Annotated in this window: 54 protein-coding genes (2 of these 54 cut by a window edge); 35 read left to right on the top strand and 19 right to left on the bottom strand. The window is 62.4% G+C overall.

Annotated features, from left to right (window positions below):
- Positions 1-708, bottom strand: partial view of a TonB-dependent receptor gene (locus tag K1X80_RS15845; protein WP_258571514.1) — the beginning only. The gene continues 1320 nt to the left of window position 1, outside the view; 708 of the gene's 2028 nt are visible here — the first part of the coding sequence; the start codon lies at positions 706-708; its stop codon lies off the left edge, out of view.
- Between the two features lie 256 nt (positions 709-964).
- On the opposite strand from K1X80_RS15845, the gene K1X80_RS15840 reads away from it, so the two are divergent.
- Positions 965-1948: a helix-turn-helix transcriptional regulator gene (locus tag K1X80_RS15840; protein ID WP_169989779.1), complete on the top strand. Its 984-nt coding sequence runs from the start codon at positions 965-967 to the stop codon at positions 1946-1948.
- 6 nt (positions 1949-1954) lie between these two features.
- Here the strand turns inward: K1X80_RS15840 and tatC are convergent, their stop codons facing one another.
- From tatC to tatA, 3 genes are read right to left on the bottom strand one after another with little or no spacing between them, the layout of a single operon-like run.
- Positions 1955-2701 (bottom strand): twin-arginine translocase subunit TatC, encoded by a 747-nt coding sequence (gene tatC / locus K1X80_RS15835; RefSeq protein ID WP_169989780.1) that lies wholly within the window; start codon positions 2699-2701, stop codon positions 1955-1957.
- On the bottom strand, positions 2698-2991 hold the full coding sequence (gene tatB, locus K1X80_RS15830; protein ID WP_057440939.1) for a Sec-independent protein translocase protein TatB: 294 nt from the start codon (positions 2989-2991) through the stop codon (positions 2698-2700). Before tatB ends, tatC begins: the two co-directional genes overlap by 4 nt.
- The gene (tatA, locus tag K1X80_RS15825; protein ID WP_115128392.1) at positions 2991-3206 is read right to left on the bottom strand and encodes a twin-arginine translocase TatA/TatE family subunit; all 216 of its coding nucleotides are present in this window, start codon (positions 3204-3206) and stop codon (positions 2991-2993) included. The genes tatB and tatA overlap by 1 nt, the downstream gene beginning before the upstream one ends.
- A 161-nt stretch (positions 3207-3367) precedes the next feature.
- Here tatA and gspK point away from each other — a divergent pair, with 161 nt between their 5' ends.
- Positions 3368-4333 carry a type II secretion system minor pseudopilin GspK gene (gene gspK / locus K1X80_RS15820; protein WP_220172281.1) on the top strand — a complete coding sequence of 322 codons (966 nt, stop codon included), beginning with the start codon at positions 3368-3370 and terminating at the stop codon, positions 4331-4333.
- A gap of 459 nt (positions 4334-4792) precedes the next feature.
- Here gspK and K1X80_RS15815 read toward each other — a convergent pair whose 3' ends face one another.
- On the bottom strand, positions 4793-6823 hold the full coding sequence (locus tag K1X80_RS15815) for a PhoX family phosphatase (RefSeq protein ID WP_170044176.1): 2031 nt from the start codon (positions 6821-6823) through the stop codon (positions 4793-4795).
- A 262-nt stretch (positions 6824-7085) separates the two neighbouring features.
- On the opposite strand from K1X80_RS15815, the gene K1X80_RS15810 reads away from it, so the two are divergent.
- The 16 genes from K1X80_RS15810 (at position 7086) to K1X80_RS15735 (ending at position 24685) form a co-directional block, all read left to right on the top strand.
- Entirely contained in the window at positions 7086-8705 is a 1620-nt protein-coding gene (locus K1X80_RS15810) for a lipoprotein UxpA (protein WP_258571513.1), read from the top strand.
- Complete coding sequence (locus K1X80_RS15805; protein WP_057440946.1) at positions 8678-9121, top strand: hypothetical protein; 444 nt, start codon at positions 8678-8680, stop codon at positions 9119-9121. The genes K1X80_RS15810 and K1X80_RS15805 overlap by 28 nt, the downstream gene beginning before the upstream one ends.
- A 7-nt stretch (positions 9122-9128) precedes the next feature.
- Complete coding sequence (gene gspD / locus K1X80_RS15800; protein WP_143110470.1) at positions 9129-11078, top strand: type II secretion system secretin GspD; 1950 nt, start codon at positions 9129-9131, stop codon at positions 11076-11078.
- 5 nt (positions 11079-11083) lie between these two features.
- Positions 11084-12532: a GspE/PulE family protein gene (locus tag K1X80_RS15795; protein WP_081044222.1), complete on the top strand. Its 1449-nt coding sequence runs from the start codon at positions 11084-11086 to the stop codon at positions 12530-12532.
- On the top strand, positions 12532-13734 hold the full coding sequence (gene gspF, locus K1X80_RS15790; protein ID WP_120733348.1) for a type II secretion system inner membrane protein GspF: 1203 nt from the start codon (positions 12532-12534) through the stop codon (positions 13732-13734). Before K1X80_RS15795 ends, gspF begins: the two co-directional genes overlap by 1 nt.
- A 29-nt stretch (positions 13735-13763) precedes the next feature.
- A complete protein-coding gene (gene gspG, locus K1X80_RS15785; RefSeq protein ID WP_269835616.1) occupies positions 13764-14222 on the top strand; it encodes a type II secretion system major pseudopilin GspG in 459 nt (152 codons plus the stop codon).
- 2 nt (positions 14223-14224) lie between these two features.
- The gene (gene gspH / locus K1X80_RS15780) at positions 14225-14674 is read left to right on the top strand and encodes a type II secretion system minor pseudopilin GspH (protein WP_169989783.1); all 450 of its coding nucleotides are present in this window, start codon (positions 14225-14227) and stop codon (positions 14672-14674) included.
- Entirely contained in the window at positions 14671-15036 is a 366-nt protein-coding gene (locus tag K1X80_RS15775) for a type II secretion system protein (protein ID WP_057440952.1), read from the top strand. Before gspH ends, K1X80_RS15775 begins: the two co-directional genes overlap by 4 nt.
- Positions 15033-15623, top strand: coding sequence for a prepilin-type N-terminal cleavage/methylation domain-containing protein (locus tag K1X80_RS15770; RefSeq protein WP_057440954.1), 591 nt, complete (start codon positions 15033-15035; stop codon positions 15621-15623). The genes K1X80_RS15775 and K1X80_RS15770 overlap by 4 nt, the downstream gene beginning before the upstream one ends.
- Positions 15624-15637: 14 nt before the next feature.
- Positions 15638-16720: a type II secretion system protein GspL gene (locus tag K1X80_RS15765; protein WP_220172280.1), complete on the top strand. Its 1083-nt coding sequence runs from the start codon at positions 15638-15640 to the stop codon at positions 16718-16720.
- A 22-nt stretch (positions 16721-16742) separates the two neighbouring features.
- On the top strand, positions 16743-17174 hold the full coding sequence (gspM, locus tag K1X80_RS15760) for a type II secretion system protein GspM (protein ID WP_170044174.1): 432 nt from the start codon (positions 16743-16745) through the stop codon (positions 17172-17174).
- Entirely contained in the window at positions 17171-17833 is a 663-nt protein-coding gene (gene gspN, locus K1X80_RS15755) for a type II secretion system protein N (protein WP_220172279.1), read from the top strand. Before gspM ends, gspN begins: the two co-directional genes overlap by 4 nt.
- A 118-nt stretch (positions 17834-17951) precedes the next feature.
- The gene (locus tag K1X80_RS15750; RefSeq protein WP_057959310.1) at positions 17952-20516 is read left to right on the top strand and encodes an EAL domain-containing protein; all 2565 of its coding nucleotides are present in this window, start codon (positions 17952-17954) and stop codon (positions 20514-20516) included.
- A gap of 81 nt (positions 20517-20597) precedes the next feature.
- Complete coding sequence (feaR, locus tag K1X80_RS15745) at positions 20598-21539, top strand: transcriptional regulator FeaR (RefSeq protein WP_220172278.1); 942 nt, start codon at positions 20598-20600, stop codon at positions 21537-21539.
- 113 nt (positions 21540-21652) lie between these two features.
- Positions 21653-23752, top strand: coding sequence for a PQQ-dependent dehydrogenase, methanol/ethanol family (locus tag K1X80_RS15740; protein WP_220172277.1), 2100 nt, complete (start codon positions 21653-21655; stop codon positions 23750-23752).
- 87 nt (positions 23753-23839) lie between these two features.
- On the top strand, positions 23840-24685 hold the full coding sequence (locus K1X80_RS15735) for a transporter (protein ID WP_120733327.1): 846 nt from the start codon (positions 23840-23842) through the stop codon (positions 24683-24685).
- A gap of 43 nt (positions 24686-24728) precedes the next feature.
- Here K1X80_RS15735 and K1X80_RS15730 read toward each other — a convergent pair whose 3' ends face one another.
- A complete protein-coding gene (locus tag K1X80_RS15730) occupies positions 24729-25064 on the bottom strand; it encodes a helix-turn-helix transcriptional regulator (protein WP_057440971.1) in 336 nt (111 codons plus the stop codon).
- A 58-nt stretch (positions 25065-25122) separates the two neighbouring features.
- Here K1X80_RS15730 and K1X80_RS15725 point away from each other — a divergent pair, with 58 nt between their 5' ends.
- The 3 genes from K1X80_RS15725 (at position 25123) to K1X80_RS15715 (ending at position 28717) form a co-directional block, all read left to right on the top strand.
- Entirely contained in the window at positions 25123-26214 is a 1092-nt protein-coding gene (locus tag K1X80_RS15725; protein WP_198792233.1) for an NADH:flavin oxidoreductase/NADH oxidase, read from the top strand.
- Positions 26215-26551: 337 nt separating this feature from the next.
- Positions 26552-27721 (top strand): p-hydroxyphenylacetate 3-hydroxylase oxygenase component, encoded by a 1170-nt coding sequence (locus tag K1X80_RS15720; protein ID WP_057440975.1) that lies wholly within the window; start codon positions 26552-26554, stop codon positions 27719-27721.
- A gap of 63 nt (positions 27722-27784) precedes the next feature.
- Complete coding sequence (locus tag K1X80_RS15715) at positions 27785-28717, top strand: p-hydroxyphenylacetate 3-hydroxylase reductase component (protein ID WP_198792234.1); 933 nt, start codon at positions 27785-27787, stop codon at positions 28715-28717.
- 10 nt (positions 28718-28727) lie between these two features.
- On the opposite strand, the gene K1X80_RS15710 is transcribed toward K1X80_RS15715, so the two are convergent.
- Positions 28728-29621: a LysR family transcriptional regulator gene (locus K1X80_RS15710; protein ID WP_057959325.1), complete on the bottom strand. Its 894-nt coding sequence runs from the start codon at positions 29619-29621 to the stop codon at positions 28728-28730.
- Positions 29622-29752: 131 nt separating this feature from the next.
- Here K1X80_RS15710 and K1X80_RS15705 point away from each other — a divergent pair, with 131 nt between their 5' ends.
- Complete coding sequence (locus tag K1X80_RS15705; protein WP_057959316.1) at positions 29753-30175, top strand: ester cyclase; 423 nt, start codon at positions 29753-29755, stop codon at positions 30173-30175.
- Positions 30176-30323: 148 nt separating this feature from the next.
- Positions 30324-30977, top strand: a complete 654-nt coding sequence (locus K1X80_RS15700) for an oxygen-insensitive NAD(P)H-dependent nitroreductase NfsB (protein WP_057959317.1) — start codon at positions 30324-30326, stop codon at positions 30975-30977.
- 159 nt (positions 30978-31136) lie between these two features.
- On the opposite strand, the gene K1X80_RS15695 is transcribed toward K1X80_RS15700, so the two are convergent.
- Positions 31137-32018 carry a glycine betaine ABC transporter substrate-binding protein gene (locus K1X80_RS15695; protein WP_186625191.1) on the bottom strand — a complete coding sequence of 294 codons (882 nt, stop codon included), beginning with the start codon at positions 32016-32018 and terminating at the stop codon, positions 31137-31139.
- 35 nt (positions 32019-32053) lie between these two features.
- Positions 32054-33217, bottom strand: a complete 1164-nt coding sequence (locus K1X80_RS15690) for an L-dopachrome tautomerase-related protein (protein WP_220172276.1) — start codon at positions 33215-33217, stop codon at positions 32054-32056.
- 402 nt (positions 33218-33619) lie between these two features.
- Between K1X80_RS15690 and K1X80_RS15685 the strand changes: the two genes are divergently transcribed.
- Positions 33620-35041 (top strand): FAD/NAD(P)-binding protein, encoded by a 1422-nt coding sequence (locus K1X80_RS15685; protein ID WP_220172275.1) that lies wholly within the window; start codon positions 33620-33622, stop codon positions 35039-35041.
- Between the two features lie 968 nt (positions 35042-36009).
- On the opposite strand, the gene K1X80_RS15680 is transcribed toward K1X80_RS15685, so the two are convergent.
- From K1X80_RS15680 to K1X80_RS15665, 4 genes are read right to left on the bottom strand one after another with little or no spacing between them, the layout of a single operon-like run.
- Positions 36010-37278 (bottom strand): efflux RND transporter periplasmic adaptor subunit, encoded by a 1269-nt coding sequence (locus K1X80_RS15680; protein WP_220172274.1) that lies wholly within the window; start codon positions 37276-37278, stop codon positions 36010-36012.
- On the bottom strand, positions 37268-38749 hold the full coding sequence (locus K1X80_RS15675) for a TolC family protein (protein WP_057959328.1): 1482 nt from the start codon (positions 38747-38749) through the stop codon (positions 37268-37270). Before K1X80_RS15675 ends, K1X80_RS15680 begins: the two co-directional genes overlap by 11 nt.
- Positions 38742-39941 (bottom strand): ABC transporter permease, encoded by a 1200-nt coding sequence (locus K1X80_RS15670; protein WP_120733315.1) that lies wholly within the window; start codon positions 39939-39941, stop codon positions 38742-38744. Before K1X80_RS15670 ends, K1X80_RS15675 begins: the two co-directional genes overlap by 8 nt.
- Positions 39938-40645: an ABC transporter ATP-binding protein gene (locus tag K1X80_RS15665; protein WP_186625186.1), complete on the bottom strand. Its 708-nt coding sequence runs from the start codon at positions 40643-40645 to the stop codon at positions 39938-39940. The genes K1X80_RS15670 and K1X80_RS15665 overlap by 4 nt, the downstream gene beginning before the upstream one ends.
- Positions 40646-40999: 354 nt before the next feature.
- On the opposite strand from K1X80_RS15665, the gene K1X80_RS15660 reads away from it, so the two are divergent.
- Positions 41000-41755 (top strand): TetR/AcrR family transcriptional regulator, encoded by a 756-nt coding sequence (locus K1X80_RS15660; protein WP_057445041.1) that lies wholly within the window; start codon positions 41000-41002, stop codon positions 41753-41755.
- A 141-nt stretch (positions 41756-41896) separates the two neighbouring features.
- On the opposite strand, the gene K1X80_RS15655 is transcribed toward K1X80_RS15660, so the two are convergent.
- Together K1X80_RS15655 and K1X80_RS15650 are read right to left on the bottom strand one after the other, a co-directional pair.
- Complete coding sequence (locus K1X80_RS15655; protein ID WP_057436936.1) at positions 41897-42961, bottom strand: FUSC family protein; 1065 nt, start codon at positions 42959-42961, stop codon at positions 41897-41899.
- 139 nt (positions 42962-43100) lie between these two features.
- Positions 43101-44726 carry an NADP-dependent glyceraldehyde-3-phosphate dehydrogenase gene (locus K1X80_RS15650; RefSeq protein ID WP_115128367.1) on the bottom strand — a complete coding sequence of 542 codons (1626 nt, stop codon included), beginning with the start codon at positions 44724-44726 and terminating at the stop codon, positions 43101-43103.
- A gap of 139 nt (positions 44727-44865) precedes the next feature.
- Between K1X80_RS15650 and K1X80_RS15645 the strand changes: the two genes are divergently transcribed.
- The gene (locus K1X80_RS15645; RefSeq protein ID WP_057959333.1) at positions 44866-45732 is read left to right on the top strand and encodes a Dyp-type peroxidase; all 867 of its coding nucleotides are present in this window, start codon (positions 44866-44868) and stop codon (positions 45730-45732) included.
- A 41-nt stretch (positions 45733-45773) separates the two neighbouring features.
- Here K1X80_RS15645 and K1X80_RS15640 read toward each other — a convergent pair whose 3' ends face one another.
- Entirely contained in the window at positions 45774-46295 is a 522-nt protein-coding gene (locus K1X80_RS15640; protein ID WP_057959334.1) for a DUF3087 domain-containing protein, read from the bottom strand.
- A gap of 150 nt (positions 46296-46445) precedes the next feature.
- Between K1X80_RS15640 and K1X80_RS15635 the strand changes: the two genes are divergently transcribed.
- Positions 46446-46649 (top strand): DUF6021 family protein, encoded by a 204-nt coding sequence (locus K1X80_RS15635; RefSeq protein ID WP_232544792.1) that lies wholly within the window; start codon positions 46446-46448, stop codon positions 46647-46649.
- Between the two features lie 50 nt (positions 46650-46699).
- On the opposite strand, the gene K1X80_RS15630 is transcribed toward K1X80_RS15635, so the two are convergent.
- Positions 46700-46942: a DUF6555 family protein gene (locus tag K1X80_RS15630; protein WP_057436926.1), complete on the bottom strand. Its 243-nt coding sequence runs from the start codon at positions 46940-46942 to the stop codon at positions 46700-46702.
- Between the two features lie 159 nt (positions 46943-47101).
- Between K1X80_RS15630 and K1X80_RS15625 the strand changes: the two genes are divergently transcribed.
- The 5 genes from K1X80_RS15625 (at position 47102) to K1X80_RS15605 (ending at position 52048) form a co-directional block, all read left to right on the top strand.
- Positions 47102-47935, top strand: a complete 834-nt coding sequence (locus tag K1X80_RS15625) for an arylamine N-acetyltransferase (RefSeq protein WP_198831328.1) — start codon at positions 47102-47104, stop codon at positions 47933-47935.
- A gap of 149 nt (positions 47936-48084) precedes the next feature.
- A complete protein-coding gene (locus tag K1X80_RS15620; protein ID WP_057436922.1) occupies positions 48085-48837 on the top strand; it encodes an outer membrane beta-barrel protein in 753 nt (250 codons plus the stop codon).
- 156 nt (positions 48838-48993) lie between these two features.
- Entirely contained in the window at positions 48994-49362 is a 369-nt protein-coding gene (locus K1X80_RS15615; RefSeq protein WP_057959336.1) for a cytochrome c5 family protein, read from the top strand.
- Positions 49363-49439: 77 nt separating this feature from the next.
- On the top strand, positions 49440-50768 hold the full coding sequence (locus K1X80_RS15610) for a D-arabinono-1,4-lactone oxidase (protein ID WP_220172964.1): 1329 nt from the start codon (positions 49440-49442) through the stop codon (positions 50766-50768).
- A 68-nt stretch (positions 50769-50836) separates the two neighbouring features.
- Complete coding sequence (locus K1X80_RS15605) at positions 50837-52048, top strand: DSD1 family PLP-dependent enzyme (protein WP_169960699.1); 1212 nt, start codon at positions 50837-50839, stop codon at positions 52046-52048.
- Between the two features lie 78 nt (positions 52049-52126).
- On the opposite strand, the gene K1X80_RS15600 is transcribed toward K1X80_RS15605, so the two are convergent.
- Positions 52127-53071 (bottom strand): transporter, encoded by a 945-nt coding sequence (locus tag K1X80_RS15600; RefSeq protein ID WP_220172273.1) that lies wholly within the window; start codon positions 53069-53071, stop codon positions 52127-52129.
- A gap of 217 nt (positions 53072-53288) precedes the next feature.
- On the opposite strand from K1X80_RS15600, the gene K1X80_RS15595 reads away from it, so the two are divergent.
- Both K1X80_RS15595 and K1X80_RS15590 read left to right on the top strand, forming a co-directional pair.
- A complete protein-coding gene (locus K1X80_RS15595; RefSeq protein ID WP_220172272.1) occupies positions 53289-54314 on the top strand; it encodes an AraC family transcriptional regulator in 1026 nt (341 codons plus the stop codon).
- An 88-nt stretch (positions 54315-54402) separates the two neighbouring features.
- Entirely contained in the window at positions 54403-55224 is an 822-nt protein-coding gene (locus K1X80_RS15590; protein WP_057436903.1) for an aldo/keto reductase, read from the top strand.
- 56 nt (positions 55225-55280) lie between these two features.
- Here the strand turns inward: K1X80_RS15590 and K1X80_RS15585 are convergent, their stop codons facing one another.
- A complete protein-coding gene (locus K1X80_RS15585) occupies positions 55281-55796 on the bottom strand; it encodes an Hcp family type VI secretion system effector (protein WP_029291189.1) in 516 nt (171 codons plus the stop codon).
- 564 nt (positions 55797-56360) lie between these two features.
- Here K1X80_RS15585 and tssA point away from each other — a divergent pair.
- Positions 56361-56512, top strand: the 5' portion of a protein-coding gene (gene tssA / locus K1X80_RS15580; RefSeq protein ID WP_220172271.1) for a type VI secretion system protein TssA. The gene runs 1402 nt beyond the window's last position; only the first 152 of its 1554 coding nucleotides appear in the window; it begins with the start codon at positions 56361-56363; its stop codon lies beyond the right edge, outside the window.

Below are 56512 nucleotides of genomic sequence, written 5' to 3'. Positions count from 1 at the left end.
CAGCACCAGGGAATTGGTGGCGCGCTTGGTCTTCTGGCGCTCGGCGCTGAACAGCGCGCGGGTGTCGTCGTTGATATCCCACAGCAGGCTGCCCCGGTACGCTTCGTTGCGGGGTTTGGTCTGGGGTTGATGGGTCTGGTCGTTGTCGATCCAACTGTCGTACCCAGCCCGGCGCACCGCCAGGCGGCCGCTGAGGTTGTCGGTAAGCGGCCCGCCCACCGCGCCTTCGGTGAGGAACTGGCCTTGCTGGCCGACTTCGCCACGCACATAACCTTCCAATTCGCGAGTCGGTTGGCGTGTGGTGATATTCACCGCGCCGGCTTGGCCAATCGCTCCGGACAAGGTGCCCTGGGGCCCCTTGAGGACTTCGATGCGGTCCACATCCAGGGTTTCAAAACCCAGGCTGCGTGATGAAACTGGCACACCATCGATATTGAACGCCACTGAGCTGTCATCCATTGACATCTGGTACAGCGAGCCCACGCCACGGATCAGCACATTGAAATCATTGGGCCCGCCGGAGGAGTTGACGCTGACCCCGGACGTGTTGCGCAGAGCGCTCTCCAAGGTATCGAGGCGCTGGGTGCGCAACTGTTCGCCGCTGATTACGCTGAGGCTGATCGGTACTTCCTTGGGATCCTCTTGCTCCATGCGCGCGGTGACGGTCGAAGCCGGCAACTGCACGGTTTGGCTGACCGTGTCGGCCAAGGTCGAATGAGTGAGTGTGCAACCTATAAGAGTTGTTATGGTATAACGAATGTACGGTGATCCACGGCTGGTCGTCGATGGGCTGGGTGCAGACATGATGGGGCCTTGACTGAGGTTTCGGGCAATGCGCGTCGCGGCGGGCGACGGCGGCTAAGGGAGCAACTGCAGCGCATCAGATGCTAGTGATTATCAATTGCGCGCCGCTACCCCGATGTGGTCTGATTCGAGCCGTATCCGGTCAGCAAGGAGATCCAAGATGTCAGCCACTGAGGAAGAGGCACGGGCGTTCATGCCGGTCTCGCGGATTATTGCCGACGGTTACGGGGGCGACTTCGGGCCCGGCAACCAGTGCCGGGTCACCCGCGTGACCCTGCAGGGCGGGCTGGATATCGTGCGCTGGCAAAGCACCTTCGAGCAGCCGGTAGAAATGCCCCTGCACGACGATAGCGAGCGCATCCACTTCAGCTTTACCAACCTGCTCAAGGGCAAGGCTTCCTGCAGCTTCCGCGATGGTAGGCGTCAGCGACGCTATGTCGTTGACCAGGGTTGCGGCAGCATCAGTTACGGTCGTTGCCGCGACGGCCTCTATCAGCAGCAGGGCGAAATCGACAACATCACGGTGATGATTCATCCCGACCTGTTGACCCAGTGGGACCTGGAGATCGATTCGAGCCTGTACAGCGCGCTGGCCTGTGACCATTGCTTTCTTGACGGCCACCGTAGCGGCGAAATGACTGCCACTGCCCACCAGTTATCCAATGCCCTGGAGTACGCGCCTGGCCAGCCTCGCAGCCGCTTGTGGCTGTACGGCCAGAGCGTGACTTTGGTCAGCCTGTTTCTGGAAGCGCGGCGCAGCGTGGACTGCGCCTGTCGCCTGAGCGCCCTTGATCGTCAACGCCTGCTGCGCGCCCGCGAGCGCTTGCTGCTTGACCTGGGCAAAGCGCCCAGCCTGTCTGAACTGGCCCGCGAATCCGGAATGAGCCAGCCCAAGCTGACACGCGGGTTCCGCCAGTTGTTCCTCAACAGTGTGTATGGGGTGTTCCAGCAAGCACGCATGACCCAGGCTCGCAGTCGCTTGCTGGAGGGTGATGAGTCGGTGATGCGCGTGGCCTCAGACCTGGGCTATGCCAACGCCAGCCACTTTGCCACGGCATTTCGCAAACAATTCGGGATCAATCCATCCCTGCTCAAGCAAGGCGGGCGCAGCACCTCGTTGCTGCGGCCTTCCCCTGAGCCGTAAGGCGCTCTACGGCGCCTCGGTACGCGGCTTGTTCACGGACCGACTGGCCAGCAGCCCCAGCTCAAACAGAATCCACATCGGCACCGCCAGCATGGTCTGCGAAAACACATCCGGCGGGGTCAGCAGCATGCCCACCACAAAGCAGCCGACGATCACATACGGCCGGCTCTTTTGCAGGGTCTGCACATCGGTGATACCGGCCCAGATCACCAGGAAGGTGGCCACCGGAATTTCAAACGCCAGGCCGAACGCCAGCAACAGCGCGAGGATGAAATCCAGGTACAGGGCGATATCAGTCATCATCGCCACGCCGTCCGGGGTCACGCTGGTAAAGAAGCCGAACATCATCGGGAACACCAGGAAAAACGCGAACGCCATGCCCAGGTAAAACAGCACCACGCTGGCGGCCAGCAACCAGGCGGCGGTGCGGCGTTCCTGGCGATACACCGCCGGTGCGATCATGCCCCAGGCCTGGTGCAGCAACAGCGGCATGCTGATAAACAGGGCAATCATCATGGTCAGCTTGAGCGGCGCCAGGAACGGTGACGTCACCCCGGTGGCGATCATGGTTGCGCCGCTGGGTAAGAAGTCGCGCAACGGTTGCGAGACGAAGCTGTAGAGCTGCTGGGCAAAGGGGAACAGCGCGCAAAACACCAGGAGGATCGCCAGGACGCAGCGCACCAGGCGCGAGCGCAACCGGGTCAGGTGGCCGGTCACCGACAGGCGCGGAGCAGGCAAGGGCAGGTCGCTCATGGGGCAGGTGGTCCTTTGGGAGTGGCGGTTTCTGGCAGCGGGGCGTCCAGGCGGATGCCGTCGCGCAGTTGCTGCTCCAGTTGCCGCAAGGGTTGCTGGTCGATGCTCTGCAGCAGGTGTTCGTGGTCCAGTTCCTGGGTGACCTGGGCCTTGAGCGTATTCATCGCCCGCTTGGCCCGGCCCAGCCACAGCCCGGCATTGCGCGCGGCAATCGGCAGGCGCTCGGGGCCCAGCACCAGCAGCGCCACCAGGCCCACCAGCAGCAGTTCGCTAAAACCGATATCGAACATCAGAGTTTGCTGTCGGCAGGTCGCTGAGGTTCGGCTTGCACCTCAAGGCTGGTCTTTTCTGCCGCCTGGGCGCCGGGTTCGTTGCCCATGGAGGAGCGAAAGCCCTTGATGGCCTCACCCACATCACTGCCCAGGCCCTTGAGGCGCCGGGTGCCGAACAGCATCACCACGATCAGCAGCACGATGACCAGTTGCCAAATCCCTATACCGCCCATAACGCCACTCCAAGCCATTGATTTGAAATATGAAGGCGCAGTTTGCCGAGGCTTTATGACGGCGCGGTGACGGTTTTGCGGGAATTGTGTGAGTCTGCCACTTGGTTGAAACATCCACTGTGTTGACTGTCGCCAGGATCTCCATAAAAGGTGGCGTGGCAATGGACAAGAAACGGCAGCAGGGGGCGGCGTTGTTGATGGTGCTGGTGGCCCTGGCGATGCTGGCGGGGGGCATGGCCTGGATGGTCGAGCAGGGGCGCCAGCAGGTCGACAGCGTGCGTCTGGTGCAACAGCGGGTGCAGGCCCGCGCGATCGAACGGGCGGCGCTGGCCTTTACCGAACAGGCCCTGCAAGACCCGCTGTGGCGCGCCAGCCCGTTGTTCTGGCAGGCCATGCGCGGGCAGCCGTTGGCTTATGACTTCAAGGGGGGCAAGGCGAGCATCCAGATTCGCGACCTGCACACCTGCTTCAACGTCAACGCGCTGATCGGCCCCGAAGCCGAACGTGCCCAGCGCCAGTTGGTGCATCTGCTGGGGGCGGACATGGCCGCCGAACGCTTGGCCCAGACCCTGGCCGACTGGCTCGACGCCGACCAGCAGACCCGCCTGCAAGGTGCCGAAAGCAACGAATACTTGCGCCAGTCGCCACCGCGCCTGGCGGCCAATCAACGCATGCGCGATATCAGCGAGCTGAACCTGCTGGCGGTGCCCGACGCGCTGCGGGCGTTGCGCTACCCGCAGTTATGCAGCCTGGACGAGACGGCTGGCTGGCGCCTGAATGCCAATGCGTTGAACCTGGAAATGCTGCCGCTGCTGGATGCGTTGTACGAGGGCGAGGTGTCGCGTTCGGTGCTGACCCGCTTGGTCAGCGCGCGGCCGGCGGGGGGCTATCGCGATGCGGGCGAACTGCGCCAGGCCCTGGGGGCGATGGACGACACGATGTTCGAGCGCTTGAGCGAAGGTCTGCAGCTCAACGGTGACCACTTTCTGCTGCTCCTGGACATAGACCTGGATGGCCAGCGCTTTCGCAGCCAGTACCGTGTCGAGGCCCAGGGGGTCGTGAAGTGGCATGCGCGGGTGCCGGCGCAGGGCATGCTGCTGCGCTCGCGCGAGCCTTTGCCGTTATAGCGCGTATGGGAGCGGATTTGTGTGGGAGCGGGCTTGCCCGCGATGACGGTGTATCAGTCGATAAATCTATTGGCTGACCTGCCGCCATCGCAGGCAAGCCAGCTCCCACATTTGATTTGTGGTGGTGCCAACATTCTCTGCCCCGCGCAGATCCCCTGTGGGAGCGGGCTTGCTCGCGAAAGCGGCAGTCCAGTCACTGTTTCTGGCGGCTGATCCACCGCCATCGCAGGCAAGCCCCCACATTTGCTGTGCAGTGTGGCGCAAACCCGAGATCCCACCTGTTGATTTTGAGATCACCACAAAGCAAGTGTGGGAGCTGTCGAGCCCCGGCGAGGCTGCGATAGCGGTAGATCAGCCAACATCCATGCTGGTAATGACCTCGTTATCGCAGCCTCGCCGGAGCTCGACAGCCCCCACAAGGATCGTGATGCAGGAGCCGGGCCGGCTCCTGCCGCTGGATCAGATCGCCAATTCACCCCCGTCAGCACGCTGGATCACAACCGTGGAGGCGCGAGGGCGGACTGTGCCGACCGTGACGTCGGTAGCCACACCGGTGGACGGCCAGTTGTCCGGGTGTTGGATGTTGACGAACACCGTCTTGTTATCGGGTGTGAAGGTCACCCCCGTCACTTCAGAGCCGTTAGGCCCGACGAAGAAGCGGCGCAGGTCGGCCTGGTTCTGCGCATTGACTGGCACTTGCTTGCCCTGGGCATCGACCATATTGGTCGGGATCACCACCAGCATCTGGTCGTTGGTGTAGTCGGTCAGGGTTTTTTCGCCGTTGTCGGTCTGGATCCACATTACGCCACGGCTGTCGAAGGTCATGCCATCCGGGCTGGCGAACTGGTTCAGCGTGGTCAGGCCTGAGCGGTTGATGTCCGGGGCGCCTGCGGCGTTGGCGCCAAACACAAAGATGTCCCAGGTGAAGGACACCTGGTTGTCCGCGTCATGCCAGCGAATGATGTGCCCGTGCTTGTTTTTGACGCGCGGGTTGGCGGCGTTGGCCACGGTGCGGCTGGTGTTGTTGGTGAGCGTCAGGTAGACGTCGCCATTGAGCGGGTTGACCGAGGTCCACTCCGGGCGGTCCATCGGTGTGGCGCCCACGGCGTCGGCCGCGCCACGGGTGTTGAGGATGATCCCCGGCAGGTCGGTGAACTTCGCGCCCAGGGTGCTGCCATCCACGGTCGGGCTGGCCACGTCGAGCAGCAACCAGTTGCCGCTGCCGTCGGCATTGAAGCGCGCCACGTAGAGTTTACCGCTGTCCATGTACTTGGCGCCGGTGGCCAGGCGGTCGCTGGGGTTGGCGTCTGCCGGGTCCCACAAAGCGGTGGAGACGAATTTGTACAGGTACTCGTTCTGCGAGTCGTCACCGCTGTAGAACACCACTGGCTTGCCGGCGGTGGTCAGGCCCGGCCAGCAACCTTCGTGGCGGAAACGGCCGAGGGCGGTGCGTTTCACGGCGCGGGTCGAAGCGTTGTACGGGTCGATCTCAACGATGTAGCCATAGGTGCTGGCTTCGTTGCGGTAGTCATCAGTGGCGGTGGCGCCGCTTGGGGTCACGTCGAAGCGGCTGAACTCACCGTTGACCTCGCTTGGATCACCGGCAACGCTCTCCCAGCGATAGTTGCCGCTGCCGGTACCCACGCCGATGCGTACCTGGTCTGCCGGGCGGGCGCCACTTTTATTGACGAAAATCCCTGGCCAGTTTTCTTCGCAGGTGAGGTAGGTGCCCCACGGGGTATAGCCGTTACCACAGTTGTTGTTGGTGCCGCGGGTCTGGGTGCCGGTCGGCGAGAATTTGGTTTTTACGTGCTCGGTGCCTTTCATCGGCCCCGCCAGGTCCATGACCGTAGCCGTGGTGAAGCGGCGGTTCAACGGATCGTTTTCCATCACCTGCCAACGGCCGTTGACCTTGCTGATGCGCATCACGCCCGCACCGTGGGCGTTGATTTCCTTGCGCACTTCTTCGACCGGACGAACACCGCCGACCAGGGTCGGGCCCGCCGGGTGCAGGGCTTGCGCATCGATGTATTCGTGGTTGATCGCAAGCAGGCCGTCGGTGGAGCTGCCATTGATTGGAAAGAAGTGCATGCCGTCGTGGTGCATGCCTACCGCGTTGGCCTGGTCGGTCGAGGTGTTGCTGCCGTCGCTTTTCCAGGGGGCAGCGTTGCTGTTCAGCGGTGTACCCCAAGGGGCCAGCACGTGGGCGGTGTAGCCGGCGGCCACGGTGCAGGCATCGGTGAGGGAGCCGGGGATCGAGTTGAAGCCCAGTTTCAGTGCCGGCTTTGGCGGCTGGGTAGGGGTGTCGTTGTCCGAGCCACCGCCGCTGTCAAAACAGCCCGTCAGGCCGGTACCGGCAATCATGGCGATCGCGGCGCCGAGCCCGCCCCGTACCACACTGCGGCGGCTCAGGTAGGCAGTGAGTACCGATTCCATCGGCTCATTGAGGCTCAGGTTGCGATTCTGGTTGTCGCCAGTCTCTCGACTCATTTCATCAGGTCCTTTGTAGATCACGATTTTTGAAAGGAGCCCGAACTCTAAGAGCCGAATGTGATGATTCGCGGTCGGTTTTGTTAAAAATGTATTTAAGTTTAATTTTTTTATTTCCTTTTGTTGCAGATTTGCATATTTCACTCCTGTTAAAAAACTGACATTAAACCGTCATTAATTGACCCCCAATATGCCGCCCTTAAAGCAGTTAGCCTCAGGGTGAGAGAACAATGGTTTCAATGGTGCGGCGCGATGTATTGGGATGGATGACGCTGGGCGCCTGTGCCCCGTGGCTGGCCGGCTGCTCCAGCCGGGGGCTGCGGCGGGGCCTGCGGACAGCCAGCCGGTCGACCTGTTGTATATCGCTGACACCCTCGATGCACGCCTGCCGGGTCGCCCGGTGGTGCCCGCCACACGCCTGGGGCCGGCGACGCGCATCGGCCAGGCACCTTGGATTACCGGGGCCAATGCGCGTTTTCGCCAGGCCGATGGCAGCCAGTTGGATGGCCTGCTGGATGCCTCCTTAAGTGACGGTGTGCAAACCGGCGGCTACGCGGTACTCGGCGCGGTGTTGCAACGCCTGCGCGATGAAGCCGGGCCTGAGAATAGCCTGACCCTGGAAAACGGCCAGTGCTGGAATGGCAGCGGCCTGGCCTACCTGACCCGTGGCCTGTCCGGGGTCCAGGGTAGCCAGTTGCTCGGCAGCGAAGTGCGAGTCAGCAGCGACGAGCGCGTGCTATGGCCCGAACAATGCCAGGGCCTGTACCAGCAATTCGGCCACCCGGTGCTGGGCGCCGGGCTGGCCAGCGCCAGCGCGCAACGCCTGGCCACCCCAGGCATGCAGGTGTTCCGCCGGGGCGGCGTGCGCATCGCTGTGGTTGGCATTACCGACCCTTATGCGCGGGACCAGCAAGGATCCTTGAAAGAGTGGTTGCACAGCCTGCAACCGGTGCTCACCCAGGCCCGCGAAGAAGCCGACCTGGTGGTGGCCCTGGCCGATGTCGGTACCGGCCCGGGCTTCTGGCTGGCCGAGCGCCTGAGTCAGGTGGACTTGATGTTGTGTGCCCGTGGCCAGGACCTGTGGCCGCAGCCGGTAGAAATCCTGCAAAGCTCCGGCAAGCGCGTCCCGGTGGTGCTGGGCGGGACCCGGGCCAGCGGCGCCTTCCGTATCCGCTGCCAGGCCCAGGCCGGGCAATGGCGCTTTGATGCGCGCTTTTTTGCGGCCCAGGCCAGTGCGTTGGACGCTCCCGCCCAGGCCCACGCCCAGCGCCTGCAACCACGCCTGCAACAACAGCGCGCAGCCCACGCGGCGTGGCTCGACCAACCCTTGGCCAAGGCCCCGGAAAACCTCTGGCGCCGCGATGTACGCGCCGGCAGTTGGGATCGCCTGTTGCACCAGGCCCTGGCCCGCGAGCCCCAGAGCGCAGTACTGCTGCCGGGCCTGCGCTACGACAGCCCCTTGGCCCGTGGCCAGATGATTACCCGCGAACACTTGATCAGCCTGAGCGCTAGCTACCCGGCGCCGGTCGTGGATGTCCCGGCGCAGCAGGTGCGCCAGGTCCTGGAAAACGGCGCCGAACAGCTGTTTGGCGAGCCACTGCTATTGGATAACAGCCAGGACTTGCCACGCTGGCTCGGCCAACCCTGGCAGGTCACCTATAGCCCGGGCGGCAAGCGGGTCAGTGAGTTTGCCGAGCCAGTCGGCACCTGCCGCACCTTTGGCCTGGGCTTTGCCGCCGATGCCGGGCAACCGCTGTGGCAGCACCTTGAAGGCTGGTTGCGCGAGCAGCCGGCGGATTGGCAACTGGCGCCGCTGCAATTGCCCGAAGTGCGCTACGTGCAGGGGCATCCGGGATGGCATCCACGGAGCCTGGTCAGTTGAACCGTGCGGGCAACCTGCTGCTGGCAACGCTCCTGGCCTGGCTGGCAGCGCAATGTGTGCTGCAACTGTGGCACGGCATCGCGCAACCGATCGCGCTAAACCCGCCAGCGGCGCCGGTCGCCGACCTGTTGAGCAACCACTGGACACCGCGTCAGGCCCCCAGCGACGACCTGCCGTTGACCACCCTCAAGGTCGATTACCTGGGCAGCCTCAAGGCCACGCCGCTGCGCGCCACGGTACTGGTCCTGCGCTATCAGCAACAAGAACGCACGCTGACCCTGGGTCAGCGCCTGGCCCCCGGCATCGTACTGCAAGACATTGATGACCGTGGGCTGATTTTCGACAATCAAGGGCAGCGCGAGCGCTTGCCATGGCCGACTGAGCGACCGGTGATCGGCCTCAAGCGCAAGGAATGAACCGACGATGCACATGATCAATAAATGCCTGGGCCTGAGCGCATTGTGCCTGGCCTTGAGTGTGACTCCAGCCCACGCCGAAGACGCGCCGGCCTTGTATGAAGTGAACTTCATCGACACCGAACTCACGGACTTTATCGACAGCGTGTCGCGCATCACCAACACCACCTTCATCATCGACCCACGGGTCAAGGGCAAGGTCACGGTGCGCAGCCTCGATATGCTCGGCAGCGAGGCCATCTATGACATCTTCCTCGCCCAGTTGCGCGCCCAGGGTTTTGCTGCGGTCAACCTGCCCAATGGCAGCGTGAAAATCGTGCCGGACCAGGCCGCACGCCTGGAACCGGTGCCGGTGGAGTCTGCGCGCCAGGCCGTGCAAGCCAACGATGGCATGGCTACTCGGGTATTCAGTGTGCGCAATGCCGCCAGTGAACAGATGCTCAATATCCTCAAGCCGCTGATTGACCCCCGGGTGGGAGTGATCAGCCCGTACCCGTCGGCCAACCTGCTGGTAATCACCGACTGGCGCAGCAACCTCGACCGTATCGACGCGCTGTTGCAGCAACTCGACCAGGTCAGTCAGGAGCCCCTGGAAGTGCTGCCCCTGGTCAATGCCAGCGCCAACGACACCGCACAATTGATGACCCGCCTGCTGGCCCGCGAGCAGGGCGCCGATGGCGCGCAGGTGGTTGCCGACCCGCGCAGCAACGCGTTGCTGGTACGCGGCAGTGCCGACAGCCGCCAACGGGTGCGCGCGTTGCTCAAGCAATTGGACCAGCCACAAACTGCCTTGCGACCTTCGAACACGGTGGTGATGTACCTGCGCCATGCCAATGCGGCTGAGGTGGTCAAGGTGCTTCGCGGCTTGAGCCAGGACACCCCGGGCGCCGGTGGCGAAGGCGTGCCCACCGAAGGTGCGCCCAAGCAGATGGCGGTCAGCGCCTCAGGCATTCGCATGGAGTCGGAGGAGGGCACCAACGCCGTGGTGATGGTCGGCCCGGACAGCGAAATCGCCGCCTACCGCACCATCGTCGAACAACTGGATATCCGCCGCGCCCAGGTGGTGGTGGAAGCAATCATCGCCGAAGTCTCCGACACCCGCGCCCAGGAACTGGGGGTGCAATGGCTGTTTTTGGGCGATTCGTTTGGCGGCGGCGCGGTGAACTTTACCAATGGTGGGACGAGCATCGCTGGCCTGGCCGGGGCCGCTGGCAGCGGCGACACCGCAGGCCTGGGCAAGCTGTTGGCCAATGTGCCAGGGGCGACCGCCGGCTTCGGCAAGCTCAATGGCGGCGGGCTGAACTTCCTTGCGCTGCTCAATGCGTTGAAAAGCGAAAGTGGCTTCAACCTGCTCTCGACCCCGACCCTGCTGACCCTGGACAACGCCGAAGCGTCGATCCTGGTGGGCCAGGAAGTACCGTTTGTGACGGGCTCGGTGACACAGAACAACACCAACCCCTACCAGACCATCGAGCGCAAGGAAGTGGGGATCAAGCTGCGGATCAAGCCGCAGATCAATATCGACAACACCGTGCGCCTGGACATCGTGCAAGAGGTCTCGTCGATTGCCGAGAGTACCGGCGCCAGCGATGTGATCACCAACAAGCGCGAGATCAAGACCAAGGTCATGGTCGAAGACAACGGCCTGGTGGTGCTGGGCGGGCTGATCGGCGACGAGGCCAAGAACAGTGACCAGCGTGTGCCGTGGCTCGGCGATATCCCAGGGATAGGGCGGCTGTTCCGCTCCAACGCCAGCCAGCGCACCAAGCAGAACCTGATGGTGTTTATCCGCCCGCGGATCATGCGCGACGGCGAAACCCTGGCCCAACTGAGCAGCGAGAAGTACCGCAACCTAAAGGTCAATTCGAACCTGGCATTGCCCGCGATCTCCGATAACAACGCCTTGCTGCGCCTGTTCCCGGCCAGCCGCGAGCGTCTCGACGAGGGCGTGTGGTGAGTACGTTGTTGCCCTATCGACTGGCACGCCAGGCGGGCCTGGCGCGGGCGCCGGGCGCGCAAGGCTGGACCTTGTGTTTGCGCGAGGATGTCGACACCGACGCCTTGCAGGAAGTGCTGCGCGTGCATGGCCTGCCGACGCTGGTCGAGCACCTCGATCCGGCCCAATACGAACTGCGCCTTGGGGCGTTGTACCAGGCCGGCGAGTCGGCCACGGCAGCGTTGATCGAGGGCATCGGCGAGCAGGTCGATCTCGACAGCCTGATCAACGAACTGCCACGGATCGAAGACCTGCTGGAGAGTGACAACGAAGCGCCGGTGATCCGCCTGATCAATGGCCTGTTCGCTGAAGGCCTGCGTTTGCGGGCCTCGGATATCCATATCGAGACCTTCGAACAGAGCCTGGTGGTGCGCTTGCGGGTGGACGGCCATCTGCGCGAGATCCTGCGCCCGCCACGGGCCTTGTCGGCCATGCTGGTGTCGCGGATCAAGGTCATGGCGCGCCTGGATATCGCCGAAAAACGCCAGCCCCAGGACGGGCGCATTACCTTGCGCTCCGGCGGGCGCGAGGTGGATATCCGGGTTTCGACCTTGCCCGGCATTCACGGCGAACGTGTGGTAATGCGTGTGCTGGACAAGCAGGCCAACCTGCTGGACCTGAACAACCTGGGCATGCCTGCAGAGGTCGAACAGGCTCTGCGCGCCTGCCTGTCGCGGCCCAACGGGATCTTGCTGAGCACCGGGCCCACCGGCTCGGGCAAGACCACCACGCTGTATGCCAGCCTGAATGCGCTGAACGATGGTTCGTGCAATATCCTCACCGTCGAAGACCCAGTGGAGTACGCGATTACCGGCATCGGCCAGACCGCGATCAACCCCCGCGCCGGCATGACCTTCGCCAGCGGCCTGCGGGCGATCCTGCGCCAGGACCCGGACGTGATCATGCTCGGCGAAATCCGCGACCAGGAGACCGCCCAGATCGCGGTGCAAGCCAGCCTCACCGGGCACCTGGTGCTGTCGACGCTGCACACCAACAGCGCGGTGGGCGCGGTCACGCGGTTGCGGGACATGGGCATCGAACCGTTCCTGATCGCCTCCAGCCTCAAGGGCGTGATGGCCCAGCGTCTGGTGCGGCGTTTGTGCCATTGCGCAACGCCGGCACCGTTGCTGGCCGCCGAACGCCAGTTGTGGCCGGAGCTGGCCCTGCTGGAACACAGCTTTCACCCCCAGGGCTGCGACGACTGCCAGGGCAGTGGTTACCACGGGCGGATCGGCCTCTATGAATTCATCACCCTGGATGCCGGCTTGATCAGCCTGTTGTACGACGGCGCCAGCGAAGCGGCCATGCACGAATACCTCGCCGACAAGCGCCAGAGCCTGACCGCCATGGCCACCGAATGCCTGCGCCGTGGCGAAACCAGCCTGGAGCAGGTTCTGCGTGCGGTGCGCGACTGATGCCGACCTATCGCTACCAGGCGCTGGACCTGCGCGGCAATCGCCGCAAAGCCAGCATCCAGGCGGAAAGCGAGCGCCATGCCCGGCAACTGCTGCGTGAGCAGGGCCTGTTTGCCCGTGAGTTGCAGGTGCAGGGCGCAAGCCTGTCGAGCCCGCGCGGGCAACGGTTGAACCATGGGCAGCTGTGCGAATTGACCCGCCAGTTGGCCACGTTGTTGAGCGCCGGCATCCCCTTGGTGGATGCCTTGGCCACCCTGGAACGCCAGTTGGCGGAGCCGGCGATTCGCAACCTGCTGGTGGCGGTGCGCGGTGCCCTGGGCGAAGGTTTGAGCCTGGCCCAGAGCCTGCGCCGCCAGGGTGGGCAGTTCAATACGCTGTATTGCGCACTGGTCGAGGCCGGCGAGCGCTCGGGCAAATTGGCGCCGGTGCTGGAGCGCCTGGCCGAGCACCTGGAGCAAGTGCAGAAACAACGGCACAAGGCGCGCACGGCGTTGATCTACCCGGCGGTGCTGATCCTGGTGTCGCTGGCGGTGGTGATCGGCCTGATGACCTTTGTGGTGCCCAAGCTCACCGAGCAGTTCAGCCACACCGGGCAAAGCCTGCCGCTGATTACCCGGGTGCTGATCGGCGCCAGCGAGGGCCTGGTGATGCTCGGCCCGTGGTTGCTGGGGCTGGGCTTGTTGCTGGCGCTGGGCGCGCGGGTGTTGCTGCGCCAGGCGGTATGGCGCTTGCGCCGCGACAGCCTGGCCTTGCGCCTGCCGCGTATCGGCGTGCTGTTGTCGGTGCTGGAAAGCGCACGGGTCTCACGCAGCCTGGCGATTTTGCTCGGCAGTGGCGTGCCGTTGCTCGAATCCCTGGAGGTGGCCACCGCCACGGTTGGCAACCGGCAGATCCACCAGGCCCTGGAGGCGGTGCGTGAGCAGGTCGAAGGCGGCGTGACCCTGTACCGCGCCCTGAGTGCCAGCGGGCACTTCCCGCCAATGCTGCTGAACATGGTCGCCAGCGGCGAGGCCAGCGGCACCTTGCCCGACATGCTGGAGCGCGTCGCCGACAACCAGGAGCGTGGGTTTGCGCGCCAGGTCGACCTGCTGCTGGCGTTATTCGAACCCCTGATGATTCTGCTGATGGGCGCGGTGGTGCTGTTCATCGTGCTGGCGGTGTTGCTGCCGATCATGCAGCTCAATCAGGGCCTGAGCCTTTGAACAGACAACCTGAAAACGGAGAACTTGAAATGCAAAAGCACGCCATGCCTGGCAATCGTGCGGTCAAGCGTCGCGAGCGCGGCTTTACCCTGATGGAAATCATGGTGGTGATTTTTATCATCGGCCTGTTGATCGCGGTGGTTGCGCCCAGCGTACTCGGCAGCCAGGACAAAGCCATGCGCCAGAAGGCCCTGGCCGACCTGGCGACCCTGGAGCAGGCGCTGGATATGTACCGCCTCGACAACTTGCGATTCCCCACCTCGGAGCAGGGTTTACAGGCCCTGGTCAGCAAGCCGAGCCTGGAGCCCTTACCGCGCAGTTGGCGTGCCGACGGCTACATCCGCCGGCTGCCTGAGGACCCGTGGGGCAATGCCTATGGCTATCGCACCCCGGGGCAGCATGGCCGGGTGGACCTGTTTTCCCTGGGCGCCGACGGCCAGGAAGGCGGCGAAGGCACCGACGCCGATATCGGTAACTGGGACCTCTAGGCATGCAGCGCAGTCGCGGGTTTTCGCTCCTGGAAATGCTGGTGGTGTTGTTGATCGTCGGCTTGTTCAGTGCCCTGGGCGTGGCCTACCTGGACGCCGGCCAGGCGCCGATGCGCCAGGCCCTGGCCCAACTGGCCAGCGAGGCGCGCAGCCAAGCGGCCCAGGCGCGGCATGCCGGGCAGTTGCTGGGCTTGCGCTGGAATGGCCGCAGCCCGGAGTTCGTACGCTGGCAGGTGGGCCGGGGCGCGCCTGGGTGGCAGGTCGCACCCTCGCGCGGCGCGCCCTGGCCGGCCGGCTTGCAACCTGACTGGCCGGTGAGCCGCGAGCCCCAGGTGATGTTCACCCCGTCGGGGCTGGCCCGCCCGGTGTCACTCACCTGGCGCTGGGCCGAGGGCCGCCAGCGTTGGCAATGGCAAGCGGACAACACCTTGCATATCGCGACCCTGCCATGAAGCGCCAGCGCGGCTTTACCTTGCTTGAAGTCATGGTCGCCCTGGGGATTGCCGCGTTGATGGCGGTGATGGTCAGCCAGTTGTTGCGCCAGCGCATCGCCACCCATCAAGCGGTCGCGCAACATCGCCTGGGCAGTTTGTGCGCGCGGGAGCTGGAGACGCGGTTTGGCGTGGAACAGTACTGGCCGCAGATCAATGCGGTGAGCGGCGAGCTGCGTCAGGGGCCTGCCACCTGTTACTGGCAACTGACCCTGGGCAACACCGGGGTCAACCGCTTGCGCCGGGGTGAGTTGAGCTTATTTGCCGATCCCCAGCAGCGTCAGCCCCTGGGTCAGTTCAGCCTGTTCCTGGTGCGCCCATGAAGGCGGCGCAGCGTGGCCTGACCCTGATTGAACTGTTGGTAGCCATGGCCCTTACGGCGGTGGTCGGGGTGTTGCTGGCGGCCTTGGTCAATGGCTGGGTCAAGGTGCGTGAGCGCCTGGACGAGCCCGGCAGCGAACCCCAGGTATTGGAGTTCTGCATGGCCCTGGAGCGCCGCTTCGATGGCCTGGTGTTGCGCCAGTTGTACGAGCAGCGCTTGCCCCTGGACCTGGCGTGGCTGGAGTGGCAGCCGAGCCTTGGGCAATTGCAGTGGGTGGCCCTGGGCGCCTGGCCGCCGGCTGAGGGTGCGTCGCGCGTGCAACGTCAGCGCCTGCTGTTCGATGCGCGCCAGCAGCGCTTGAACCTGCTGGTCTCGGCCGACCTGTACGCCGCCGACAAGCCGCGCTGGCAACTCAAGGAGTCACTGGCGCCGGTCGAGCGCGCCACGTTCAGTTTTTACCAGGGCACGCGTTGGCTGGCCTTTCCTTCTACTGTTGCCGCCCAGCCCAATCGCGGCGTGCGGATCGAGTTCGAGCACCATGGAGCCCCTTATGTCTGTACTTTCGCCTTGCCCGATACCCAGCCATGAGCCGGAGCGCAGGCATGTTTGAGCGTCTGCGGGGCAAACCGCGGGAATGGTTGCTGGTGCGCCCACCGGCCACCGCCGAGGACCGTTGGCAGTGGTTGCATTACAGCGCGCACCGGGCTTGCGCAAGCGGCGCCTGGCCGCCACCGTCGGCGCTGCTGCAATTGCCGGGTGCCTTGATTATTCCAGCGCTCGATTGCAGTCACTTCTGCCTGCCGGCGCCGCCGGGGCTCAAGCGCCACGAGTGGCCGCAGTTGTTTGAAGAGTATGCGCAGCAGCCTGGCGAAGCGTTGCTGGTCAGCTGCCTGTCCCGCGAGGCCGGGCAGCTTGAGTTGTTGGTGATGCAACGCGAGCAGGTCCAGCAATGGCTGGCCGAGTGTGCCGCGCTTGGGCTGCAGATCACCCATGGCTGGGCGGAGTTGCAGTTGTTGCCGCCAGCAGAGCCTGGGCAGGTGGTGGAGTGGCGGCGCGAATCGCTGCGTTGCCTCAAGGCGCATTCCCGGCAATGGTTGGTGTGGCCGCCGGTATTGGGTGAGCGCTTGCCCCAGGCTTGGCGCGACCTGCCTGGCGAGACGCTCGAGGGCGACTGGCCGTCGCGCCTGGCGCGCCTGGAGCAGTTGCCCAGTGTGCTGGAGGGTATGCGGCCGACGCGTACACGGGGGCCGCGAGCGCCACGGGTGAGCCGCGTACAACGACACTTGCTGCTGGGTTGCGTGGTGCTGGCGGCGTGTTGGAGTGCGGTGTATCTGGTGCAGAGTCTGCGCCAGGTTGATGTTTGGAAAGCCCAGGTCAGGGCGCTGGCCGGGCCGGCCAACAACCCGCAACAGGCGCGTACGGCCCTGGCGCGGGTGCAGGGCGAGGCGACCGAATGGCAGGTGCGTCAACAAAAATCGTGGCCCTGGAGCAGGCGCTCTCGGGTTGGTTGCAGCAGCAACCGGGCTGGTCGGTGTCGCGCATCGAGTTTGACGGCAGTCGTTGGCGCCTGGCCTTGCGCGGCAATGGCCCCCAGCCGCTGCCCGCCGAATGGCAGGCCATGGCCCAGGCTGCCGGCGCGCAATGGACTGACCAGGCGCAACATGTCGCCGGTCAACTGCACCTGAGTTTTGATCTGGGAGAACAACCATGAAAGCCCGGATGCTGGAGTACCTGGCCCACTTCAACCAACTGCCGCCCAAGCGCCGCTATGGCCTGTTGGCCGGCTGGTCAACCGTCGGGCTGTTGTTGCTGGTGCTGGTGACACGGCCGCTGCTGGCGGCCTGGCAGGATGCCCGCCAGTGGCAGGCGTTGGCGCAACAGGCCGGCGCGCTGGTGCCGCCAGCGGCGTTCTCCAACGAGCAGTGGCAGGCCCTGGCCGTGTCGCGCCAATGGGTACTGACCCGCGTTGAACAGCAGGGCGACCGCTGGCAATTGCAGGGCGAGCTACCGGGGCCCCAGGCCCTGCAGCTGCTGCTACGGACCGTGCAAGAGCAGGGTGGGCGACCTGTGCAGTGGAGCCTGGAGCAGGGCGGCGGCCAGGGTTATGCCTTCAGCCTGGAAGTGGCGGCGCGGCCATGAGTCGCGCGGTCATCCTCTGGGGTATTTGGGTGTTCAGCCTGACCGTGCTGCTGGAACTGCCGGCCGCCTTCGTTGCCCGCCAGTTGCCATGGCCGACCGGCTGGCAGCCCGGCAGCGTTTCGGGCAGCCTGTGGACTGGCCGTGCGGCACGCGTCGGAGCCCTGGCGCCGGTGGACTGGAAGATCCGGCCGTGGGCGGCGCAAGTGAACCTGGGCTTTCAACAGCGCATCTGGGAGCTGTCGATCCGTGGCTGGCCGTGGAACTGGCAGGCGCAGATGGCACCGCGTGCGGTCAGCGCCTTGCCCGCGCCGATGTTCGTGCTGGACGGACGTTGGGAAGGGCGATTGCAGGTCAATGGCGCGGGCATGAGTTGCCTTCGGGCCGAAGGTGAATTGCTGGGGCACGAGCTGGCGCTGTTGAGCCCGTGGCTGGTCAAGCTGGGCAATACCCGGATCGAGTTGCAGTGCCGGGGTGGGGTGCAGTTGCTGGCGGATCTGCAACTGGCTGGCGAGCACCATTTCAAGGTCGAAGCCAAGCCACAGCGGTTGCAAGTAGACGGGCAGGTGGAGCCGGGTGCTGCCGCGATTCCGCTATTGGTACAGGCGCGATGGCTGCAGCCCGCTGCCCAGGCGTTCAGCAAGGTGCTGGGTAAACCCTGAGGGTTCGATGGATCACCAAAAACTGTCTATTGTCTATGGGCAGGTAGTCTCGCACTTGCGTGTGCGTGGTGTGATTTTCGGTGCGGGTTGTTAGGGCGCCCTGGCGCCTGGAGCGCTCATGGAAAAGCTCAACGTTGGCCCCAAGTCGTCGCTGCAAGGCAAGGTTTCCAATCTTTCTACTGCACGGGCTTATCTGCTCGCCTGTTCGCTGCTGCTACTGGCCATGTTTCTGTTGGTCGGGGTGTTGCTGGTGTCCATTGCCGAGCACTTGAATCACGATGCCGGCGAGCACAGCCGCATTGATATCGAAAACGCCCTGCTGTCGGTTGAGCGCGTCGCTGGTTCGACGGTCAAGGACTATGCGTTTTGGGGGGATGCCTACGAACACCTGCATCAAAAGGTGGATGTGGACTGGGCGTTTGTCCGGCAAAACATCGGCACGACGCTGTTTTCCGACTTCGGTTTCCAGGGGGTGTTTGTTGTCGATCCAGCCGGTCGCACGGTGTATTCGCTGATTGAGGGCCAACTGCAGAGCGTCGCCGTGCAGGACTGGTTGCACCTGCCGATCGAGCCCCTGCTGGCCCAGGCCCGGCAGGCCGCGACCAACAGCCAATCGGTGACCCGCCTGATACAGGCCGATGGCATGCCGGCGGTGTTGGCCGCCGCTGCGCTGACGCCTGGCACCGATCCGAACGTAGAGGCCGATAGCGGTCCCGCTTCGGTGTTGATCTTCATTGCCAAGCTGGCGCCGCAACGGCTGGCTGCACTGGGCGAGGATTTTGGTGTGCAAGGTCTGCGGGTCGCCCCGGCCGGCGGGGCGGCGGCGGGCGCACCGAGCCTGAGCCTCAGGGACAATGCAGGTGTTGTGCAATGGACCGCAGAGGATCCTGGGCGCCAGTTGCTGGGGCTGGTTGTGCCGCTGGTGACAGTTGCCGGCCTGATCTTTGCCTTGATGGCCTGGGTTATCCAGCGCCGCAGTACCGCTGCCGCGCGGGTCATGGACCTTAATTACGCCACCCTGCAAGCCAGTCGTGCGGCGCTGGCGGTCAGCGAGGAGCGCTTTCGTGATGTGGCCGAAGCGGCGTCCGACTGGATCTGGGAAGTCGATACCCAACTGCGGTTTACCTACCTCTCGGAGCGCTTTGATGTAATTACCGGCCTTGTCGGGGCCAACTGCCTGGGGTTGGCGGTGGATCAGCTGCTGACCTCTGATCAGGGCCTGTTGGCCATCTGGTTCAAGGACCACGCCCATCGCCCGAATGCCATCGTGCAGTGCAGCTATGTGTCTGGCGAGGGTCAGCGACGCATTTGCCGGCTGTCGGTGCGCGAGATACCTGGCCAGGGTTATCGAGGCACCGCCAGCGACATCACCGAAGAGGTCGAGGCCCGGCGGCGCATTGAATATCTGTCGCAACACGATGCCTTGACGGGGCTGGCCAACCGCACGCGCATGCAGGAATTCCTCGAGGGCAAGCTCAAGGCGGTGCCGACCCTGGCAAGGCCGTTGGTCATGCTCAGTATTGATCTTGACCGCTTCAAGCCGGTCAACGACCTGCTGGGGCACGCGGCTGGCGATGATGTACTCAATCAGGTGTCCCGGCGTTTGCAGGGCTGCCTGCGTGGGGATGATCTGGTGGCGCGCATAGGTGGCGATGAGTTTATGTTGGTGGTGGCGGGCGTGAGCTCGCCGCTGGAGGTGGAAGGCCTGTGTCGGCGCCTGATCGACTGCATAGAACAACCGTTTTACATCACCGAACATGAAGTGTTTATCAGTGCCAGCATTGGTATTGCCATGGCGCCGGCGGACGCGACCCTGGCCGAAGAGTTGCTGCGCTATGCCGATATCGCTCTCTACGAAGCCAAGGAAGGCGGGCGTAACACCTGGCGCTTTTATGCGGGCGATATGAACGCACGCATTATTGAGCGGCGCCAACTGGAAGCCGATTTGCGCCAGGCGATCAAGCACGGTGAACTGCGCCTGGATTTCCAGCCGCGCTACCGCATTGAAGGCAAGCGCCTGGCCGGTGCCGAGGCCCTGGTGCGTTGGGAGCACCCAAGGCGCGGGCTGCTGGGCCCCGACGTATTCGTCCCCATCGCCGAAGAAACCGGGCTGATCCTGCCGTTGAGCAACTGGGTGCTGCACGCGGCCTGCCAGACGGCCGCAGGCTGGCCTGACGACGTGATGATTTCAGTCAACCTGTCCTCCACCGAGTTCCAGCGTGGGCACTTGGTGTCGCGGGTCAAAGCGGTGTTGCTGGAGACGGGCTTGAACCCGGCGCGGCTGGAGCTGGAGCTGACCGAAAGTGTGATGCTCAATGACGAGAAAGTCGCCTTGAGCATCATGCAAGGCCTCAAGGCCCTGGGCGTGCGCTTGCTGATGGATGACTTTGGCACCGGCTACTCGTCGCTGAGTTATCTGCGCTCATTCCCCTTCGACGGGCTGAAGATCGACCGCAGCTTTGTCGGCGGCCTGACCGCCGGTGGTGGCGATCAGTCGATCATCCAGGCGATTGTCGGCCTGGGCCGGGCGCTCTCGCTGACGGTGACCGCCGAAGGCGTGGAGACCCTCGACCAACTCACGGCGCTGAAGGACGTGCAGTGCGATGAAGCGCAGGGTTTCTACCTCAGCGTGCCGGTGGATGCCCAGGCGATCAGCACGCTGATCACGGGCCGGACTGCTTAGCCGCTCCTGACCCTGCTTGCACTGACCGCATATAGATAATATGTTAACAATATAACTATAAATGGTCTGTGGGAGGGGGGTATGCCTGCCTTGTTCAACCCTTGCGTTGAGTTCGCCAACTGGAATCGTGACTTGCGTGCAGTCTGCGGCAATTTCAGCACCGCGCAGTCAGATCGACACAGTCTGTTTATTGGCAGCGTCCACGGCCAGGACGTGTGTGGCCTGGAGTTGGCGCATATCCGCACCAATGCCGGGCTGATCAGCCGCCATCATACCCACGGCGATGGCGACGATGACCGCCACTGTTTTCTGATCCTGCAGGGCAGCGGCCATCAACGCATCCGCCAGCAGCACCGGGTGATTGACCTGGGGCCCGACGATATCGCCCTGGTGGACTCGGCCCAGGCCTTCGAGATTGAGCCCCAGGGGCTGGTACAGAATATCTCGGTGCATCTGTCCCGCGCCGAGGTCGCCCGGCAATTCGGCCAGCAGCGCCTGTTTGGCAAGCTGGCGCGCAACAGCGTCGCCACCCATATGATTCGTGCATTGGTGCGCTCCCTGGAGGATGCGCAACTGAGTGAAGGCTATGGCGGCGAGAACGATGGCCCGGCCGTGGAGCAGGCCCTGATCGGCCTGGCGGTTGCCGGTCTGGACGAGCGCGCCGCGGGCCAGCCGGGCTTTGCCTGCGTGGGCCAGGACGACATTTATGGCCTGGCCACGCGCCTGGTGGAAGCCTCCCTGCAAGAGACCGAATTGAGCCCCGAATACCTGGCGCGGCACCTGAATGTCTCAGTGCGCCAACTCTACCGGCTGTTCGAGCAGCGGCATGAAAGCATCGCGCGCTACATCCAGCAGCGCCGCCTGGAGCGGGTGGCCCAGGACCTGCGCGCGCGGGATTTGCGGCATGAGTCAATCACCCAGATCGCCTTCAAGTGGGGGTTTGTCGATGCCGCGCATTTCAGTCGCGCCTTCAAGCGGCATTTCCAGCATGCGCCCCGGGACTTTCGCCAGCAGCCGCTATAGGCCGCGCTTTGGCAGGGAATGCCAAGGGCTTTGGCAGCCTCAGTCAAGTGGCCGCAGGTGGCAAACCCTCTAATAGCGTGGCCTGAGTCGATTAATGTTGGAGAACAATAACAATGAATACACGGAGCCTGCTGTTGGGCACGCCTCTGCTATTGAGCGCGTTCGCCACCCTGGCCTTGGCCGGGCCGGCCCAGGTCGATGGACCGCGCATCATCGCCGCCGACCGTGAGCCCGGTAACTGGATGAACCACGGTCGCACCTACGATGAACAACGCTACAGCCCGCTGAACAGCGTGAATGCCGACAATATCGGCCAACTGGGCATGGCCTGGACCACCAAGCTGGATATCGACAGTGGCACCGAGGCCACGCCGCTGGTGGTCGATGGGGTGATGTACACCACGGGTGCCTTCAGCATCGTCTATGCGATCAATGCGGCCACGGGTGAGTTGTTGTGGAAGTACGACCCCAAGGTCCCTGCCGAGAACCTTGGCCAGGGCTGCTGCGGTCCGGTCAACCGTGGCGTGGCGGTGTGGCAGGGCAAGGTCTATGTGGGCAGTTTCGATGGGCGCTTGATTGCGCTGGATGCCGGCACTGGCCAGATGGTGTGGAGCGTCGACACCCTCATTGATCGCAGCAAAAGCTACTCGATTACCGGCGCGCCACGCATCGTCAAGGGCAAGGTATTGATCGGCAACGGGGGCGCCGAATTTGGCGTGCGCGGTTATGTCACCGCCTATGACGCCGACACGGGCAAGCAAATCTGGCGCTTCTACACCGTGCCGGGTGACCCCAAGCTGCCGCCGGAAAATGCGGCGATGGCCAAGGCCATGAAAACCTGGGACGGTGACGGCTGGGTCAAGTGGGGTGGCGGCGGCACGGTGTGGGACTCGATGGCCTACGACCCGCAACTGGACCTGCTTTACGTGGGCACCGGCAATGGCTCGCCGTGGAACTACCAGTTCCGCAGCAATGGCAAGGGCGACAACCTGTATGTGTCATCCATCCTGGCGCTGCGCCCGGACACCGGCGAGTACGTCTGGCACTACCAGATCACCCCGCAGGACCAGTGGGACTTCACCGCGACCCAGCACATGATCCTCGCCGATATCGAGATGAATGGCAGCGTACGCAAGGTGATCATGCAGGCGCCGAAAAACGGCTTTTTCTATGTGCTGGATCGCACCAACGGCAAACTGTTGTCGGCAAAGAATTTCGTGCCGGTGAACTGGGCCAGTGGCATCGACCTGCAGACTGGGCGGCCGATCCTTACCGGCGCGGCGGACTATTCCAAGGAACCCAAGGTGGTGCAGCCGAGTTTCCTTGGCGGGCATAACTGGCACCCCATGTCCTACAGCCCGAAAACCGGCTACGTGTACATTCCGGCGCAGTACACCCTGGCCGAGTTGAAAGCGGCCAAGGCCCCGCAGTTCCCGGCGAACAAGTCGGTGGTGAACTTCGGCCTGGATGTGCCGGACCTGCCGGAAGACCCGAAAGTCCTCAACCAGATCCGGGATGCTTGGAGCGGAGAGTTGATCGCCTGGGACCCGGTCAAGCAGAAGGCGGCCTGGAAACAACCCTATGTCAGCGCCGGCAACGGCGGCACCCTCGCCACGGCCGGCAACCTGGTGTTCCAGGGCACGGCCGATGGGCGGGTGGTGGCCTATCGCGCCGACACCGGTCAGCCGCTGTGGGAACACCGGGCCAACTCCGGGGTGATGGCGGGGCCGGTTACTTATACGGTCAATGGCGAGCAGTACGTGGCGTTTTCCGTGGGGTGGGGCGGGATCCTGCCGCTGTTGACCGGCCCGCTGACCAACAAGGGCAAGGTGCGCGCTGAGTCGCGGGTGATTGCCTTCAAGCTCGGTGCCACCGGTGAGCTGCCACCCCCCAAGGCCGCGCCGGTACTGCCGACTACCCGCCAGGTACTCACGGCGACCCCCGAGCAACTGGTGCAGGCGCGTGGCATGTTCAATGGCCTGTGTGCCGGTTGCCATGGCCTGAACGCGATCAGCGGCGGGGTCGTGCCCGACCTGCGTTACCTGGATGACAACAAGCACGCGGCATTTCCGGCCTTTGTCAGTGGCGCGTTGATCAATAAGGGCATGCCGAACTTCTCCGACATTCTGCAGCGCGAAGACATGGAGTTGCTGCGCCAGTACCTGGTCAAGCGCACCCGGGATCTGCAGGCCGACCTCAACGCCATTCACTGATCTCCCCTTGTTTGAACTGTGCCGGGCGACGTCTTTTGACGTCGTCATGGCCGAGTGTTGCCTCCAATAACAATAACGGTACTTGCCATGAAAACACTTAGCATCCTGACCCTGCTCTTCAGCCTGGTTCCATTGGCTCACGCCGACGTCAAGCCGGACCCCGGCGACTACACCGCCTTGCCCCAGGGCACCGATGTGGTGGTGCTGTACCAGCAGAACCCACGGGGCGACAAGGTTTACTCGGGCGGCAAGAAAGTCGCCGACAACCTTGACCTGGACATGACCGTCGGGGTGTTGCGCCTGATCCACTTCACCGAGTTCTTCAACACCGGCCTGACCTGGGACCCGCAAATAGTCATTCCTTTCGGCTACCAGAAGACCGGCGCCAGCGACAGCAAGCACTCAGGGTTGGGCGACATTACGTTTGGCGGCACGCTGTGGACCCTCGCGGACCTGGCCAACAACCAGCACCTGGGCTGGTCGGCGTTTGTCACCGCGCCCACGGGCAGTGACAAGGACCAGGGTTTTGCCCTGAGCAACAACCGTTGGGCCCTGGATTTCCAGGTGGGCTATATCAAGGGGCTGACCGACAAAATCACCTGGGATGTGATTGCCGAGACGGAGTTCTACGGTGAACAGCGCGCCACCGATGCCAAGAAATATCCGCTGCTGCAACTGCACAACCACCTGCGCTACAACTTCACTCCAGAGACTTACGCGGCGATCTCCTATCGGCACAATTGGGGCGCCCGCGAGACGCTGGACCATGAAACCCTGGCCACCAGCCGCAGCAATGGCACGCTGGGCTTCACCGTGGCCACGATGGTGGGCAAGCAGGTACAGGTACTGGGGCAATTGATGCATGACACGGCGGTGCGCGAAGGGGTGAAGATCGACAATTCGCTGCAGTTTCGCCTGGCGTATTTCTACTGACGCTGTCTGTAGGCGCTGTCTCGCGGGGCGTGACAGCGCGGTCTTATTGTTGGGCTAGGATGCTTTCGAGCAACCCGGGAAATCGCTCGGCCAACACATCGGCCCGCAACGAATTCATATGGGTCGTGCCCACGCTGCGCGTATGCACCAGCCCGGCATCACGTAAAACCCGGAAGTGGTGGGACATGCTGGACTTCGGCCGCCCGCCATCCAACTCGCCGCAACTGGCTTCTTCTACGCCGGCCAGGCAGCGCACGATGTCCAGGCGCACAGGGTCACTCAACGCATAGAGCAGGCGTTCGAGGGTCAAGTCTTCGGGGGAGGGGTGTTTAAAGGCTCGCATGAACCGAATGATAACAGGGCTGGCATTGTTTACCATAGTTCGATTAAGATCGAACTATCGAATCAAACGTTACCCTCGTTTCAGGAGCTTTTTCATGTCTGCATTGTTCGAACCCTTCAAGCTCAAAGACGTTACGTTGCGCAATCGTATCGCCATTCCACCGATGTGCCAGTACGTGGCCGATGACGGCATGGTCAATGACTGGCATCACGTCCACCTCGCCAGCCTGGCCCGTGGCGGCGCCGGCCTGGTGGTGGTCGAGGCCACCGCCGTGGCTCCCGAAGGCCGGATCACGCCGGGTTGCGCGGGTATCTGGAGCGATGCCCATGCCCAAGCCTTTGTGCCCATGGTGCAAGCGATCAAGGCGGCAGGCGCGGTGCCCGGCATCCAGATCGCCCACGCCGGGCGCAAGGCCAGTGCCAACCGCCCATGGGAAGGCGACGACCATATTGCCGCCGACGATGCCCGTGGCTGGCAAACCCTGGCACCCTCGGCGATCGCGTTTGGCGCGAACCTGCCGAAAGTCCCCCAGGCCATGACCCTGGAGGATATCGCCCGGGTGCAACAGGACTTCGTTCAAGCCGCACGCCGTGCCCGTGACGCCGGTTTTGAGTGGATCGAACTGCATTTCGCCCACGGTTACCTGGGCCAGAGCTTTTTCTCGGAGCACTCCAACCAGCGCACCGATGCCTACGGTGGCAGCTTCGACAACCGCAGCCGTTTCCTCCTGGAAACCCTGGCCGCCGTGCGTGAAGTCTGGCCGGAAAACCTGCCGCTGACCGCGCGTTTCGGGGTGCTCGAATATGACGGGCGTGACGAACAGACCCTGGGCGAGTCCATCGAACTGGCCCGTCGTTTCAAGGACGGCGGCCTGGACCTGTTGAGCGTCAGTGTCGGCTTCACCATCCCCGACACCAACATCCCTTGGGGGCCAGCGTTTATGGGGCCGATTGCCGAGCGCGTACGCCGCGAAGCCGGTCTGCCGGTCACGTCGGCCTGGGGTTTCGGTACACCGCAACTGGCCGAAGGGGCGTTGCAGGCCGGTCATCTCGACCTGGTTTCCGTGGGCCGTGCGCACCTGGCCGACCCACACTGGGCATACTTCGCCGCCAAGGAACTGGGGGTGGACAAGGCTTCCTGGACCCTGCCGGCGCCTTACGCGCATTGGCTTGAGCGCTATCGCTAAGGGGTGACCGTGTTGTGTGTGGGAGCTGTCGAGCTTTAGCGAGGCTGCGATGGCGTCCTGTCGGCGATCCATATATCGACTGATCCAGCGCTATCGCAGGCAAGCCAGCTCCCACATTGGAGAGTCTTTAATCAGCCGTCGCAGCCTCTGCGACGGCTTTTTTTGTGGGCCATGAAAAGTACAATCTTCCATCCGGAACGTGCATGTTGCGCTGCGACCAAGCGCCACATACTGGGCGTGTCTTTACGAACGTTCCCGGTTGTTTCAAGCCTCCTGCCGAGTGAGCAGGGCGCAGGCAGGCCAGGAATGGGGATATCCAATAATAAAGAGAGCACCCATGAAAAAGCCAAACCCTCTGTTGGAAGACCTCAAGTCGGTCTTGCCCGCGATTGCTGCCAATGCCTTCGCCGCCGAGAAAGATCGCAGCGTACCTGCCGAGAACATCGCGTTGCTCAAGGGCATCGGCATGCACCGGGCATTTCTGCCGAAAAAGTACGGAGGCATGGAAATCTCCCTGCCGCAGTTTGCCCAGTGCATCGCTTTGCTGGCCGGCGCTTGCGCAAGCACCGCGTGGGCCATGAGCCTGCTGTGTACCCATAGCCATCAGATGGCTATGTTCTCGGTCAAGTTGCAAGACGAGGTCTGGGGCGTCGACCCCGACGCCACCGCCAGCAGCAGCATCGCGCCATTTGGGCGTACTGAAGAAGTGCCGGGTGGCGTGACCTTCAGCGGTGAGATGGGCTGGAGTTCGGGTTGTGACCACGCCGAATGGGCGATCATGGGCTTTCGCCGCAAAAACGCCGAAGGCACCCAGGATTACTGCTTCGCGGTACTGCCGCGCAGTGATTATCAGATTCGTGACGACTGGTATGCCGTGGGCATGCGTGGCAGCGGCAGCAAGACCCTGATCGTCGATCAGGCTTTCGTGCCCGAGCACCGTATCCAGAAGGCCAAGGACATGATGGAAGGCAAGTCGGCGGGCTTCGGCCTGTACCCCGACAGCAGGATTTTCTTTGCCCCGTACCGTCCGTATTTTGCCAGTGGTTTCTCCACCGTCGGCCTGGGAGTCGCCGAGCGCATGCTCGAGGTGTTCCGCGAAAAAACCAAAAACCGTGTGCGGGCCTACACCGGTGCGGCCGTCGGCGCCGCGACCCCTGCGTTGATGCGTCTGGCCGAGTCTACTCACCAGGTGGCCGCCGCACGCGCCTTACTGGAAAAAAGCTGGGACGAGATCGCCGAGCACAGCGAGCGCCATGAATATCCAAGCCGCGGCACCCTGGCGTTCTGGCGGACCAACCAGGGCTACGCCACTAAAATGTGCATCCAGGCGGTGGATCGCCTGATGGAGGCGGCGGGCGGTGGCGCCTGGTTTGAAACCAACGAACTGCAACGCCTGTTCCGCGACGTTCACCTCGCCGGCGCCCATGCCTACACCGACTATGACGTTTGCGCACAGATTCTCGGGCGCGAATTGATGGGCCTGGAGCCTGACCCGGCGATGGTCTGACCACGCTACGCTTACCTATAAGAATAATCAGGGCAGGGCCTTCAGCCTGTCCGGGAGTCTTGCATGTCTATTGAAAACCAAGTCGATACCCGCGCCTTTCGCCGTGCCCTGGGCAATTTCGCCACCGGTGTCACCGTGGTCACCGCCGCCGACGCCAGCGGGCGCAAGGTCGGTGTCACCGCCAACAGTTTTAATTCGGTGTCTTTGGACCCGCCGCTGATTCTCTGGAGCATCGAAAAACGCTCCACCAGCCACGCCGTGTTTGAAGCCGCCACGCACTTTGCGGTAAATGTGCTGGCCGCCGATCAGATTGACCTGTCGAACAACTTTGCCCGGCCCCGGGAGGACCGTTTTGCCGAGATCGAATACCAGGCGGGTGCGGGCGGGGCGCCGGTGTTGGCCGACTGTTCGGCACGCTTTGAGTGTGAGAAGTACCAGCAGGTCGATGGGGGTGATCACTGGATCATGATTGGCAAAGTGGTGGCCTTCGACGACTGCGGCCGCTCACCGTTGCTCTATCACCAGGGCGCCTATTCCATGGTCCTGCCACACACCCGCATGACCCGCCGTGAGGAGGGCCAGCCAGCGAGCAGCCATTTCCAGGGGCGCCTGAGCCATAACCTCTATTACCTGATGACCCAGGCGCTGCGGGCCTATCAGGCCAGCTACCAGCCCCGCCAACTGTCCACCGGCCTGCGCACCAGTGAAGCGCGGATGCTGATGGTGCTGGAGAACGATGCCGGCCTGAGCCTGGCCGAGTTGCAGCGCGAAGTGGCAATGCCGGTGCGCGAGATCGAAGAGGCGGTGAACAACCTCAAGCGCAAGGCGTTGGTACGCGATGATCAGGACCGGGTAAAGCTCACCACCAAGGGCATCGACGAAACCGAGTCGTTGTGGACCATCGCCCGAGAGCAGCAGGACACGGTCTTCAGCCAATTCAGCGAGGAGCAACTGGAGACCTTCAAGACGGTACTCAAGGCAGTGATCCGGCACTGAGCGCGACGGGTCAATCCAGGTGTTGGAATTCTTTGACGATAAAGTCGATAAACACCCGGGTCTTGGCCGGCAGGTGGTGTCGTGAGGGGTAGACGAGGTTGATTTCCAGGCGAGGCAGGCTCCAGTCGCTGAGGATCGGCACCAGGCGCCCGGCGACGATATCGTCGTGGATCACATAAGTGGGTTGCGCGAGAATGCCCTGGCCCTGCAGCGCGGCCGCGCGCAACAGATAGCCGTCGTTGGATTCCAGCGCCGGAGTGGCGGGCACCGTGATGGTCTGGTCTTCGCGCTGGAACGTCAGCTCATAGGGATCGGTGGCGTAGGTGTAGAGCAACAGATGATGCTCGGCCAACGCCTGCGGATGTTGCGGGCGGCCGCAGCGCTCGAGGTAGTCCGGCGAGGCAGCCAGTATGCGTCGGGTATCGGTCAGGCGGCGGATCACCAGGCTGGAGTCCGGCTCACTGTCACGGGTGCGCAGGGCGACGTCGATGTTGTCGTCAATGATGTCGTGGTAGCGGTTCTCGGCCACGATATCCAGGCGTACATCCGGGTACTGCTCCTTGAACTTGGGCACCAGCGGCAGGATATGTTGCAGGCACAGGGATAAGGATGCAGTCACACGCAACACCCCATGGGGGTGGTTTTTGCTCGCGCTGACGGCCTCGGTCGCGCCTTGCATCGCCGTGAGGGCTGCCTTGGAATTGGTGTAGAACACTTTGCCGACTTCGGTGACGAACAAGCGCCGGGTGCTGCGCTCGATCAGCCTCACGCCCAGGCGATTCTCCAGTGCCGCCAAGTGCCGGCTGGCTGCCGCACTGGACAGGTCCAGGGCGTCTGCGGCCTTGGTCACGCTGCCCAGCTCCGCGACCTTTACAAACAACTCATATTCGGTCCAGCGATCCATCAGCATTGCTCCACTGCGCGCAAGGGTGTTTTCCAGTTACAGCATTTTTCAGGTGTATGCCGACCGTTAAGCTTTTTTTGCCCCTGCCAGTCTAGCCGTTGAGTGCAGGGAAAAACTTGATTGGAGTCGAAATGAGCAAGCATCTGGATGTGGTGAAAAAGTACTTCAAGTATTGCGTCGACGGTAAGGATGTTGAGCGTGTAGCGGAATTTTTTGCCGACGATGTGGTGGTTCACCGCCCCGATTGTCCGGCACCTATCGTCGGTGTCGAACCGTTCAAACAGGCCTTGCGCCTGAACGTGACCGAGCGCTACGAGTCAATCGCGACAACCTTCCAGAAAGAAGTGGTGGCCGGTGATGTGGTGGTGGTTGCGTTGATGCATCACGCCAAGGGTTCCAACACCTGGCATGGTTTTGATGTGAGCGGCAAAGACCTGACCTGGAGCGCGTTGACGTACTTCCGGTTCAATGCCGAAGGCAAAGTGGTCGAGGAAATCGTCGAGCGCAATGAGCTGTTCATGGCCAAGCAACTGGGGATTGTCGAGTACGACTGACCCGGGCGATTCCCCTGCAGGGACGCAGGCGCACAGCGCACTTTCACTGTGCCAGTGAAACTCTTGACGCGTGCGGGTGGTTTTTCTCGGCGGGGCGAAGGGTAACGATGGACTCGCTGTTTTTGCCTATTTTGATTGGAGTCCTTTTATGGATCTGGTAAGCCTGTCCAAGCGTCGTTATACAACCAAACTCTTCGATTCATCGCGCAAGATTCCCGTGGCAACCATTGAATTGTTGCTGGAACAACTGCGCAACAGCCCGTCTTCCGTCAACTCGCAGCCCTGGCACTTTGTCATTGCCCACGAAGACGAGGGTAAAGCTCGGATTGCGGACAGTATGCAGGGTGGTTTTGAGTTCAATCGCGCGAAGACCCTCGATGCCTCCCATGTGATTGTGCTCTGCACGCGTACCCAGATGCCCGAGGAGTACCTGCAGGCGCTGCTGGAGCAAGAAGCCAGCGATGGGCGTTTTGTGGATGAGCAGGCCAAGGCCGGGCAGGACAAAGGCCGGCGGCGGTTTGTCGATCTGCATCGTTATGACTACAAAGACCTGCAACACTGGATGGAAAAGCAGACTTACCTGGCCCTGGGCACGCTGTTGCTCGGCGCTGCTGCCCTGGGCCTGGATGCCACGCCCATGGAAGGCTTTGACATTAAGGCGCTGGATGCCGAACTGGATTTGCGCGAGCGCGGCTTTACCAGCCTGGTGGTGGTGAGTGTGGGTTACCACAGCCATGAGGATTTTAATGCGGGCCTGCCCAAGTCCCGCTTGCCGGCGCCGGTGTTGTTCGAATTTATCTAAGGGGGGCTGTGGCGAGCGGGGCAAACCCGCTTGCCGTTCAGCTAAGAGAGGTGCAGGCAATCGATAACCTGTGGCGAGGGAGCTTGCTCCCGTTGGGGCGCGAAGCGGCCCTAAAATGCGACTGCTACGCACAATAAGCCATAGGCTCCAAGCTTGCTGTCAGCTCACCGGTGCCAGCCACCCACGCAGCATCTGCGGATGGCGCGCCAGCCACTCCCTGGCCGCCTCATCCGCCGAGCGTTCACCCCGATTGAATGCATCATCCAGCTCGGCAACGATCGGGTTCGACAGACGAATATTATCCAGCACCTGAATCTCTGCCCGGGTCAGCAACGCCAGGCGATCTTCCCGTGCCAGCAGCACTGCCCGATCCACATTACCGAGCAAACCCCTGGGGTCCTTCAGTTCGCGGATACGGTAGCGGTGGTGCAGGAACTGCGGATGCCACAAGGGCACGATGCCCCAGTGCCCTTGGCGATACAGGGCCTCAAAAGCGTCGACGCAATCGTCCTGAGTGCCGGTGCGGAATTGGTAGCCGGCGTCGCTCAAGCCGTACTCATCCATGATTTTCAGGGAAAACCGGGTAATTCCCGCACCCAACCCAATGCCCTGGATCAGCGGGTGCATGCGCGCGCGAACCTCGGGTTTGCGCAGGTCGTCGATGGATGCCACGTCAGCCTCGCTTACATAGTCGGGCACGCCCCACATGGCATAGGGCTGGTAATGCAGGCCCAGTTCACGGGCGGGCACGGCCTGTCGGTACACGCCATGGCTGCATGGCAGCCAGGCCGAGGCCAACATGTCGATGGTGCCTTCGCGCAAGCGCTCGAAATTCACTTCGTGCAGGGCATATTGCCGTTCGACAGTCAGGCCCATGCGCTGCAGGACCAGCGCCACCACGGCGGCAGTGGCGCGATGGAAGGACAGATCGGTGACGCCCAGGCGCACCACACGCGAGCCATTGGCGATATTGGCCAGGGAAAAATCCTGGTGGGTCACGGTCGGCGTTTTCGCTGGGCGCCGGGGTGGGGGTCTGCGCATGTTGCTTCCTTCAAGAGCTGCGGCTGATCACGGAGCTAGAGGGTGGGGGCCGGCGCTGCATCAATCTTCACGCGCAGCAGGCTGTAGGGCTTCTGGCGCAAGTCGCGACCTGCGTGGAAGATGCCCTGGCGATGCAACTGGTTGGCCATGAAGTACAGGTAGCCGTCCGGCCCGATGGACAGGGTGTCGGGCCAGAGCACACGCGGGTCGTGGACGATGGTCTGCCACTGTCCATCCGCCAGGCGTTTGCGCACGCTGTTGTGTTCGTAGTCGCCGGCATACAGGGCGCCGGAGGCATCGGCTTCGAGGCCATCGGAAGCGCCTTTTTCCCCCAGGTCCTTGACCGCCATATCCAGCCGCGCTTCGCTGACCGAGGTGTCACGCAGCAACGCGGTGGGTACCGAGTACAGATGGCGGCTGGACAGCGGGCAGAAGTACAGCGTCTGGTCGTCAGCGGACAGGGCGATGCCATCGGACGCTACCGCAAACGGACGGGTGCTGCCGTTGGTGTTGCGAACCTGCAAGACCTGGCCTTCGACCTTGGGCACGAAGTTCGGGTCTACCGAGGTCGAGGTGGCACCGCTGAGTCGGCGCAGGGCAGTGCCGCTGGCAATGTCCATGACGATGATCGCCCCGGGGCCGCTCAGGGAAGAGTCGGTGATGTAGATCACCCCTTCATCGCCCACCCGGAAGTCAAAACGCATATCGTTGACGTAGGTGCTGGGCAGCATCACGTTTTTCGGGAACACCAGGGTCTTGACCACTTTGTTGGTGGCCAGGTCGATGGCTACCAGCTTGGCACCGCCCGGCGTTGGCGAGGCGAAACCGGGGGCGGCAGTGTCCAGTATCCAGATCCGCCCGCGACCATCGGCCACCACACTTTGCACGCTGATAAAACCCTTGGCCGGGTCTTTCGGGTCGGCCTGGTTCATAGCCAGGTCAGGGTAGGGCACGACCTGGCCATCGCGCAGTTCACCCACGGTGAACGGCACCGCGTCGCCCCAGCGTGGAAAATTGACAAAGATCCGCCCGTTTTCGGCAACGCTGACGCCGGTGGGCATGGCGTCGTGGAAGGCGAACACCTGCTCGAGGGTGCCAATGGTTTGCTCGCTGGGCATCGGTTGGGCCTGAGCCGCCTGGCTGCTGATGGCAATCGACAAGGCCAGGGCAGACCAGATAAAGGAGTGCTTGAAGTGCATGAAAAGCTCCGGGAATCCGCAGGAAGGGGCGCGTTGTAGCCCATGGTGTGCGTTCCCGGTCCATGGAAAAACCCACGAATGGCGCTAACAGTTTCATCGCAATCGAGAAAGTGCAGGGCGTTTGAGCCTTGATTTGCAGCGGTTCCAGGTAAATCTGCGGTTGCATACGCCACTGTTCGCCCGCCAACAGTCAATCAACAATTTGCTGATTAACCGTGTGTGGCATGGCTATGGAGCTGTCGCAAAATGAGGAATCATGGGGTTCTCAATCTTGGCGTAACTCGTGCAACGGAGCGCACCTGGCTATATAACTAACGCATCCACGTCGCTCTGCACGCGGGTTTACACCGGCGCAGGCGATGGCATGAGCATTCTTCGGGCAACCAGTAAGGGCGTATTTGCATGAGTGAAACCGAACGCGGACAGGCGACAAAGGCCATCCGCAACGCCGATGTGCTGATCATCGGCGGGGGCCTGAGCGGCACGCTGCTGGCCGTGCAGCTGTTGCGTTTGCCCGGCACGCGGAAGGTTCTGGTGATCGAGCCGCGCACGGAACTGGGGCGAGGCGAAGCCTATAGCGCGGTGGAGCTGGGGCACACCCTCAATGGCAATGCGGCGCGCATGAGTGTGGACCCGGACAACGCCGATGACTTGACCCACTGGTTGAGCGAGTACATCGCCGCCGGCGGCTGGCCGGAATCGGACCAGCAGCACGTGCCGGTCAGCGAGCTGTTTCCACCCCGGGAGATCTTTGGCGTGTACGCGCAACAGCGGCTGGCGCAGGCTCGGGCGGGATCGGCGTCAACCGTGGAGCATATTCGCGCCGAGGTCATCGACGTGCAGGTAGAGCTGGGAGGCGTGCGCCTGACCCTGGATGACGGCCGGGCACTGCGCGGTGCCCGGGCCGTACTGGCCACCGGGATGTTTCCGGCGGCGCGCACGCCACAAACCCACTCCAGTGGTGTGAATGCGGCGGCGGTTGATCCGTGGGATGTGCGCGCCATGACGCAACTGGACCCACACGCCACGGTGTTGATCATCGGCTCCGGCCTGACCATGGTCGACGCCGTGGTGTCACTGGAACAGGCTGGCCATCGCGGGCCGATCGAGATCTTTTCGCGCCATGGCCTGTTGCCCCATGTGCGCCGGCAACCCCCTACGTGGGCGGACTTTCTCGCTGACGATCATGGCCTGCGCAGCCCACTGCAATTACTGCGGGCAGTGCGCCGCGAATGCCAGAAAGCCCTGGCCCAGGGCATCGACTGGCAAGCACCGCTGGACACCGTACGCGCCCATATCGGTCGTTTGTGGAGCCAGGCCAGCGAGCGCGAGAAACGCCAGTTCGTGCGCCATGTGCGGCCCTGGTGGGAGAGCCATCATCATCGCTCGCCACCCCTGAGCGCCGAACTGCTGGCGCGCCTGCACGGGGAGGGGCGCCTGCGTATCCACGCGGCCTCGTTCCTGGGCCTGGAGCCCACGGTAAACGGCGAAGTGACCCTGCGCCTGCGCCGTCGTGGCGAACAGCACACCACCCACTTCAGTGGCGCGGCGTTGATCAACTCCAGCGGGATCGAATACGACTGGCGCCGCGTGGCCCGGCCGTTGCCCAGGCAATTGCTGGCCCGCGGCTTGATCAAACCCGGGCCCTTGGCATTGGGGATAGCGGCGGATGCCTCGGGGGCGGTACTGGATGAGCACGGCGTTGTGAGTGAGCGACTCTTCGCCATGGGCCCGCCGCTGCGCGGTATGTGGTGGGAGAGCACGGCGGTGACGGATGTGGCGCTTCAGGCCAAGGCACTGGCGCTAAAGCTGGCGCAACTCTAAAGGTGGGAGCTGTGGTGCATCCAAAATCGCCCCGCCGACAAGGCCCCCTGTGGGAGCGGGCTTGCTCGCGATGGCGGCAGCTCAGTCACCGTTTCTAGCGACTGACCCACCGCCTTCGCAGGCAAGCCAGCTCCCACCTTTGATTTGTGGTGGGGCCAAAACTCTCTGCCCCGCGCAGATCCCCTGTGGGAGCGGGCTTGCCCGCGATAGCGGCAGTTCAGTCACTGTTTCTGGCGGCTGACCCACCGCCATCGCAGGCAAGCCAGCTCCCACCCTTGATTTGTGGTGGGGCCAAAATTATTTGCCTCAGTGAGATCCCCTGTGGGAGCGGGCTTGCTCGCGATGGCGGCAGTTCAGTCACTGTTTTTGGCGGCTGACCCACCGCCATCGCAGGCAAGCCAGCTCCCACATTTGATTTGTGGTGGGGCCAAAATCATCTGCTCCAGTGAGATCCCCTGTGGGAGCGGGCTTGCTCGCGATGGCGGCAGTCCAGTCACTGTTCCTGGCGGCTGACCCACCGCCATCGCAGGCAAGCCAGCTCCCACCTTTGATTTGTGGTGGAGCCAACATTCTCTGCCTCAGTGAGATCCCCTGTGGGAGCGGGCTTGCCCGCGATAGCGGCAGTTCAGTCACAGTTTCTGGCGGCTCACCCACCGCCATCGCAGGCAAGCCAGCTCCCACCTTTGATTTGTGCTGGGGTCAAAATTATCTGCCTGAGTGAGATTCCCTGTGGGAGCGGGCTTGTTCGCGAAAGCGGTAGTCCAGTTACTGTTTCTGGCGGCTGACCCACCGCCATCGCAGGCAAGCCAGCTCCCACCTTTGATTTGTGGTGGGGCCAAAATTATCTGCCCGAGTGAGATTCCCTGTGGGAGCGGGCTTGCCCGCGATAGCGGCAGTTCAGTCACCGTTTCTGGCGGCTCACCCACCGCTATCGCAGGCAAGCCAACTCCCACATTTTGGATCTACGTTTATCTTGGGGTTGCATCCAGCCTGACAAACCCGGGCTTGAGCCCGAATACCTCTACGCCTTGGGCGGTAGACTGGCCCGTGGTGACTGTCATCCGTTCCACCGGCTGGTCCATTGCCGCGCGGTACTCCACGCTCATGGTCCCGGCATCATGGCTGATCGCCTGGGCCGGCACGATGATCGCCTGGTCATTGTTGTAGGTCACGACGGTCAGGCGCGCGCTCATGCCCAGGCGGACCCTTTGCAGTTGTTTCTCGGTCAGTTTGGGAATCGACAGGGTTACCGGAAATTGCGCGCTGCCCTGGCTGTCATTGGCGATCGCCAGGCCGCTGACCACGCTGACCGAACCGCTCAGGTGTTCGCCATCGAAACCGTCGCCCATGACTTCCACCGGCTGGCCCTGATGCAACTGGTTGATATCCAGCTCCGAGACTTTGGCGACGATCTTCAGGCGTTCGATATTGGCCAGCCCGAACAACACCTGGCCCTGGCTGACCTTGCTGCCCGCCTGTACCGGCGCGTTGCTGTTGCCGCTGCCTTGCGGGGTGGCGCTGCCCGGTGGCGGCACGACGATCCCGGAAAACGGCGCCTTGACCTCCTGGCCTTCGAGCAGTTTGCGCAGGGCGTCGTACTTGACCGTGGCGTTGGTCAATTCCATGTCTGCAATCTGCCGGTATTCACCCTTGCCCTGATCAAGGGCCTGTTGCAGTTCACTGCGGGCGGCGGTCAGGTCCAACTGTTGCTGCTGGGCCTGTTGCTTGAGGTCGTCCAGTTCGTTGCGTGGGATGATGCCGCGCTTGAACAGGTTCTCGCTTTCAACCAGTTTGCGCTGGGTGTTGTCGGCGCTCATTTGCGAGGTGCGCAGGCTGCGTCGGGCGCGGCTGACGGTGGGGCCGCTGTCCCAGTCCTGCATTTCCTGCACGGTCCGCCGGGCCTTGAGCTGGGCGGAGAGCGCTTCGCGCAGTTGCACTTCGAGGGTGGCGGGGTCCATGCGTAACAGAACCTGGCCGGCTTCGACCCGTTGCCCCTGTTCCACCAGGTTGGCCTGCACATTGCCGTCGAAGGGGGCTGTCAGGGTGACGGTGGTGTACGGTTCGATCTTGCCCACCAGGCCGATCTGGTGCACCAGGGCCTCGCGCTTGACCTCCAGCCATTGCTCGGCCGTGCCGGTCTGATCGGCGGCAGGCGTTGGGCGACTGAGCAGCGCGAATCCGCCAGCGCCCAGCAGTATCAGCAGTGCAACGCCCAGCAGGGCTTTTTTAGTAGTCATTGAGGGCAATTTCCCAACTTTCCAAGGTCATGCCCAGCGTCAGGTCGAGCTGGGTCTGGGCATTCAGGTAAGCAATCAGGGCATTGAGGCGGGCGTTTTCGGCGTTGCGCAAGTCCGCTTCGAAACTCAGCACCTGGAAGTTGGTGGAGCGCCCGGCGCCGAGCTTGTCCCGTTCGATCTCGATCTTGCGCCGGGACAGTTCCACCGCCCGCTGGGCAATTTCATACTGGCGCCAGCGGGTGCCAAGGTCGCGCACCACGTTATTGACGCTACGCTCCAGTTCCTGGCGCGCATCGGTGATCAGGATGGCCTGGTTCTCCACATTGACCCGTGCGCGCACTTCGGCCTGGCGGGTACTGATATCGCCGATGGGAATGCGCACCTGGACCCCGGCATAACTGTCCCAGCGCCGATTGCTGGTACTGCCCGCGTCGTTGTCGGTGTTGGCGCGGATCTGATTGGCGCCGCCCACCAGGTCGACCTGCCAGCGCCCGGAATCCTTGGCCAGCACCAGGTTGAGGTCGGCCTGTTGGCTGCCCAGCAGCGCCGAAAGGTATTCGGGCTGCTGGTTCTGCGCCAGGTTAAAGGCCTCACGCTTGTCGATGTCCATGCGCGTGGCCTCCAGGGCTTCGGTGGCACGGATCGGGGTCGCCAGGTCCAGGGCCAGCAGGCGCAGCAACGCCAGGCGGCTCATGTCCAGTTGGTTCTGGGCTTCCTCGACCCCCAGTTGCTGGGAGGCGATGTCGGCCTCGGTCTGCACGATTTCGAACTCGGCCATGCGCCCGGCATTGATCAAGGCCTTATTCACGTCCAGTAGGGTATTGGAGCGCTTGAGGGCTTCCTGGGCGATGCTCAGTTGCTCCTGGGCACGCAGCAAGTCGCGGTAGGTGGCGATGATCTGGCTGATGGTCTGCGCGACGTTGGCCTTGAGGTTCAGGCGGTTGGCTTGCTCGGACAGGCGTGACAGCCGTAGCGGGGCGGTGGTGGCATCCCAGCCGGCGCCACGCATCAGTGGCTGGATGATGGCCAGGTCCAGGCCGTCGCTGCGGTAGCGCCCGGCATGGTTGGCGTTGTTCAGTTGCTGGGTCCAGCCCATGCTCAGGCGGGTGCCGTACTCGCCGAGCAAGCTGGTGGTGGGTGACAGGTTGGCATTGCGGGCGCGGTCGTCGCTGCCCTGGGTGGTGCGGTAGGCACTGTTGAGCACCAGCTTGGGGTTGAAGGCATCTTCGGCCACTCGCAAGTCGAACTTCTGCGCCACTCGTTGCAGGTAGGCGCTGCGAATCGCCGGGTTGTTGCGCAGGCCCAGGTACACCGCGTCGCCCAGGGTCAGGGTGGTGAGCTGGGCATTGAGCGAGACACTGTGCTCATAGCCGCTGCGGGTGGTGGTCGGCGCCGAAGGGCGGATCACGATATCGGCGGCCACGCAGGGCAGGCTCACCAGGGCAATCAGCCACAGCAGGGGTTTATTCATCGCGCAGGGCCTCCACCGGCTGCAAGCGTGACGCCGAGACTGCCGGGTAGATCCCGAAAAACAATCCCACCAGCAAGGTGCTGCCCACGCCCAGGGGCAGGGCCGACACCGCCAGGGAAAACTGCCAGCCCGACAGCCAGGCATAGAGATAGGCGGCCCCCATGCCCAGCACCGCGCCGCACAGGGCGCCGACGGCGGTGAGGGTCACGGCTTCGAGCAGGAACAGGTTGCGGATGTCGCGCTGGCGAGCGCCGAGGGCCATGCGGATGCCGATTTCCCGGCGGCGTTCCGAAACGTTCATCAGCATCACATTCATCACCCCGACCCCACCGCCCACCAGGGAGATGGCGCCCAGGGCCAGCAACAGATAGGCGAAGGTGCGGCTTTGCCGGGTCATGCCGTCGATCATTTGCTGGGGGATCTGGATCTCGACGGTGTGCTCGGTAAGTTGCGCGCCCAAGGCCTTGGTGGTCTCGACGGCGATGTGCTCCATGTCCTGGCCGGCTGCTGCGCGCAGGACCACGCTGCCAACCTGCGGCGAGGAATAGATACGGCGCATACCGGCTGCCGGGATGAACAGTGACTCGTTGGTTTGCACCGGAATCAGCATCGACCGCGGCTGGTTCTGCAGGATGCCGATGACCAGGTACAGGTAGTCGTTGACCCGCACCCGATCGCCCAGGCGCAGCGGGTCACCGGGCGTGCTTAACGCCTGGGCGATCTGGTCGCCGACCACCGCGTAGGTTTCTCCGCTGTCGAACTCGGACAGGAAGCGCCCTTCGCGCAGCGCCAGGCGCATCGCATCCTTGAGGCCAGGGGTGCTGCCAATCAAGCCGGCGTTGGTGGTGCGGCCATGAAAGACCACCGGCCCGCTGAATGAGGAAATCGCGCCGATGTGGGCGATGCCCGGCACGGCCTGGCGTACGGCTTGTAGATCGAGGTGGGTGGGCATGTGCGCATTGCTGTTGCCTTTGGGCGGGAACTGCGCCACCAGGGTGTCGGTGCCCATGTCCTTGAAAATCATCGCGGCATCTTCGGCGGCGTTATGTCCGATATTGATCAGTGCGACTACCGATGAACTGCCAATGACGATCCCCAGCAGGGCCAGGATCGAGCGCTTGCCCAGGGTGCGCAGGCTGACAAAGGCTTCATGCAACAACTGGCTCAGGCTCTGTTCGACCCGCAGGCTCATACGCACTCTGCCTCGTGGACCACGCCGTTGCGCACCAGGATCTGGCGATCCAGGCGTTCGGCGATATGCGGGTCGTGGGTGACGATGATCAGCGTGACGCCTTGATCGTGGTTCAGGGCCAGCAGCAGGTCCATGATGTCCTGGGCGGTGTGGCTGTCGAGGTTGCCGGTGGGTTCGTCGGCCAGAATCACTGCCGGCGCGCCCACCAGCGCGCGGGCAATCGCCACCCGCTGGCGCTGGCCACCGGACAGGTCGGCGGGGCGATGATGGGCCCGTTCGGCCAGCCCAACTTGCTCCAGCAGATGCAGGGCCCGCGCCACCGACTCCTGGCGCGACACACCGCGATAGCCCAGGGGCAGGGCAACGTTGTCCAGGGCGCTGAGGCGCGGCAGCAGGTTGAAACTCTGGAACACAAAGCCGATCTGTTGGTTGCGGATCGCGGCCAGTTGATCCGGCGTGGCGTGGAAAATGTCATGGCCGGCGAAGTGATAGGCGCCGCAGTCGGGCAGGTCCAGCAGGCCGAGGATATTGAGCAGGGTACTTTTGCCGGAGCCCGAAGCTCCGAGAATGCCGCAGCTTTCTCCGCGGGTGATAGAGAGGCTGACGTCATTGAGAATGGCCAGGTGCTGTCCGGCCAATTGGTAGCTTTTGCCGATGCCTTGCAGAGAAATAAAGCCTGGGAGCGTTGGAGTATCTGTCATCATGACTACGCCTTGCGCTGCGGCTATCCGGCTTGCTCCTGAAAATCGTTGTAACATCTTCAGGGCCTGCGTCACGATTGCCAATAGCTGGTTTTTATTCTTTTTTTAAAAACATTGTTTGAATAGTAACTGTGATGCCACAGCTTCGCCAGCCACAGAAATAGAGCGGTTGTTCTGGTGGCAGCGCCTATACCGGTGGCTGGAAAACGCCTGCTCCTGCCCTGGGCAAGCCGTTTACAGGGCGAGCGGCAACGCGCTTGGATAGTATGGTGCAGTGTCACTACTTGCTTTCAAGCATCCGCCCCGGTATAAAAAATCAAATTTTTTTTTAAAACATATTTCCCCCGTGGAACTTATATGGTCGCGAAGAAACTCAGCGCTCCAAATGTAACCAAGACTCGACTGCTGGATGCGACAGAGGCTCTTTTCATCAAGTACGGCTACGACGCCGTGCTGTTGCGGCAAATCACCGAGAAGGCTCAGGTCAATCTCGCCGCAGTAAATTATCACTTCGGGGACAAGGACTCCCTGATGAAAACATTACTGATGCAACGCCTGGAGCCGCTCAACGAGCAGCGCCTGGAATTGCTCGCCCGGTGCGAGGCCGAGTCTGACGGACCGCTCGACTGCGATACCTTGCTGGGTGTGCTGTTCGCCCCGGCCATGGGCCTGGAGCGCAGTGATCCGGCCAGCGGCGAGGGGCGGTCCTTTATTCGTTTCCTCGGGCGGGTCTATAGCGATACCTCACCGTTTATCCAGGAATACCTCAAGGTGCATTACCAGCCGGTGTTCCAGCGCTTCTTCGAAGCCTTCGCCCTGGCGTTGCCCGACCTGCCGCGCAATGAACTGGGGGTGCGCCTGCAATTTGCCCTCAAGGCGATTTCCGGGGTGATGGCCGGGACCGAACTGCGCCTGCTGATGAACTCCATGAGCCTCGGGCGCCCGGCCACCGACGCCGAAGTCATGGCCAAGCTGATCACCCTGGTCTCGGCGGCCATTCGTGTGCCGCAGCAAAGCCCGGAAGCTGAAACAGCGCTGGCGCGGGTACTCGATACCCAGCGTGCGATTCGCGGCCAGTCGGCGCTGCCGGCAACCGGTAAAGTTGCGCGCTGAGCAAATCACGCGCAAAAAAAAGCCCGCTGGGGCGGCGGGCTTGATGTACAACGTTTGTAACGGATGAGGCTTCACAGTACGTCTGCGGATGTGAATAAAACGTGAAAAAAATGTGGATCCAATATTAAGCTGCAGCGTTTTTCAGATTTTCCACGCCTTGGCACTTTTCGCCAATCGGGCGTGCATCGCGTCGACATTTGCCGCCAGTTGCGCGGTCAATAACCGATAGCCATCCAACGCACTGTGCACTGGCGCCTCCAGGGCAGCTTGGGGATCAGGCGCAGCTAGGCTGGTTCGTTCCAAGCGTTGCGTGGCGCCGGATTGCAGGGCCCGCGCCATCCCGATCAACTGCACACGAATCTGCCGATGCTCAGCCTTGAGCGCCAGTTGCAAGCGTGCCATGGCCTGCTCATCCCGTGGGTCAGGGCGGGTATTGCCGAGAATTTCCAGGGTGCTGATGCACATCCGTAGATGGCGCTGGATCCCATCCAGCTCGGTCATGGAAATCCGCACTTCCTTGGACACCGACGGCATCAACGAACGCAGTTGCAACATCGCCGCATTCAAGCGATTGAGCAGCTTGAGGTGCTCGTCATCGGTGACCGACTGGCCACTGATGATCCGGCTGTAGATGGCGGCGCAGTCGCGCAGCGCGCTGGCCAGGTTGTAGCGCCAGGAGTACACGGCATACAGCGGCAGGGCGAAGGAAAACGCCAGGGCCAGGGCGATGCCGATCAGGATATCGACGGTGCGCCACAGGCCATCGGAGAGTGGGTTGTCCCCGTGGCCGGCGACGATAAACACGGTGATCCCCGACAGCAACGCGGTGTATCCACCCTTGCCGATGGCGTGATAGGAAAAAAAGCCACACACCACCGACATCAACAGGTAGGTCAACAAGGGTTGGCCCAGATAAGCCTGTTGCGCCACCAGCAGCAGGCCGACACTGGCCCCGATCAGCGTGCCATAGGCCCGCTCCACCGCTTTCTTGCCGATATTGCCGTGGTGCTGCAGGCCGCCAATCACCACCAGCATGGTCACCGAGGCCCATTCACCGTGGGGCAGGTTGATACCGGTGGTCAGCAGGATGGTCGCGAGCAGACCGATGGAAACCCGTACCGCGTGGATCAGTTTGGCATGACGATAACGGCGATAGGGGTCGAGCAGCGGTCGCAACAGGCGGCGGGCGAAGGGAGGCAGATTCATCGGGATTAAGAAGGCCTCATCGTTAGATGTTATGAGGTCCAATGTGGGAGCTGGCTTGCCTGCGATCGCATCACCTCGGAGTCACTGACACACCGAGGCACCTGCATCGCGGGCAAGCCCGCGCCTACATGGGAGCAGTTTAGAAAATATAGTCGGTGGTCAAAAAGCTCGACGCCCTGTCCCGAATGATATCGCTGATCAGTGCTTTGTTGCTGTCCTGGAACTTGGTTGCCACCAGGGTGCGGATCGAGAACACCCGCAGGGCGTCATGCACCGACAACGTGCCTTCGGCCGAGTTCTTGCGGCCATTGAACGGGAAGGTGTCCGGGCCGCGCTGACATTGGGCGTTGATATTGATCCGGCCCACCTGGTTGGCGAAGGTGTCCACCAGGCGCCCGACTTGCGCCGGGTCGGTGCCGAAGATACTCAACTGTTGGCCGAAATCCGACTCCAGGACGTAGTCGATCACCGTGTCCAGGTCGCGGTAGGGCACGATCGGCACCACCGGGCCGAACTGCTCCTCGTGGTACACCCGCATCTGTGGGGTCACCGGGTACAGCACCGCCGGGTAGAAGAACGAGCCACGGCTGGCACCGCCATTGGCGTTCACTACCTTGGCCCCGTGTTGCGCCGCGTCGGCTACCAGACCGTTGAGGTAGTCCACCTTGCCTGCTTCCGGCAGCGGCGTCAGCGACACACCTTCGTCCCAGGGCATTCCCGGTTTGAGGCTGGCGAGTTTGTGGTTGAACTTCTCGATAAAACGTTCGACCACGGCTTCATGCACAAACAGGATTTTCAACGCGGTACAGCGCTGGCCGTTGAACGACAGCGAGCCGGTGACCGCTTCGTTGACCGCGTTATCCAGGTCGACCTCAGGCAATACGATGCCGGGGTTCTTCGCATCCAGCCCCAGGGCTGCTCGCAAGCGATGTGGGCGCGGGTGCAGCTTCTTCAAGTCACTGGCTGCCTTGTTGGTGCCGATAAACGCAAAGATATCTACCTTGCCGCTGGCCATCAGCGCACTGACGGTCTCGCGGCCGCTGCCATAAATCACATTGATGACGCCGGCCGGGAAGCTGTCGCGGAAGGCCTCCAGCAATGGCCGGATCAACAGGACGCCGAGCTTGGCCGGCTTGAACACCACGGTGTTGCCCATGATCAGCGCCGGGATCAGTGTGGTGAAGGTTTCATTGAGCGGGTAGTTATAGGGGCCCATGCACAGGGCGACGCCCATGGGCACGCGGCGGATCTGCCCGAGGGTGTCCTGTTCCAGCTCGAAGCGGCTGGAGCGGCGGTCCAGCTCCTTGAGGGCATTGATGGTGTCGGTGATGTAGTCGCAGGTGCGGTCGAATTCCTTCTGGGAATCCTTGAGGTTCTTGCCGATTTCCCACATCAGCAGTTTCACCACGGCATCGCGCTGTTCGCGCATGCGCCGCAAAAACGCCTCGACATGCTGGATACGCTCGACCACCCGCATCGTAGGCCATTGGCCCTGGCCACGGTCGTAGGCCCGAACTGCGGCGTCGAGGGCGAGCAGGGCGGTCTCGGCATCCAGCAGCGGCGTGCTGCCGATAATCACGGGGGTGTCGCCGTCGGCACCGGCCAACTGGACAGGGCTGCGCACCTGGGCCAACGGGCCGTTCCAGGTGCGTAACTGGCCGTCGACCAGATAGTCGCGTTGCTCAATGGGGGCGGCGAGGCGAAATTGTTCGGGAATACCTTCGGCGGTCGGGAACAGATTGGCAAGCAGGTGAGTGGTGGTCATGTCGCTACCCCTGGAGTGGTTGCACAGCTTGAGTCAGAGATTCCCCCATCGGAGGGCTCTGTTGCAAGGCTTACACGCATTTCCCTACGCACACTGGGGCGCGGCGGGTAAACTACGCGGCTTTCTTGAAGGAGTTCATATGAGTCAGTACCAGCCGGGCATTCTTGCCGCACCGGTGCCGTTGCAGGCACGCCATCTGTTTTTCGCCATCGAGTCCATCGACGCCGTGCCGGCAGCGCTCGACGCGCTGGTGCAGTTGGTTGACTCGGCAGTGGTGGTGGGTTTGGGTGAGCCGCTGGTCAAGGCACTGGGCGCGCACATCGAAGGGCTGCGCAGTTTTGCGCCCATCTCGGCGCCGGGTGCCCACAACCCATCCACCCAACAGGCGCTGTGGTGCTGGTTGCATGGCGAAGACCGTGGTGAGTTGCTGTTGCGCAGCCGGGCCTTTGAAAAAGCCCTGGCGCCGGGCTTTCGCCTGGTGCAGATGACTGAAGGTTTCCGCTACAAGACCGGCTTTGACCTGACCGACTACGAAGACGGCACCGAAAACCCCCATGACGACGCCGCCGTCGAAGCCGCCGTTGCCGGCAGTGGCGCCAGCTTTGCCGCAATCCAGCAATGGCAACACGACCTGGACGGTTTCGCCGCCTTGCCGGCCCAGGAGCGCGACCACATCATCGGGCGTCGCCATGGCGATAACGAAGAGCTGGACGACGCCCCCGAGTCCGCCCACGTCAAGCGCACCGCCCAGGAGAGCTTCACCCCCGAAGCCTTTGTGGTGCGCCGTTCCATGCCCTGGGCCGAAAATGGCCAGGCCGGGTTGATGTTCCTCGCGTTCGGCCACTCCTTTGACGCCTTTGAAGCTCAGTTGCGCCGCATGAGCGGCCTGGAAGACGGGATTGTCGATGGCCTGTACCGCATCAGCACACCGTTGACCGGTGGCTACTACTGGTGCCCGCCGCTCAAGGATGGGCGTCTGGACCTGGGCGCGATCTTCGCGGCCTGAGCCAAACGCTTGTAGGAGCCCACAAACGGGCTCCTATGAGGTCAGGCGCCGCGCATGGCTTCCAGCCACGCTGGATCCAGGCGCGTTTGTTCAGCCTTGATTCCCAGCGCCTTCATCTGCGCCTTATGTTTCTCGATCTCCCCGACCAGTTGCGCCTGGGCGCTGGAATTGGCGTCCAGTTCATGCATCTGCGTCAGCCCCAGGTGATAGAACCGCAGCAGCTTCATCGCCGTCGGGTCGTTGGCCTGGACCCGCTCGGTCACCTTGTGCATCACATTGGTCACCCGCATCAGGCTGCGCTTGAGCTGCCAGCCATAGATCGCTGGCGCCAGCCAGGCCTGTGACCAGAGCGGACCGCGTACCAGGGCGATAGTCAGCACTACGCCGGCCGCCACTCCCCCGATATTGAAACGAAAGTTGTCGCCGCCGGGCTCGCCAAACAGCATCACGGCCAGGCTCGACAGCAGCATGGCCAGGGCGATGAAGATCACCGCGACAATCAGCGTGCTGCGGCGGGTCTGCTGGCGATAGGTTTGCGGATCGACAGGTTTGATCTCAAACATGCGGGATGCAGTCTCCATGAACTAAGTAGGGGTATTGCGCGGCGCGGCATCTTCTCATGGTTTGTGGGTGGGCGTGAGAAAGTTGAACGATGGCAGCCGGGGTTTTCTCTAACGCATGTATGCATCGTCAGCAAAGCGAAGGAGATGACTGTGACTGAACAATCGAACAAGCCCGATGGCCCGCATTCGTCGGAACACGCCAGTGATCAGCACGATTTGGGGTTTGACCCAGACTCACCGGATGTGGCCGACCCGCAGGTCGACCCGGTCGGCCCGGCCATTGCGCCGTTGGACAAGAAGCACAAAGCCGGCAAGCAGCCGGCTTATGATCCCTTGGGCGATCTGAAACCATAACTTCACGCCCATCAGTGCAGGAGCTGGCAAACCAGCTCCTGCCGCAGCCCCTACAGGCGCTTGGGGGCGATCCAGGTGACGTCGGTGATGCCGTATTTCTCCGCCCATGGCCGCGTGGTCTTCTTGGTGCGCTCGTGGCCAGGACGGCCAATGCGCCCGACGTGGGCCACCCCGGCGTCACAGCTGGCCCAATGCCATGCCTCGGCGTTATTCATCACCTCCGCACGCACTACAAAAGACTTGGGCTCGCCATGCAGCCTGTATTGGATGGTGTAGATCGTTGCCGTGCCCATATTGCCTCCCTGTTTTGATATGGAGTTGATGCAATTAGGTTCAGAAAGGTTCAGAAAGTTTGCGCCCCATTCCTACGATCTATTGCCACAGATCAGTATTGGCAGCGGCAACGGTTACGGGTATTAGTGAAACCTTCGCCCGCGCCCAAGGATCGCGCCATGTCCCAGGATTCACCGAGCCTGACCCACAGCCGCCTGTACCTGCAACGCCTGGGGTATGACAGCCCGCCAGCACCCACTTTGGAAACCCTGGCGCAGTTGCAATTGCGCCATGTCTGTACCTTCGCCTTCGAAAACCTCTCGGTGCTGGCGCAACTGCCAGTGCCCCTTGATCTGGCCAGCATCGAGCAAAAAGTCCTGTTCGACGGGCGGGGAGGTTATTGCTACGAACTGAACCAGATGTTCCTGGCCTTGTTGCAAGAGCTGGGCTTCGATGCTCGGGGCATCACCGGTCGAGTAGTCATAGGCGGGCCGCCTGATGCCCACACCCCGCGTACCCATCGCCTGAGCCTGGTGACCCTGGCGGGTGTGCGCTACATCAGCGATGTCGCGTTTGGTGGCATGGTGCCAAGCAGCCCGCTGCAGCTGGACAATCTGGCGCCACAGGCCACGGCCCATGAACCCTATCGCCTGACCTTGAAGGACGGCAGCTACACCCTGTGGGCCCAGGTTGGCGAGGAATGGCGAGGGCTGTACGTGTTCGACCTGCAGCCGCAGTCGCACTTCGACTATGAACTGGGCAACTGGTATGTCTCGACCCACCCCGATTCGCCGTTCATCAAACAGTTGAAAGTGGCGCTGATCGGGCCCGGCCTGCGGCGTACGTTAAACAACGGCAACTACGCCGTTCATCACGTGGGCGGTGACAGCGAAAAACGCTCGATCACCGACGTCGATCAATTGCTGGAACTGCTGCGTGAAGCGTTTGGTTTACGCGTGCCCAAGCACCCACAGCTACGCCCGCGACTGGCGCAACTATTGGCCGATAGCTGATAGGCCTACTCTGGAAGGCCTGATCCAGAGCCTTCGCTGAAGCGTTTTACCTCCAACTCCAAGGCAAATTAAATCGAACCTTTTGCAAAACAGGGGGTTCGAACCGTTTCTTGAATAATTTGCCCACCTAAAAAAGGAGATGTAAAACGATGTCCAAACTATTCGGAAAAATCCTCAAGAACTCCTCGGTCCTGGCCCTGGTTGCCGCACCGGCGATGGTATTCGCTGCGCCGTCCACCGATCCGATTTCCACCTTCGGTATCCTCGGCAGCTACAACGACTTCAAGCTTGAAGGCGGTAGCGAAAGCGACAAGGACCATATGCCGGAAGCCGGCCTGTTCTATAACTTTGGCAACAAGCTGACTGCCGAATCCGGCTTTATCTATCAGGCCGGCGTGGACGCCAAGTTTGGCAAGAAAAGCGACAACAAACTCAAGGAGGGCCAGGCCGACCTCGACCTGGGCTGGCGCGCCGCGCTGGATGCGCGCAACTTTGTCGACGTGCTGGTCGGCGGTGGCTACAGCTGGACCCGTTATGAGCCGGACTCTGGCGACTACGACATGAAACTCACCAACAAGTCGCCGTTTGCCAAGGCGGCGGTGGGTTACAACCATCAGTTCGACAGCATGACCATGCGCGTCGAAGTGGGCGCCCGCCATACCATTGACGGCCGCGCCAAGCTCAAGGTTGACGGCATTGGCAGCGACACCGTGGACCTCAAGGACCGCACCAATCCCTACGCCGAAGTCAGCTTGCTGATGAACCAGAACGGCGACCTGCCGGTGATGGCGGGCCTGTACTACACCCGTACCGAGTACAAGCTCGACGCGGACTCCGAAGTGGCCGATAACACCAAGCTCAAGCGCGATGAGTACGGCTTCAAGGTCGGTCTGGCTTTCTAAGCCGGCTGTTGCGGGCGCCGGCGTTCTGTAATGGAGCGCCGGTCGCCCGACCCTGTCCGCCCAAGCCCCCCTTTGTGTCCCCCAATACCCTCAACGCCGCGCCGTCCCTGACTTAGTGTGAACCCAGCTGTTCATACTAAAAAAGAGAGGCTGGCTATGTGGTCTACGACCTCCCGCCGCATGGGTTTGCTGCTGGCCTTGCTTGGCCTGCTGGCCGCCTGTGACGACAAACCGCAACATCCCCCGCAGCTTGCCACGGCAAGCAACGCCATGCCTGCCGACCCGGCGCTGGCCCAGCTCTACGACACCAGTTGCAAACTGTGTCACGCCAACCCTGCCTCCGGCGCGCCGTTGACCGGCGACAGCCAGGCCTGGAGCTCGCGTGTTGCCCTGGGCGCGGACACCCTGCTGGACCACACCCTCAACGGCTACAACGGCATGCCGCCGATGGGCCTGTGCATGCAGTGTTCCGAGGACCAGTTCCTGGGGCTGATCAGTTTTATGGCCGGTGTTCATATCCAATAACAACAATGGGGTAGGTAATGGTGCTTTCACGCAGGCAACTGTTGCAGCGCTCGGCGGTGGCCGGCGCATTTCTGGCAATCAGCAGTAACCCGGCGCTGGCCCAATTGGCCCGGGCGCCGCGCTTGATCCCCTGGCGCAATTGGTCGGGCGCCCAAAGCTGCCTGCCCCTTGAGCGGCTGGCGCCCAAGGACCTGGGGGAGTTGGTGCAGATCATTCGCCAGGCACCGGGCAAGATCCGCCCGGTGGGCTCGGGCCATTCATTCAGTGCCCTGGTACCGACAGATGGCACATTACTGTCACTGAGTTTTTTCAATGGCTTGCTCGAGCACGATGCCAGCAGTCTGCAAGCCACCTTCGCCGCCGGCACGCCCATGTCACGCATGGGGCCGGCGCTCAAGGCTGTCGGCCAGGCCCTGCCGAACATGGCGGACATCGACTATCAGACCCTGGCCGGCGCCATTTCCACCTCGACCCATGGCACCGGGGTTGGGTTTACCTCGTACTCAGCCGGTGTCACCGGCCTGCAACTGGTGACGGCCGAGGGCGAGGTGCTGGACTGCGACGCCGGGCGTGAGCGCGAGTTGTTCAACGCCGCACGGGTGTCGCTGGGCGCGCTCGGCGTGACCACCCGCGTGCGCATGCAAAACCGCACCCCTTACCGTCTGCGTGAGCGCCAATGGATAGCGCCGACCGAAGAGCTGTTGGAGGATGTGGCGAACAACACCCGCGAGAACCAGCATTGGGAGATGCTGGTGGTGACACATTCCGACTACGCGCTGTCCATCGCCCTCAACGAAACCACCGACGCGCCAACCCCGCCAATCGACCCGGCAGAGGCGGGCGGCAATGAGTTTGTGTCGATTATCGAGAACCTCGACAAATATGCCAGCGACTTCCCCGCAACCCGCCGCACGCTGCTGAACAGCCTGCGCTATTTCGCCAGTTTCCAGGACCGTGTGGCTGAATCGTTCGAGGTCTACGCCAACGTGCGCAATGTGCGGTTCAACGAGATGGAGTATTCGGTGCCCGCCGAACACGGTCCGGCCTGCCTGCGGGAAATCCTCAAGCTGATCCGCGACAAAGACCTGCGCACCTGGTTTCCCATCGAGTACCGCTACGTCAAGGCTGACGATATTCCCTTGAGCATGTTTGAAGGCCGCGACAGCTGTTCGATCTCGGTGCACCAGCACTACACCATGGACCATCACAACTTTTTTGCCGCGATCGAGCCCATCTTCTGGAAATACGCCGGCCGGCCGCACTGGGGCAAATTGCACACCCTCAATGCCCGCGCCCTGCAGGCCCTGTATCCGCGTTGGAACGAGTTCGCGCGGGTGCGCCAGGCCCTGGACCCCGGCGGCAAATTCCTTAATGCACACCTGTCATCAATCCTGGGAGTAGCCTGATGAACCGCAGACATTTCATGGTCGGCACCCTCGGCGCCGGTGCGTTGCTGGTGGCGGGCGCGGCGCTGCTGCGTCCGGCTGACCGGGGCTCGCCCTACAGCGAATACTTTCGCCAGTTGAACCAGCAGCTCAAAGCCCATGGGCCGATGCGTCCGGTGCTGCTGATTGACCTGGATCGCCTGGATCACAATATCGACATCGTCATGCAGTCGGTGCAGCGCGGAGGTAAACACCTACGGCTGGTGGAAAAATCCCTGCCTGCGCCGGGCCTGTTGGCCTACATTGCCAAGCGCGCCGGCACTCAGCGCCTGATGTCGTTTCACCAACCCTTTCTCAACCATGACGCCCAGGTGTTTCCCGACGCCGATATCCTGCTGGGCAAGCCGTTGCCGGTGCGTTCTGCCGAGCTGTTCTATCAAGGCCATCAGGGGCCCTTCGACCCCGCCCGGCAATTGCAGTGGCTGCTGGATACGCCACAGCGCCTGCAACAATACCTGGCGCTGGCCCAGGGCCTGGGCACACGGCTGCGGATCAATATCGAACTGGATGTGGGCCTGCACCGCGGCGGTATCAGCGATAACACGGTGCTGGGGCAGATGCTGGGGTTGATCAGTGCACACCCCCGGCACCTGGAATTTGCCGGCTTCATGGGCTATGACCCGTTTGTCGGCATGGGCGTGCCGGGCATCCTTGGCTCGCCCCAGACGTTGTTCGACAAGGTCATGCAGCGCTACAACGGCTTTGTCGACTTCACCCGCCAGCAGTTTGCAGGGCTGTGGCATGCCGGCCTGACACTCAACACCGCTGGCAGCCCCAGCTATGGGATGCATGAGCAGGAGCAACTGAGCAGTGAAGTTTCCGTGGGCACCGCCATGCTCAAGCCAACGCACTATGATTTGCCATCCCTCAGCGAGCACGTCCCGGCGGCCTACATTGCCACGCCAGTGCTCAAAAGCACCGGCGCGGTCAACATCCCGGCGCTGGATGATAAATCCCGGTTGTTGTCCTGGTGGGATCGCAACCAGCGCGCGACGTTTTTTATCTATGGTGGCAACTGGATGGCCGAGTTCGAGTCGCCTTCGGGGCTGCAAAGTAATGGCTTGTATGGCCGCAGCTCCAACCAGGAGATGGTCAATGGCTCGCCGGGGGTTGGCTTGAACATCGACGATCAGGTGTTCATGCGCCCGACCCAGACTGAATCGGTGCTCTTGCAGTTTGGCGATCTGCTGGCGGTGCGCGGCGGTAAAATTGTCGACAATTGGCCGGTTTACAGCGGTTGAAATGACGCACTCCTGCGCAGGAACTGGCCTGTGGCAAGGGGGGCTTGTTGTGGCAAGCCCCCTCGCTTCAGGCGGATCCTACAACGCAAACGGAATCGTCAGCTTGGCCCACAACATATCGCCTTCCGGCCGGTTCTCTACATCAAACTCCTTGGCCCAACGAATCTCCGCACTGGCGTACTTGAGAAAGGTGAAGTACACCGCCGGCCCCACCGCAAACACCTGGCCCCGCACCCCATCGTCGACATCTTCGCCGTAGATATTGGTGACAGTGCGCCCGTACTGCTTATCGTCAGTCGTCTGCTTGAGATAGTAGCCATTGATACCCAGGCTCAGGTTATCGGTCACCTTGTAGCTGGCCGAGTAGTCGAAGTGGAAAATCTGCCCGGAACGGTAGTCCGTGGCGTGGTTTTCCTTGTTGAAACTGTAGGTAGTCTTGATCGACAGCTCAGTGCGCTCGTCAGGCAGCCATGTCACCGACACCAGGGGCTTATAGGTGTAGAAATTGTTGCTGGTATTGGCCAGGCGGGAAGCATCGTACTCACCGGTAGGCACGGTGATTTCCACGGCGGCACCCAGGGTCAGGTTTTTGCCCAGGTCCCACAGGATTATCGGCGCAATGGTGGTGTCACCCATGCTTTCGCGCTGGTCAGACATGCCGAACAGCGCCACTTGTTGCTTGAGGTAAGGCTGCGCGATGTAGCCGCCCAACCGCCCGCCAAACACCCGCAACGGGCTCAGGTAGTCCAGGCGCGGGATGATCGCGTCCGAGCGGATCTTCACCTGCGGCACTTTGCCCCCTAGGGAACTGATGTCCAGTTTCGTCGCTTCATAGTGGTTGTAGTAAAGGTTGAAAGCGAACATGTGGTCCGGCAGGTGATCGACATCCAGGGGCAGGATGTAAAAGCCGTCGGTACCAGGGCCGATATTGTCTACGCCGCCCTCGGTGGCCAGGGTCGGCAGGCTGATGTTGATAAGCGCCAGGGCAAAGGGCAGGGGGGCAAGCGCACGGGTCGGATTCATGTCAGGGCTCATTATTATTGTTGGAAGGTCGGCCCTCACCGGGGCCTGGCCCATACAAATAAGCCCTTGGCGCCCTAGTGGGCAGGGTATTGGCGGCCACATAAGGGGGCTTTGCCGGACACCGTTCATTCAGAGTGCGGCGAGCCTTGCAAGCACCTATGATTGTCAGGATGTTTCTAAAACAATAACCGGGCATACAGTCGGGAATCGCAGATCCATGCACAGCAAAACCGTTGATCCACATTACGAATTGGCCCTGGTCTCGCCCTTTCTCCTGCAAACCCTGGGGCAGGTTGTGGCGCAAAAGGGCGCCAATGCCGAGCATCTTTGCCGTGGCCTGGGGTTCACCCTGGCGGACCTGGACGACCCGGCGCTGCGCATTTCCTACCGCCAGGCCGTGGCGATGATCCAGCGGGCCCTCAAGGTCATGCCTGAGCAGGGTCTGGGCCTGTGTGTCGGCAATCAGAATGTGCTGGGCACCCTGGGTTTGCTGGGGCATGTCATTTCGTTGTGCAAGACCCTGCGCGATGCCTTTGCCGTGGGCGAACGGCACCAGCACACCTCCGGCGGTATCGCCACCTCGCGCACCCTTGAAGGCGCGCTGGAGGTCATGGTCGAGGTCGAATGCCTGCTGCCCTATGCCGACGTCCAGGTTTTTGCCGCCGAAGAGTTCTTTGCCAGCCTCATGGTCTACGGTCGGACCCTGGTGGGCAGCGAATTCAAGCCGTTGCGCATGGAGTTCATGCATGCGCCGCCGGTGTATGCCACCGAGTACCAGCGCTTGTTCGGTGATGATGTGCGTTTTGGCTGCCTGCACAACCGCATGGTGCTTGAGGCCCGCTGGCTCGACGTGCAATTGCCCAATCACCATGCCCTGGCATTGCGCCAGGCCCTTGGCCTGCTGGAACTGGAAAGTGCCCAGCTGCACCGCAAAATGGACCTGATCCAGGCGGTGGAGCGCGCTATTTCCCGCGACTTGCAGTGCAGTCAATTGGAGAAGGTCGCCAGTGACCTGAACATGAGCGGGCGCACCTTGCGTCGGCGCCTGACCGACCACGGGCTGACGTTCGAAGCCTTGCTGGAACAGGTGCGTCGTGCCCGGACCATGGGTTTGCTGGGCAACCCCGGGCTGTCCATCGAGCGTATTACCCAAGAGGTCGGCTACAGTGACGTACGCAGCTTTCGCCGGGCGTTCAAGCGCTGGACGGGGCTCAGTCCCAGTGCGTTTCGCAGCGTGGGCTGAGGGCCGGCGCGTGGCCGTGGATTTGCATTGAACCCTGTGGCGCGGGCAGTGCCACATGATGGCAACGCACACTTATCTGGAGGTTGGCATGCGCACCATTGATCTGGCGGGTACCCCGGTTCCGGTCATCGGCCAAGGCACTTGGCGTATGGGGGAAGATTCTGCACGGCGAACAGCGGAAGTCGCTGCCCTGCAATTGGGTATCGACGAGGGCATGACCCTGATCGACACCGCCGAGATGTACGGCGAAGGCGGTGCGGAAGAAGTGGTCGGGGAGGCGATCCAGGGGCGCCGGGACCAGGTGTTCCTGGTCAGCAAGGTCTACCCGCACAACGCCAGTAAAACCGGGGTCCCACGGGCCTGCGAAGCCAGCCTCAAGCGACTGGGCACCGATCACATCGACTTGTATCTGCTGCACTGGCGCGGGCAATACCCTCTTGCAGAAACGGTTGACGCCTTTGAGCGGCTGCGTGATGCCGGCAAGATCGGGCGCTGGGGCGTGTCCAACTTCGACGTATCGGATCTTCAGGAGCTGGCATCACCCGCCTGCGCCACCAATCAGGTGCTCTACAACATCGAGCAGCGCGGCATTGAGTTCGACCTGCTGCCCTGGTGGCAACAACACAACCTGCCGTTGATGGCGTACTGCCCGATCGCCCAGGGAGGAGACCTGCTGAGCAGCCCCACCCTCAAGCAGATTGCCCGTCGACACGAGGCCACACCGGCTCAAGTGGCCCTGGCATGGGTACTGCGGCAGGACCGCGTTATCGCCATCCCCAAAGCCGTGAGCCCTGAACACGTGCGCCTCAACGCGGCGGCGGCCAGGCTGGTTCTTGACGAGCATGACCTGGATGCCATCGACCGGGTATTCGGCGCGCCAATCCGCAAGCATCCGTTGGCGATGGTGTGACACACCCGACTGCTACGGCATCGCAGCTTGCGACGCCGTTGCCGCCGGGTCGGGCTTCAGCCGGCCACCGGGCTGCGCCAGTCGTCAGAGCCTGAAGTGCCCGAAACCTCATGGGTCCAGACGATTTTGCGGTAGGTAAAGTGCACATCTTCCAGGTGGGTGAAATGCGCATTTCCCGGATCCTGGCAGTTGGGCATCCGTGACTGGATGTCGACGATGATCGCGTCCTCCAGCTCGATGGTGAAGTAGTGCTCCTGGGTACCGGCGGATGATGTGCGATACCACTCAAGGCGGCACTTGACCATTTCCCCGGACGTCAGCGCGCTGAACAGCAGCGGCGAAGATTTATCGAATACCTTGCTGATCATCAGCGGCTTATGGACACGCTGGCCGGTTGGCTGGCCCGATTGCGGATCGCGGGGAATGATGACCTGATGCTGGAATGCCTCGACCAGGATCTGATCCTCGTGGCCTTCCTGATAGATGTTGCCTACCGAATCCTGGGTGAACGTGCCTGCCGTGATCAAACCTTGCTTGGTGCCGGTGATCGAGAGGTATGCGGGTGTTGGCATGACGGGTTTCCTTGCCTGACAGATGAGTTTGCGCCGAGGGGCGCCGTTGCCGGATGGGCGCTGCTTACTAACAAGAAGTGTGCCGGATTTCAGTCGGCCTAATAAAATAAGGGCGCTTGTTCGTGGTGGAGACTTAATAGGCGCCGAGTTAGAAGGGCTTTAGTCTTTGAAGTTGAGTTTGTTTGCGCAGTAGTGCGCAGTTAATTGCCTGGTCAGCGTACGTCGCAGTGTTGATAGGTGGATATATAGTTTTAATGCAGCTTGCCTGGAAAGTGTGCGCAGCTTTTTGCGCAAGGGTGCTGGCAGGTATGTCGCCCAATAAAATGGGCTGTTTTATTGGGTGGGAAGAGGGTCGTTGAGCACGCTTAGTTACAAAATTGCGGGCTGCTTTGATTTTGTAGGAATCTCCTTAAGTGCGCCTGGCTGACTTGCCCAATAAAATACAGCTGGCTATGGTTCGTACTTGTCGCTACACGGAAACGGAATTCAGTAAGTGAGGTGTTGGCGTTTATATAGATGCTTGCCCTACTTTAATTGAGCATTGATCAGCACACTGCGGCCATCATGGTTTATTCAGACAAACTTTCTGCTTATTACTTGAAACTTGCCCGGTCGCCGATTTCGGTTGACTGTTTTGCAGGGGAGGATATGCGTTTTTCGGCGGGATACGAAGCGCTGGAAAGTGAGCTGGAAAAAGCCCGCTCGATCCATGGCAA

The organism is Pseudomonas sp. So3.2b (assembly GCF_019464415.1).
GTDB lineage: Bacteria > Pseudomonadota > Gammaproteobacteria > Pseudomonadales > Pseudomonadaceae > Aquipseudomonas > Aquipseudomonas shahriarae.
Note: the sequence above shows the minus strand (reverse complement) of the source record. Positions and strands in the feature narration are given on the sequence as shown.

Bases quoted from the DNA above. Each gene is read 5' to 3' on its own strand.
- K1X80_RS15710 (WP_057959325.1), bottom strand. From the start codon at position 29,621: ATGGATCGCTGGACCGAATATGAGTTGTTTGTAAAGGTCGCGGAGCTG.
- K1X80_RS15765 (WP_220172280.1), top strand. From the start codon at position 15,638: ATGTTTGAGCGTCTGCGGGGCAAACCGCGGGAATGGTTGCTGGTGCGC.
- K1X80_RS15685 (WP_220172275.1), top strand. From the start codon at position 33,620: ATGAGTGAAACCGAACGCGGACAGGCGACAAAGGCCATCCGCAACGCC.
- K1X80_RS15620 (WP_057436922.1), top strand. From the start codon at position 48,085: ATGTCCAAACTATTCGGAAAAATCCTCAAGAACTCCTCGGTCCTGGCC.
- K1X80_RS15840 (WP_169989779.1), top strand. From the start codon at position 965: ATGTCAGCCACTGAGGAAGAGGCACGGGCGTTCATGCCGGTCTCGCGG.
- K1X80_RS15600 (WP_220172273.1), bottom strand. From the start codon at position 53,071: ATGAATCCGACCCGTGCGCTTGCCCCCCTGCCCTTTGCCCTGGCGCTT.
- K1X80_RS15705 (WP_057959316.1), top strand. From the start codon at position 29,753: ATGAGCAAGCATCTGGATGTGGTGAAAAAGTACTTCAAGTATTGCGTC.
- K1X80_RS15630 (WP_057436926.1), bottom strand. From the start codon at position 46,942: ATGGGCACGGCAACGATCTACACCATCCAATACAGGCTGCATGGCGAG.
- K1X80_RS15770 (WP_057440954.1), top strand. From the start codon at position 15,033: ATGAAGGCGGCGCAGCGTGGCCTGACCCTGATTGAACTGTTGGTAGCC.
- K1X80_RS15720 (WP_057440975.1), top strand. From the start codon at position 26,552: ATGAAAAAGCCAAACCCTCTGTTGGAAGACCTCAAGTCGGTCTTGCCC.
- gspK (WP_220172281.1), top strand. From the start codon at position 3,368: ATGGACAAGAAACGGCAGCAGGGGGCGGCGTTGTTGATGGTGCTGGTG.
- K1X80_RS15775 (WP_057440952.1), top strand. From the start codon at position 14,671: ATGAAGCGCCAGCGCGGCTTTACCTTGCTTGAAGTCATGGTCGCCCTG.
- K1X80_RS15725 (WP_198792233.1), top strand. From the start codon at position 25,123: ATGTCTGCATTGTTCGAACCCTTCAAGCTCAAAGACGTTACGTTGCGC.
- gspF (WP_120733348.1), top strand. From the start codon at position 12,532: ATGCCGACCTATCGCTACCAGGCGCTGGACCTGCGCGGCAATCGCCGC.
- gspG (WP_269835616.1), top strand. From the start codon at position 13,764: ATGCAAAAGCACGCCATGCCTGGCAATCGTGCGGTCAAGCGTCGCGAG.
- K1X80_RS15815 (WP_170044176.1), bottom strand. From the start codon at position 6,823: ATGAGTCGAGAGACTGGCGACAACCAGAATCGCAACCTGAGCCTCAAT.
- K1X80_RS15645 (WP_057959333.1), top strand. From the start codon at position 44,866: ATGAGTCAGTACCAGCCGGGCATTCTTGCCGCACCGGTGCCGTTGCAG.
- K1X80_RS15750 (WP_057959310.1), top strand. From the start codon at position 17,952: ATGGAAAAGCTCAACGTTGGCCCCAAGTCGTCGCTGCAAGGCAAGGTT.
- K1X80_RS15700 (WP_057959317.1), top strand. From the start codon at position 30,324: ATGGATCTGGTAAGCCTGTCCAAGCGTCGTTATACAACCAAACTCTTC.
- K1X80_RS15670 (WP_120733315.1), bottom strand. From the start codon at position 39,941: ATGAGCCTGCGGGTCGAACAGAGCCTGAGCCAGTTGTTGCATGAAGCC.
- K1X80_RS15595 (WP_220172272.1), top strand. From the start codon at position 53,289: ATGCACAGCAAAACCGTTGATCCACATTACGAATTGGCCCTGGTCTCG.
- K1X80_RS15625 (WP_198831328.1), top strand. From the start codon at position 47,102: ATGTCCCAGGATTCACCGAGCCTGACCCACAGCCGCCTGTACCTGCAA.
- K1X80_RS15730 (WP_057440971.1), bottom strand. From the start codon at position 25,064: ATGGTAAACAATGCCAGCCCTGTTATCATTCGGTTCATGCGAGCCTTT.
- K1X80_RS15675 (WP_057959328.1), bottom strand. From the start codon at position 38,749: ATGAATAAACCCCTGCTGTGGCTGATTGCCCTGGTGAGCCTGCCCTGC.
- K1X80_RS15665 (WP_186625186.1), bottom strand. From the start codon at position 40,645: ATGATGACAGATACTCCAACGCTCCCAGGCTTTATTTCTCTGCAAGGC.
- K1X80_RS15740 (WP_220172277.1), top strand. From the start codon at position 21,653: ATGAATACACGGAGCCTGCTGTTGGGCACGCCTCTGCTATTGAGCGCG.
- K1X80_RS15735 (WP_120733327.1), top strand. From the start codon at position 23,840: ATGAAAACACTTAGCATCCTGACCCTGCTCTTCAGCCTGGTTCCATTG.
- K1X80_RS15615 (WP_057959336.1), top strand. From the start codon at position 48,994: ATGTGGTCTACGACCTCCCGCCGCATGGGTTTGCTGCTGGCCTTGCTT.
- K1X80_RS15660 (WP_057445041.1), top strand. From the start codon at position 41,000: ATGGTCGCGAAGAAACTCAGCGCTCCAAATGTAACCAAGACTCGACTG.
- feaR (WP_220172278.1), top strand. From the start codon at position 20,598: ATGCCTGCCTTGTTCAACCCTTGCGTTGAGTTCGCCAACTGGAATCGT.
- tatA (WP_115128392.1), bottom strand. From the start codon at position 3,206: ATGGGCGGTATAGGGATTTGGCAACTGGTCATCGTGCTGCTGATCGTG.
- K1X80_RS15810 (WP_258571513.1), top strand. From the start codon at position 7,086: ATGGATGACGCTGGGCGCCTGTGCCCCGTGGCTGGCCGGCTGCTCCAG.
- K1X80_RS15655 (WP_057436936.1), bottom strand. From the start codon at position 42,961: ATGAATCTGCCTCCCTTCGCCCGCCGCCTGTTGCGACCGCTGCTCGAC.
- tatB (WP_057440939.1), bottom strand. From the start codon at position 2,991: ATGTTCGATATCGGTTTTAGCGAACTGCTGCTGGTGGGCCTGGTGGCG.
- K1X80_RS15650 (WP_115128367.1), bottom strand. From the start codon at position 44,726: ATGACCACCACTCACCTGCTTGCCAATCTGTTCCCGACCGCCGAAGGT.
- K1X80_RS15680 (WP_220172274.1), bottom strand. From the start codon at position 37,278: ATGACTACTAAAAAAGCCCTGCTGGGCGTTGCACTGCTGATACTGCTG.
- gspH (WP_169989783.1), top strand. From the start codon at position 14,225: ATGCAGCGCAGTCGCGGGTTTTCGCTCCTGGAAATGCTGGTGGTGTTG.
- tatC (WP_169989780.1), bottom strand. From the start codon at position 2,701: ATGAGCGACCTGCCCTTGCCTGCTCCGCGCCTGTCGGTGACCGGCCAC.
- K1X80_RS15640 (WP_057959334.1), bottom strand. From the start codon at position 46,295: ATGTTTGAGATCAAACCTGTCGATCCGCAAACCTATCGCCAGCAGACC.
- K1X80_RS15695 (WP_186625191.1), bottom strand. From the start codon at position 32,018: ATGCGCAGACCCCCACCCCGGCGCCCAGCGAAAACGCCGACCGTGACC.
- K1X80_RS15690 (WP_220172276.1), bottom strand. From the start codon at position 33,217: ATGCACTTCAAGCACTCCTTTATCTGGTCTGCCCTGGCCTTGTCGATT.
- gspN (WP_220172279.1), top strand. From the start codon at position 17,171: ATGAGTCGCGCGGTCATCCTCTGGGGTATTTGGGTGTTCAGCCTGACC.
- K1X80_RS15715 (WP_198792234.1), top strand. From the start codon at position 27,785: ATGTCTATTGAAAACCAAGTCGATACCCGCGCCTTTCGCCGTGCCCTG.
- K1X80_RS15590 (WP_057436903.1), top strand. From the start codon at position 54,403: ATGCGCACCATTGATCTGGCGGGTACCCCGGTTCCGGTCATCGGCCAA.
- K1X80_RS15585 (WP_029291189.1), bottom strand. From the start codon at position 55,796: ATGCCAACACCCGCATACCTCTCGATCACCGGCACCAAGCAAGGTTTG.
- gspM (WP_170044174.1), top strand. From the start codon at position 16,743: ATGAAAGCCCGGATGCTGGAGTACCTGGCCCACTTCAACCAACTGCCG.
- gspD (WP_143110470.1), top strand. From the start codon at position 9,129: ATGCACATGATCAATAAATGCCTGGGCCTGAGCGCATTGTGCCTGGCC.
- K1X80_RS15805 (WP_057440946.1), top strand. From the start codon at position 8,678: ATGGCATCCACGGAGCCTGGTCAGTTGAACCGTGCGGGCAACCTGCTG.